This window comes from Pseudomonas sp. JV414, from assembly GCF_032424305.1.
GTDB lineage: Bacteria > Pseudomonadota > Gammaproteobacteria > Pseudomonadales > Pseudomonadaceae > Aquipseudomonas > Aquipseudomonas lini.
In genome coordinates this window covers 170,658-228,328 of sequence record NZ_VYKC01000002.1, presented here as the reverse complement: position 1 = coordinate 228,328, position 57,671 = coordinate 170,658, and the positions used below count along the sequence as shown (strand labels likewise).

Genomic DNA, 57,671 nt, shown 5'->3' with positions numbered 1-57,671 from the left:
TTGCGCACATAGACGCTGCTGTTCCAGGCGCATGGGGCACCTCGGGGCACGAACACCGTATCGCCAGTGTTGACCGTCAGATGGGTCCCGTCTGCTACCTGGAGGGTGACGCTGCCTTCGAGCAGGTGCATTAGCTCATGCAGCAGGTGCGGCCTCGCCTTGCGGGTATAGGGTGTCGAGTCCCAGACGCCGATGCGCAGGTCAGTCGCTTCTTCGACGAACAAATTGTTCGAGCGACATTGTGGTGCCGGGGTCAGCAGAATTTCTGCACCCGGTGGTGTCGAGGGAGAGAGCAGGGTTCGCTGAGGGAGAGGCGTTAGCCCGATATTGCACGCCTCAACAGGTTGGGTATCGGCGCAGAACGCCCAGATAGAGTCGGGTTGCGCCTCGATCCGAATCGAGGTGCCGCGGGCGATCACCGCGCTGTCACCAGGATTGAGTTGGAGCGAGTGATCCTGGCTCTGCAGGACAACTTGTCCCGCGTGCACCACGATCATTTCGCTGTAGGGATAGTCATCGACGCTGAATTGTCCGCTCGCCTGGACCACACCGGCAGCAATGTCATCCGCCCCGACATAAGCAATCTGCCTTTCGAAAGGATCGTTGGCGCCCAACGAACCAGGGGTAAATTTTGTTAGAACGGGACTGCCGTCGGCGTGTGCCAACAGCACTGCAGTGGGCTCTAGCATGATGCTGTTTCTCCAGGAGTGTGCATTGTGAAGCGTTGGATGTAACGGAGGGGTTTGTCAGCCGATGGCCTGAGTCACCAGCGCAAACTGGTGCACTTCGCCGATCGCCTGCGGTGGGGTACCGCGAGCCATTTGTGCGACGGTGTCGACGTGCTTCAGCCCGGCCTCTTCCAGCCAAGGGGCCAGACCGCTGTCGGACGGTATATCCATGCGCACGAAGGCGTCCGGCACGTGGGCCAACAACAGCGCGATCAAGTGCTTGGCCTGCTCTGGATTTTCTGCGATGACCGGGCCGATACAGCGACCACGGCCGAATGGGCGTAGCAGAGCGAAAGCACGCAGCTGACCATCGCGCTCGATACCGACCGAGTGTTCGACAACATCGAACAGATCATTGAGCACGGCGTGTCTGTCCAGGCCGCTGCCGGCGTTGGCCAGTTCAATCTGGACGCTCCGATCGGCTTCGGTCAGTGGGCGGCAGCGCTCACCGGCTGCCAGGTCATTGGGTGCAGGAACCCGAGCGAGCCCTTGATGTTGTTGAATATGTCCAAACTCAATGAACCCCTGGCTGGCATAAAGCGGGGCGCCGGCCAGCGTCGCATTGAGCACGGCGGTACGCGATCCGCAAGCCTCGAGCGCCAACTCCATCAGCTTGCGACCTATACCCTGGCCCTGGTACTCATCACTGACGATCACCAGGCCGATGGTGGCGTAATCTCCCTGCGGACAAGTGAACGCGGTACCGATCAGACGGTCTGCGTCTTCTACGACAAAACCCTGCGCGATGCGCTGCAACATGGCCCAGTCTTCCAGGCGGTGGGGCCACTTCAACTGCACGGACAAGGCATGGGCCGACGCCACATCGGCTGAGGTCATGGGGCGATAGATATAGGCTGGGCGTTGCGAAATGGACATGGCAGGTCTCCATTGACAGGGCGCGTAATCGGTCGGATTTCTGCGCGCAAAGTATTGGTATCTCACCTGCGGCGAGGCCTGACAAGAGCCTCCAATTGATTCGGCAGATTCCGTCAGCGACGGCTCCGCAGACCACAGTTACTGCTCAAATGAGAATCAGGATCGGCAGCAAATACCGGGTCGGTTTTCAGGATGCAGGTCGAAGCGAAAGACATTCCTGATGGTTACATTGCTTAAAAAAAGACGCCCGGATGGGTAATGCCGATCTGTTAAGAAATTTGAGCGACGAAATTCCTGTGGGAGCGTGGCTTGCCCGCGAAGAATGCACCGCGGTTTTTCAGGTACTACGCGTCATCGTTCTTCGCGGGCAAGCCACGCTCCCACAGGTTCTGCGTCTTAACCGACTGGCATTAGTTCGAATGGGCGCCTCAAGGCTAAGGAGCGAGGAGGAGGCCTTTAAAAAAGCCGGCCGGCCCATGCGCTAAACCGGCCGGGAACAGCCGTTACAGAATGCTCAGCGGGTACTCGATGATCAGGCGGACCTCGTCGATATCGCTGTCGAACGAGGTGGAGCGGTGGGTGGCTTGGCGCAGGCGGAAGGACAGGTCCTTGGTCGCACCTTCCTGGATCACGTATTTGGCTTCCAGATCGCGTTCCCAATGTTTCTGGTCGTCACCCACCTTGTTGGCGTAGGCACCATTCGGATCGGCCTTGGTGCCATCGATTTGATCGCCTTTGACATAGCGGGCCATGAAGCTCAGCCCGGGTATGCCGTAGGAGGCCATGTTCAGGTCATAACGAGCCTGGACTGAACGCTCGTTGGGGGCGTTGAAGTCGGAGTACTGAACCGAGTTGGCCAACCAGATTGAATCCACACCGATGTAGTCGAAGTACTCGTCGCCATCGATCTTCTGGTAGGCCAGGGTGAGCTTGTGGGCGCCGACGGAGTAAGCCGCTTTGGCCGACCAGCTGGTGGTGTCCAGTTTACCGGCACGCGCTTCGCCCTGGTCGCTAGTCTTGTAGGCCGCCAGGCCGAAGTTCAGCGACTGCTTGTCAGCCAGGGGAATCGTATAGGAGGCACTGCCGAAGTGTTGGCGCCAGACATTGACGGCCTCACTGGTGTACGCCTTCAGGATGAGGTTTTCGTTGATTTTATAGGTGCCGCCGACGAAGTCGACGCTGTCAGCTTCGGTCCCTCCGTAGGTGGTGAACAGGCCGTCATCGGAGTTGGTCGAATTACGATTGTTGAAGGCGGTGAAATGGCCACCCTCGAGGGATAAGGCATCGAACTCATTGCTGGTCAGTTGAAAACCGGTCGCGGTTTCCGGCAGCAAACGGTTGTCGCCGGTGGCGAATACCGGAGCGGTCGGGCGTTGTTCGCCGTACTTCAGAACGGTAGAGGAAATGCGCATCTTCACTGCGCCGCCAATCTCGCCATAGGAGTCCGGTACGTCGGCATCGGCGGTGCGGTTGTTGCTGATCGGCAGCAGGCCGTTGCCGACCCGACCGCGGCCGGTGTCCAGCTTGACCCCGCCGTAGGCGAAGGCATCAGTGCCGAAGCCGATGGTGCCTTGGGTGAAACCAGAGGCGAAGTTGAGCATGGCACCCTGTGCCCACTCCTCGCGATAGCCGTTGCGTTCGCTGGACGGCAACGAGCCATTGATACCCTGGCTGTTGCTGCCGCCATGGCGGAAGTCGCGGTTCATATAGAAATTACGGTTGAGCAGCACTAGGCTGCTGTCTTCAATGAAGCCCTTGGCTTGCTGTTGCTGATCCGCTATTGCCAGTTGCGCGGTGGCGGCAATGACCGCCAAGGAGAGAGCGCTTTGTTTTGCGATGTTCATCGCTTACCTCATTTGATCTTATTAGTATTCGTTGCCTGTACGGCAGGCAACGTTCTGCTCAGGTGAACACTGCGAAGCAAACCGGGAGAACCCCGGATCTTGTCGATCACTGCACGGCCGGGCTGCACGCAGCGGTGGCTGTATCGCAGCTACGGCGGAGCCTGGCAATGGGCTGCAGTCAATTCGGTAGATTGCATAAGTTGCGACTTCACAGGCCGCAGTTATTGCTCAAACGAGGGGTAAGGCCGGCAGTTAGTAACTTCGCTTGCGGTCAACCTGGCCAAGCATTGACTCACCGCGTTGATGCCGACGGATGTTCTCCAGCAGCACGCTAAACGCGCTTTCTGGCTGAGTCATTGCAGCGATATGCGGTGTCAGCAATATCTGCGGATGGTGCCAGAAGGGATGATCCGGCGCTGCCGGTTCCTGTTGCAGTACGTCGAGCACCGCCGCGCTGATCTGGCCGCTGGCCAGAGCCTCGAGCAGATCCTCTTCTACCAGATGCCCACCGCGGCCCATGTTGACCAAGGCAGCACCATTGGGCAGGTGCTGGAATAACTGACGGTTGAGAATCCCTTTGGTCTGCTCGGTCAGTGGCAGGACACACAGCACGATGTCGCACTGGCCGAGGAAGGCCGGAAGTTGTTCGGCACCCGCAAAGCAGTCCACTGCGTCGATGTGATGCTCGCTGCGTGCCCAGCCCGACAAGGCAAAGCCAAAAGGCTGCAACGTGGCCAGAATCTGTTGAGCTTGTGTGCCGAGCCCCATCACGCCCACCCGACGTTTGGCTGCCGGTTGCAGCAGGTGAGCCTGCCAGCACCGAGCCATTTGTTGCTGGCGATAACGGAGCATATCCCGGTGCAGGCTCAGCACCGCAAAAGTGGCGTATTCGCACATGCCCCGGGTGATGCTCGGATCGAGCAGACGGACCACCGGCAGGCTCGTGGGCAAGCGATCAAGGTCAAGCTGATCGACCCCGGCCGATAAGGCGAACAATACCTGCAGGTTTGGCAGCAAGGTGTCGAGATCGTCCGGTGCCTGCCAGGCCGCCAGGTAGCGAATATCCTGCGGATCGCCGATGTCTGGCCAGGCACGCCATTCGATATCTGGAGCATGCTCGGCGAATAGGCGCTTCCAATGTTCGCCGCGCACCGGGTCAGCTTTATAGAGCAGGGCCATGGGTCATTTCTCGCATTAAATAGGGAGCATCAAGCATGCCCGAGTGACAAAGCAGGATATGTCGAAAGACTCTGCGTAAACACACGACGCTGCGTTGTAGGGGGCACCTATCGGCAGATTCCATGGGGGCTGGCCGCCGCTGAAGGATTCTGCTGTTTGCCGGGGTGAAAACAGTCGATCCCGATTTCTCAGAGGCCAAGTTCGGCTTAGACAATTGCGTCGAAAGCTTAACCTGTGAAACACGTCGCAGCCGCTTCCCGGTTGCCAGGCCCACTATGAGAGATGCCAATGAACAGTAAAGTCGAAGAAACCCCGAGTTTGCTCCGTCAACGCGATCAATTCGTGCCCCGGGGTTTGGTCACCGCACACCCGCTGGTTATCGATCGTGCCCAGGGTTGCGAGATGTGGGACGTGGACGGGGCGCGTTACCTGGACTTCGTCGGCGGCATCGGTGTGTTGAACATCGGTCACAATCACCCGAAGGTGGTCGCGGCGGTGCAAGCCCAATTGCAAAAGGTCAGCCATGCATGCTTCCAGGTAGTGGCCTATAAACCCTATCTCGACCTGGTCCAGCGTTTGTGCGAGTTGGTCGGTGGTCGCGAAGCCTATAAGGCGGCGCTGTTTACCTCCGGTGCAGAGGCTGTGGAGAACGCGGTGAAGATCGCTCGCGCGCACACCAATCGCCCAGCGGTCATCTCCTTTCGTGGCGGTTTCCATGGACGCACGTTGCTCGGCACGACCTTGACCGGCATGAGCCAACCCTACAAGCAGAACTTCGGGCCCTTCGCTCCTGAGGTCTTTCATACTCCGTACCCGAACGCCTATCGCGGTTTCACCAGCGAGATGGCCCTGCAAGCCCTGAACGAATTGCTGGCAACCCAAGTCCCTGCGGACCGGGTAGCGGCGATCATCATCGAGCCGGTGCAGGGCGATGGCGGTTTCCTCTCGGCGCCGCCGGAGTTTCTCCAGGCGCTGCGGGCTCTGACCGAACAACATGGCATCGTGCTCATTCTCGATGAAATTCAGACCGGCTTCGGCCGTACCGGCAAATGGTTCGGTTTCCAGCACGCAGGCATTCAGCCGGATCTGGTCACCGTCGCCAAGAGCCTGGCCGGTGGGTTGCCGATATCGGGCGTGGTGGGTCGTGCGCACATCATGGACGCGCCATTACCCGGTGGTCTCGGCGGTACTTATGGTGGTAATGCCCTGGCTTGCGCGGCGGCGCTGGCGGTGATCGACGCCTACGAACAGGAACAGCTACTTGCGCGCGGTGAGGCATTGGGCGAGCGTCTGCGTCAGGGCCTGCTGCGCTTGCAGGCACGTCATCCGCGTATTGGTGACGTACGTGGCACCGGTTTCATGTTGGCGATCGAACTGATCAAAGACGATGAGGCCCGCAGCCCCGATGCCGAACTCACCCAGCAACTGATCGATCAGGCCAGGGTTGGCGGGCTGTTGGTGATCAAATGCGGCGTGTACCGTAATGTGCTGCGCTTCCTCGCGCCTCTGGTCACCGAAGAGGAACAGATCGACGAAGCGCTGGCGATTCTTGAGGCAGCATTGTTACGCGTGTTGAATTAACCTCAGACTTCGGTTGGCGCAGCATCGCTGCGTCAACCGGAGCGTTTGGAACGCATGGATTGTTGAATGCATCATGGGAGGCTACACACCATGTACCTGACTGATTATCGTGCACTGCTGATCGATTGCGATGATGTTCTGGTCGATCGGGATTCGGGTATCTGGACGGCCCTGCAACCGTTGCTCGAAAACCATTCGGACAGGCTGGACAGGGAAGCAGTATTGGCTGCGTTTGACGAGGCGGTGCGCACGCTCTATCCACGTTTTGCAGAGTTGGGTTTCAGTGGGTTGCTGTGCTTCGCCCATCGTCAGTTGGCAGAGCGTTTCGGGCTCAAGGCCAGTTGGGAGGAGGGGATGAGTTTCGCCCGATCGGTGGGCAACTGGTCACTGTTCGAGGACGCACCCGGCGCCATGTTGTACCTGCGCAAGTTTTATCGGCTGCTGGTGTGCTGCGATCGTGATGCCGCGGATCGCGAACAGCTCTGTGAGCGTTTGGGGATTACGCCCGAAGATTTGCTATCGCGGGTCAGCAATCCGTTAGAGGACAGCGCCTGGCTGCAAGCCAACAAACTGAAACCTGAAGATATCCTGCAGGTTTCCAGACCTCCTGCCGAGCCGCCAAAATCGGCGGGTTTGTGCCTGATCTATCGTGATCACGGGAATGATACCCAGCAATGTCCTGCGGATTTTTGCATCAATAGCATGGCCGACCTGGTCGCTCAGCATCAGCGATCGTTACACCGCTGATTTTGCTATATCTTTGGACATCGGAACGGCAATCACGAGGTACGCGATGGAAGGTTTGATCAAACTAGACCGAATTGATATCAGTATCCTGGTTGAACTGCAAAAAGACGGCCGAATGACTAACGTCAGCTTGGCCGATGCAGTGGGTCTGTCGTCCAGCCCATGTTTGCAACGGGTCAAGCGGCTCGAGTCGGCCGGCTATATTTCCGGTTACAGAGCCCATCTCAATCTTGCCAAGATCACCGACTCGGTCACGGTATTTACCGAGATCACGCTCAGCGACCACAAGCGGGAGGACTTCGCCAAGTTCGAGTCCAATATCCGTTTGGTCGATGAAGTACTTGAGTGCCATTTGATCAGCGGTGGTTACGATTACCTGGTGCGTTTCATGACCTGCAGCATCCAGCATTATCAGGAAGTGATGGAAGGTCTGCTGGACAAGAACATCGGTATCTCCAAGTACTTCAGTTACATCGTCATCAAATCGCCGGTCCTCAAAGATGGGGTTCCGCTGCGCAGGCTATTGCGTCACTGAGGCCCGGCCATGAGCGCAATTAATTTTGCTCTCGCACCTGTTTTACCGAGATAAAACGTATCAGCAGAGAATGGGAATTGATATTATTCGTCATCAATTCTCGCCGAGCTCCTGATGTGCCCGGCATCTTCTCAAGGTTGTCTGTCGATGCGTCGAACTCTCGTTTCTCTGTGTGTGATCCAAGCTATTTCCCAGACCGCCTGGGCTGAACAAGCACCGACTGATCCTGCGTCAATAGAGTTACAAGCGATCGACATCAACGGCACATTGGAAGAACAGGCTCAAGGGCCGGTTCAGGGTTATCGAGCAACCCGTTCGGCCAGTGCGACGCGCACAGACACTCCGATTCATGAAACCCCGCAATCCATCAGCGTTGTCACCAAGGATGTCGTGGAAGACCTCGGCGCGACCCGTCTGCAAGACGCGCTCGATTACGCCGGGGGCGTGGGTCGTGCGAACAATTTCGGCGGCCAGGGCCTGACCACTTTCACCGTGCGTGGCTTTACCACCGGTGAGTTCTACCGCAACGGTTTCCCGATCAACCGCGGTTATCCGAACATGCCCGATGCCAATACCATCGAGCGCCTGGAGGTCCTGCGCGGGCCGGCCACCACGCTGTATGGCCGTGGCGACCCGGGCGGCACCTTCAACGTGGTGTCCAAACAACCCCTGGCCGAACGCACCGTCACCTTGGGCAGCCAGCTCAACGATCAGGGCATGCGTCGCGGAACGCTGGATGCCTCAGGACCGCTGGACGATGAAGGGCGACTGGCCTATCGGCTCAACGTGATAGGCGAGGGTGGCGACACCTTCCGTGATCACGTCGAAAACGAGCGTTACGGTGTGGCGCCGGTGCTCGGTTGGCAGGTCAACGACACCACCCGCATCACCTTCGAAGGCGATTTCATGCGCAACAACGCGCCGCTCGATCGGGGCGTGACTCGCTATCGCAATCAGGCCGGCGTTGCCTCGCGGGATACTTTTTTCGGTGAAAAGGATATCGGCAAGCTGCACAACGACAACAACATGGCGCAACTGCGTTTCGAGCATTTCCTGAACGACAACTGGACCTTGGGTGGCGGCACGCAATTTCTCGACGGCAGCCTGCAAGGCAATGCCATTGAAGGCAACGGAGTCGCTGCCGACGGCCGAACGCTGGGGCGCAACTTCAACTATCGCAAGCTGGAGTGGCAAGACCTTGATGTGCAGTTGAACCTGACCGGGCATTTTTCCACCGGTGGGTTCGACCACACGTTGCTCACGGGCATCGAGTATGAGGATTACGATTACAAGTCGATCATCCGTCGCTCCAGTGGGGCGGTGAGTGCCTACCCCATCGACATCTTCAATCCGGTCTACGGCCAGCCGCGTCCGGCGCTGACTCGCACCACCACCCACGATCAGGAAAACCTCAAGACTTATGCCGCTTTCGTGCAAGACCAGGTAACGCTGACCGAGCGCTTGAAAGTCTTGGCAGGCGTACGTTTCGAACGCTTCGAACATGATTACGACAACAAACTCGTCAACGGTGTGAGCTGGACCAACAGCGACAACGCTGTCACCCCGCGTCTTGGGCTGATCTACGACTTGACCCCGACCGTGGCGATCTATGCCGACACGGCGCGATCCTTCAAGCCCAACAGCGGTGCCAGTCGAACGGGTGGCGGCTTCAAACCTGAAGAAGGCAAATCCTACGAGGTGGGCGTCAAGTGGCAGGCCCTTGATCGTCAGTTAAGCGTGGATGCCGCGGTGTATCAGATCGAAAAACGCAACGTCCTGACGACAGACCCTGTGGACTCGACCTTCAGCGTTGCGGCGGGTGAAGTTCGCAGCCGTGGCTTCGATCTGAATGTGGCCGGCAACCTCACCCCAGAGTGGCGCATGATCGGTGGCTACGCCTATGTGGATGCCGAAGTCACCCAGGACAACGTACTGAAGTCAGGCACCCGCCTGGTGAATATTCCGCGCAACAGTTTCAGCCTGCTGAACGTCTACGAGTTTCAGGACGGTGGCCTCAAAGGACTGGGCCTTGGACTGGGAGCCAAGTATGTCGACGAACGCGCCGGCCAGACCGCGGCAAATGCTTTCTCCATGGACAGCTACGAGGTGTTCGACCTGCTCAGCTTTTACAAAGTCAACGAGCACCTGCGGCTTAACCTTGACCTGAAGAATGTGTTCGACAGCGACTACGATGAAGGCGCCTTTGGCAACGTTTACGCCTATCCGGGCGCGCCGAGAACCGTGCAAATGGGTTTCTCGTACACTTTGTAACAGGTAGACAGGTCGCGCCCTTGTTATGAGGGCGGCTAGTTTCGGACGACATTTCACCAGGCGCGTTACGCGCAACGCATGTCGAAATCAGACTCATAAGTGGCGCATTCGGGCTATTGGCTTTCAAGACAAGACGCGTAAGGTGGCGCGTCACTTCATGGCCGTGTGCAGCCGTGATGCCTGATTTAGAAACCCGGGAGCGTTTGAGGTGCGCCGCGTTCGGATGCGGCAACAGGGAGAAATGATGATCGCCTGACCCTCAGTCAGTACGCCCTAACGTCGATCACCAGAGAATAAAAAAACAATGAATAGCCTGAACTCCAAAGATTCGAACGGACAATTGGCGCAGGGTTTCAAGCCGCGTCACGTCACAATGCTTTCTATTGCGGGGATTATCGGCGCAGGTTTGTTTGTTGGCTCCGGACATGCCATCGCTGCCGCAGGGCCGGCAGTATTGCTGGCTTATCTGTTTTCCGGCCTGTTGGTCGTTCTGGTCATGCGCATGCTGGGCGAAATGGCGGTTGCCAACCCGGACACCGGATCTTTCTCTACCTACGCCGACCAGGCAATCGGGCGTTGGGCAGGCTTCACCATCGGCTGGCTGTATTGGTGGTTCTGGGTGCTGGTGATACCGATCGAAGCGCTTGCGGCCGGACATGTATTGAATCAATGGTTCCCGCAGATCGATACCTGGTTGTTTGCCTTGCTGTCGATCATTTTGTTGGTGGTGACTAACCTGTTCAGTGTGTCCAAATACGGTGAGTTCGAATTCTGGTTTGCGATGGCCAAAGTCGTGGCGATCATTGGATTCATCGGCCTGGGTTTTGCGGTGTTGATGGGATGGATTCCAGAGCGCGAAGCCAGCGGATTGAGCCGACTCATGGAGGAACATGGCGGTTTCGCGCCCAACGGCTTGTCAGCGGTTGTAGGGGCATTCATCACCATCATGTTCAGCTTCATCGGTACGGAAGCGGTGACCATCGCTGCGGCTGAATCCAGCAACCCTGCGCAGAACATCGCCAAAGCTACCCGCTCTGTGATCTGGCGCATCGGGGTGTTCTACGTGCTGTCCATTTTCGTGGTCATTTCAGTGGTGCCCTGGAACGATCCGTTGTTGGCGTCGGTGGGTTCTTACCAACGAGCGCTTGAGCTGATGAATATTCCCCACGCCAAGCTCATGGTCGATATGGTGGTGTTGATTGCCGTGGCCAGCTGCATGAACTCGTCGATTTATATTGCCTCACGCATGTTGTTTTCGCTGGGCAAGCGCGGTGATGCACCGCAGCCGCTGAAGGTAACGTCGTCGGCGGGCGTGCCGAGGGCTGCAGTGATCGCCAGCACCGTACTGGGTGCCGGTGTGACCTTGTTCAGCTACTTCATGCCCGCCGGTTTATTCCAGTTTCTGCTCGCCAGCTCCGGCGCCATTGCCTTGCTGGTGTACCTGGTTATCGCAGTGTCGCAACTGCGCATGCGCAAGATTCTGCTTCGGCAGAACGTCACGCTGATCTTCAAGATGTGGTTGTTCCCCTGGCTCACCTGGTTGGTCATCGCCTTCATCTGCGCAGCGTTGGCGGTGATGATGGTGACGCCCGAGCATCGTATGGAAGTTTCTTCGACCATCGGCCTGGCGCTGGTGATTTCCTTTATCGGCCTGGTGACCGCGCGTCAGCATGGGCAGCAGGGTGCGGTGTCGGCGCAAAGCGCATAGCAGCCATATCAGCGTAAACCTGCAGCGATCTTATCAGTGCGCCAGCAGTGGCGAGGCGGTTAACACCGCCAGCGCCACGGGCCATTCACCGCTCTCATCCTCAGTCTAATTCCTGCGCAAGACACAAGCGGGCTTGCTCGCGAAAACGGTGTATCAGTCAAAATCAAAGCTGAATGACACACCGAATTCGCGAGCATGCCCGCTCCCAGGTGGACTGCGCCAGGTTGTGTTTTTCAGAGCTGTACCCGTCGCAGTCTGCCGCTCAACAGGACGACGTTGTTGTCTGGCGTGGGCAGTGGCCGGCCGGCCAATCCCATGCCTTCGCTCACCAGTACCGCATCCTCCACCAGGCACAGATTGGAAGGGGTATCCAGGCCGCGGGCGAGCACGGCGACCTGGGCGGTTTGCAGGTTGCAGCGCAGCAGTCGACCCGTGAAACGGGTGAAACCGCCATGCAACGGTTCGCCGTTCCAGTCCGGTGGCAAGGGTTGCTGCAGGCGGTCGCAGAGCTCCAGGACCAGTACATTCCCCTTCGGACACAGCGCCAGTCCGGTGGGCAGTTGCAGGCCATGAATCAGCACCTCGATCTGCCCGCTGTCGGGCCAGACCCGAATGACCTGGCCTGCCTTATCGGCAAAGTCGATGCCCTTGCGCGCAGGGTCGCCTTGCAGCTCTCCGGAGAACAGGCTGATCAGCACGGCGTCTGTCGCCGGTTCGTACACCAGGGTCACGGGGACGGCTTCCTGGCCCTGGCCCAGTTCGGGCAACTGAACCAGCACGCGCTCCTCCTGTCCGGTGATGAACTCTACCAACTGATTGGTATCGGGTTTGACCGCCAGCCAGCTGCGGCGGGTCGGGTGATAACACAGCGCATTCAGATTGCCACGGCTGTGAAACACCGGCTCGGGAGGGGTGTATTGCAGGTCCAGCAGTTTGGAGCCCTCGACATAATCGGTCTGGCTGACCAGGCAGCGTCCGTCACCGCAGGCGATGTCCGAAAGCCCCATGATTTCATCGCGCAGCATGCGGGCCTGCATGTTCATGGCGCGAAAACCTTGCGCCAGTATTTCGCGGGGCAGGTAGGCGCCGGGGCTGTGCGGATCCGGTCGCAGTCGACTGATACGGCCGCTGAAGGGCTGTTCCGGCAGGCCCGAGCCGGCTTCGGTCAGCAGCAGGCTGCCATCGGCCTGCACACAAAGGCCCCGAGGGTTCAGCAGACCCTCGGCGATGATGGTGCTCGGGCGCAGCGTTTCAGTGGGTCGCGCCGGAATATGAACGGGAACGGGCATAAGGCTCTCTCCATGGACAAGGGATGGACGCGGCTACTGCGGCGGCTGCCACGGTTCACCGGTGAGATAGGCCCTCAGCAGTGCTCGCTGGCAGGGCGACATCGAGCGCACCACGGGCATGAACAGGGTGGTGCCTTTGTAGGCGTCCGAGGTGCGGGCGAGAATGGGGTTCTTGGCACCCATGACCGCGTCGGGCTGATTGAGCGGGATGTAGCGCGACATGGCGGGGAAGGCCAGGTAGTGAAAACGCAAGACGTTCGGGTACATCAGCTCCCAGGTGATGGTGGTGCCCGCGGGGATGCCGAAGTCGGTCTGTGCGTATTTGCGAAAGCTGGTGAAGTAGCCACCGTTTTTAAAGCCGTTGATCGCGTAGGTCAGCGCGACAAAGCCCGCTTGGGCGGCAGTACCCGGTTTGACGGTGACAGGGAAACTGACTGCGAGCTGCCCGGGTTCTACGGTCAGCGAGGCCGGAAACTCGAGGAAATTCCAGTACTGCGGATTTTTGTATACCGCAGGTGGACTGGCTTTCAGGTCGATTTCGGTGGCTCTGGGGACCGGGCCGCCCAGACACCTTACCTGCAGGGTGATCGACAGGCCATTGGGGTAGTCCTCCAGATAAACGTTGCGCTGATCGGCATACACCCGATAGGTCGATTCGATTGCGTTTAGCGTGGTTTCGGCAACTTCGTCGGGTGCGGTGATGGCCAGTTCGTTGGTCCGCGCCGCTTCCTGTTGGCTGGTACTCAGGGGCAGGTCGACGATGCCGCCATACACGTAGTAGTTGAATAACGGACTGGTTGCCGGGTCGAGGGTGGTCAGGGTGGTTGTGCCTGCAGAGATGGTGACGAGACCGTAATCCGCGTTGGGCCCGATGGGGCTGGTGATGTCGTCTCTGACGGCCCTGAAGGTTTGCTTCGGGATGACGTTCACCATGTCGATGCTCAGGATGCCGCTGTCGCCCAGGTCGGCATAGCCAGTGCTCTTGGTGCTCTGGTTGACCAGTTGCCGGCCCGGCTGGCAGTTCAGCGGCTCGTCGGCGAAGGCCGGGGCCAGTGTACCGATGACCCTGCCGATGCTCGGGTTGGGCGTGTACCTGCCGGCGGCGTAGTCGGCATCCAGTTGTTCGGTGGTCATCGTGGGGCACATCTCAAACATGACAAAACGCAGGACGATGCCTGTCGCACCCGGCGCCTGGATGATCGATCGCAGGCCACCGCTGTTCTGGTTCCAGCTGACAATGCTGCTCAGGGGAAAGGTCAGCTGAAACGTGCCGCTGAGGCGGAAAGACCCCGGCGCATCCATCTCCTCTGGCTCCAACACCCGCATTTTGACATCCAGGCTGCTGCAGACTGTGTTCGCACGAATCAGCAATTGGATGTCGCTGTTACCGCCAATTTGCAGACCGCCAACGAATATCTGGGTGGTGTTTGTGGCGGTGGGGTCCAGGTCGACCATCATCGGGCCGGAAACGGGCCCCTGTCCGGTCACCGGGTCCACCGAGCCGAGCAGATAGACCGGCTGCCCCACCATATCGCCGGTGGTGCTGATGCTACCCGGATTACCCTGGGAACTGATCAAGGCGTTCTGCATGTCGACGACATGCTGCCCGTAGTGATTCCAGCCGCCAGCAGTGTAGTAGTCGCCGTCGGGCGCGTTGATCATGTTGTTCAACTGATCGTCGGTGTAAGACTGGGCACCCGGTGCCAGGGTCGAGGTGGTCAGGTCGAAGAGCGGCCAGTTCTCATTGCCGTCGTAAGGGATAGTGGGGGAGTTGTTCGGCAGGCTGACGTCCGTGCGGATGCCGCCCCAGAAGTTCAGCCGTGGTCCATTGAGAATGCTCATGATCTATTCCTCGTCCTTGGTGATTTTGCCGACAGGCGCATTGGCGAATTTGAACAGGTAGGAGTAATCGGACTTGTAGGGGCTCTTGACCGGTGTCGCCATGGAGTGGCAATTCATGCAGCTGCTGTTGGGCTGGATGTAGCTCTCCATGGTCACGTTGGCCGACAGGGCCGGTGTCGGCTGGCCCAACGGGTTACTGGGGTTGTCTGGCATCAGCGGGCGTTGGGTGGTGATGAGCTGGTAGTACTTCAACACGCTTCTTTGCAGGTCCGGGTCGGTGCGGTATTGGGTGTTGACTCCGTTGGTGACCTCGGCAATCGGGGTGACCCGGTTCAGCGGGTTCGGGGTCTGGAACGTGGTGCCGGGTTTGGGCACGCAGACCAGATGCGCGCCCTGAGTCTGCCAGTCGCAGGGTGACTGGTTGAGGCTGGCGGCGGGGGCGGTGGAGTTGAAGTAGGAATAGGCCGTGCCGGATGTCGGCTGGTCGACCCACTTGTCGTTCACCAGCGCCTTGGCCGGAACGTTGTCGATCTGCTCGAAGGTTGACCAGATCCACTGCGGATAGCCGTTCGCCTTGGTGATAATGTGCAGGCCCACCAAACCCAGGTAAGCCTCGGTGACACCGGTGCGCTGGCCTTGGTCGTTGAACGTGGCCACGCGCGCGAGCATGGTCAGGTAGTGACTGGCGTTGTCAGCGGTCGTGAGGATGCGCCAGCTCGATTTGACCTCGATGACCCCATAGGGAAAGTTGATGTTGTTGGCTTTGGAAACGACATTAGCGTTATAGAAACTATTGGTGACGATGTAGTTGTAAGAGGTCTCGTTGGCCGAGATGTCGTAGTAGGTCGGGTTGCCGGCCTGGTCGATCAGCCAGCCGCCGACGGCCTGGTCGACAGCATTCACCTGAGTGCTGTTCTTCAGTGCGGCGATGTTGATGATACCCAGGCTTTTTGCGGTCTGCGGGGTATTCCACGGGCCAGGGTTGGCCCCTTGCGGCAGAAAGATTTCCTCCACGGTCTTGTAGGTCTGCCAGACGGTATAGCCGGGATCCCCAGGCTGCTTGGCGCAGTCGGGATCACCTCGCTGCCCGTTCTGTGCGGGCCAGTTCAAGGCGATGAACATCTGCCAGCTGTACTGATCGAACTGATCCTGACTGGCCGAGGCGGCCGGCGCGGTGCTGGGAGGCTGGCAGTTCAGGCTAGTGGTCTGCGTCGATGGCATGGCCTGTTCCCGAGCCAGGGCTGGCAGGCTGGCCAGACCGAGTAACACCACGGTGTGACGGAGTGAAGTTTTCATGGCGATCCTTCGTCATTGGTCAGGGTTTGCGTTGCATCAGTTTGTCCCACTGCGCTCGCTTGCCATTACCCAGAGAGGGCGGCGGATCGAACAGTTGGCACTGCGGTGGATTCGCCGGGCACATCGCGGCCACCTGCGCCCAGGTCTGGGCCGGGTCCGGTTTGGCGATGCGAAAGTTGGTGTAGTTCTGGCTGACGATGGGCGCATTGGCGACGCTGGTGTCACCGGAGAAAAAGAACGACTGGGGATGCCGGTAGGGCGGTTGTCCTGACAGTTGTTTGAAAAAGGCGTAGCCGAACAGGATCGGACCTTGCGGTGACTCGAGGTCCAGGGCGTAGGCCTGCACGCTGCCATCGAGGTTTTTGCTGCGCTCGGCGCTGTAGGGCAGGTGCTGGATGAAGTCTTGCCGCGGCGGATGATTCATTGGCGAAAACATGCAGCAGGCCGGCATGTCCTTGGGGCGGTCTTGCGGGTAAGTCAGGAAGTACGCCTTGTTGCCCAGGGACACAAAGGAGCAGGTGTAGTTGTTGTTCTTGATCGGGAAGATCGGCAGACAGTATTTCTCGTAGTGCTCCATCATGGCGCCGAAGCCGTCGCCATCCGGCGGGATGTAGGCCGTGTCGTAGTAGCTGGTACCTCGGGAAACGGTGTAGTCCGCCGGGGTCAGGGTCGAGGGTGGATTGCTGTAGGGCGGCGGGTTTTTTTCGTAGTTGTGCATCACCCGGTACATGGTCCAGTCGCTGATCCAGAACGCCGGAAAAAACGGATCGGAAGGGTCGCTCGGTGCTCGAGTGGCGATGCAGTTGCCGTTCTTTTCATGGCACCCCTCGGTGTTGTGCACCCCCATGGTGAAGTAGACGGCGCCGCTGTCCGCCTGGGCGAATAGAGTCGGGCTGAGCAGCAGGGTCAGCAGCAACAATCGGTTCAAGATGCTGGTTTTCATAGGGCACTCCTGTGAAGTGCCGGGTGACAGGCTCGTCACCCGGTGATCCTGCCTGAAGCGTTGTTGTTTTTGCCTTAGTCGTAGTCACTCATGCTGAGCGGGAAGGGTGGGTAATTGCGTTTCACCAGGGACTGTGCCCAGAGCTCCAGCACAGCGCGTCGGCTTTGTGACATGTCGCGGGTGATGGGCATGGCGAGGGTGCTTTCCTCCTGGTACTCCTTGCTGATCAACACAATCAGTTGGTCAATGGCGCCTTCGATTCGCTCCAGGGAGTTGAGTGGCATGTATTTGCTCATGATCGGGTACAGGTAATAGAAGGGCTGCAGGATGCGTGGGTAGATGAAGCTTTCCCAGATCAGGACCCGGGCCTCGGTTTTCGAGTAGATTTTGTTCCACTCATTGACGAAGTCCTCCTGCAGTTTCGGTTCCAGCGGCAGCACACGCAAAGGCGCCAGGAAGTCGGTATAGGCGTCCGTGTAGTTGAAACTGAAAGGGATCTCGGGAGGCTGTTCACCCTCCTGCACGAAGAAGCGCAGGGTCGGAAAACCAGGGGCCCGACCTTTGACGGTCAGTCGTGCAATGCCCTTGGCGTCGGTCTGTATCTGCGTCACGCAATAGTTCACGGTGCTGTTCTGGAGATCCTGCAGTTTGCCTTCCATGGCCACGGGATTGCTGAAGCCCAGGCTGGGGGCCAGGGAGACCGAGGCGGGTGTCGACAGGTATTGTTGATAGGTGACAGGGATTGGCACCTCGGTTGGGGCCTCGGCGTGCAGCGCCATGAGCCGGCGGCCACTGCCCGTGCTCGCCTGGCTGTGTGCTTTGGGGGTATCGATAAATTGCGGCAGATTGGATTTGTTGTTTTGGCGGTTCAACGGATAGTCGTAGAACAACGTGAAGTCGGCTTTGTTGCTGAACGCCAGGTAGTAGTTGCTGGTACTCAGCATGAAGGCGTTGTCGTACTCCGCCACCCAGAGCACGGTGCCGACTGGAGCTGGAAGGCCGTCGTACTGAACCATGATCTGCAGGGTTCTGCTGTCGCCGACATCGATGAAGCTGGCGCTTTCGACAACCTCGGCGGTCCACATCTGCTGGGTGGCGGCTTGCACCGGTGTTGTACCTTGCAGTTGCAATTCCAGCGACCCGGTTTGCAGCTTTTTCCGGGCGCCGGGGCTGAGCGTCAAATCCAGGATGCCGGAGCGTTTGTCGAAGGCTGCCTGTCGATACTGTTCGAAGCCGAAACTGGCCAAGGGGCTGAATTGGCCAGCGTCGTTTATCCCCAGTACGTAATCGCCTGCCTGAAATTTTTCCGCCACCGGAATGTCCGCCTTGCTGTCGAGCGGATAGAACGGGAAGGCGCTCGAGAGATCCAGCGACAGGGTATCGCTGTCGGGTTGGACCTGGGTCGAGATCACTCCCAGCTGTATTTCTACACCTGGCGGAAGGGGCGTATCGCCAGGTGAGGTCTTGTAAGGATTGATGGCGGAGGCGGGGACCAGGCGCCGTCCCGCCGGTGCGGTCGGAAACTCATCCTCAAACCACAGGCCCAGGGTGCCGGCGGTGCGGCTGTAGGCCGGGTTGAAGAAAATATCGGCAACGTTATCCAGGCCTTTTTGATACATCGCCTGCACGTTCTTCTGTATCTCAGGGTCTGTTGAGTGGGTGTTGATGGGGGGGTAGTCGTTGAAAACGCCGTTTCTGTCGTAGCAGGTCAGGTAGGTGGAGAACCTGAACATCAACCCCTTGGCATGTTGTTGCTCCATCTGCTCCTGGAGGTTTTTCAGCAGTTGCGAGTTGCCGATCACCCACTGCAGGTTCTCTTTGGGAAAACAGGTCTGCCAGGTCGTGGTGACATAGATCAGGCCACCCAATGCTCCCCAGTTGAAGTTCAGGAAGCGATCGAGCATCCGGTGTTGACGCTTGAGCGTCACGCCGCACTGATCGTCACCCAGCACCAGCTTGTCGAAGTACAGCGCCGTGAAGGTGTTCTGCCAGGGACTGACGTCGACGAAACGGGCGGGGGTGGGATTCGTGCTGCCGAGGGGGTTGCCGAACAGTTGGTAACCCTTGTCGATCAGCGGATCCTGGTCGACGTAACCACCACCAGGAAGCTCGCCGCCAATGATCACAGACCGGGTCTGTTCATAGCTGACGGTGCCGCAGGCGTTGTCACCGAACAGGTCCCATTCGGCGGGAATCATCGGGTAGCTTTGCGGGTTGGCATTGCCCGGCACTTGCAGGACATAAGCGGGTACGTCGCTTAGTGGCAAGGGCGCTATGGTCCAGGGCATCAAGGTGCTGGCGGCATTCTCGGGATCGATGCCGTATTCAGCGAGAAACCGCCAGTTCATCTGCATCTTGACCGCATCGTAGAGGGGAAGCACATCGTTGTTGTTGGCCGTCGGCGGGTTCCAGAACATATGGCCGTTGAGGTAGATACGGGGGAAATTCAATACGCTCATGTCATGCTCCTTAGCGTTGCCACTGGGCGCGTTTGAGCGACCAGACAAAGTCCAGTTTGTTGTAACCGGCAAAGGCCGAGTCCGGCAGAGGTACTGTGGGGTAGACGATGCCGCCCTGTTCTTTCATGGCGAAGTTGAAATAACCCTTTTGCGCCGAATACGCGGCGGTGTCGTGACAGGCAAAGCACGACGACTGGCTCTGAAAGGCTGACTCCAGCTGAGAGTTGGCCAGCAAGGTCGGGTTGGTCCTGGACTGGACGGCGATCAGTTCGTACTGCGACAACCCGGGATATTGGGCCTGGAATTGGCTGTTGACGGGCTTGGCAGCGGCTATCGGCCCGGTACTGTTGGTCATCGGGGTGGGCGGGATGGCGTTGGTGACGGTGTACTTGCTGTTGTTAATGTTTTCGAAAGTGGTCCAGGCCCAGCCGGGATTCAGTTTGTTGATGATGTGCAAGCCGCTCAGCGCTGCATAGCCGACCTGGTAGTTGCCGTCTTGCAGGTAATAGGCCTGGGCGATGTAGTAACCGTCGTTTTCCAGTGTCTGTTTGTAGGTCGCGTCGGAGCCGATCCACAACCAGGCGGACTTCAATTCCCAGGCGATGGACGGGAATTCCAGGTTGCTGGTCAAGGCGGCTTGACCATTCATGTTGTAGACCTGGCGTTGAACGACGTAATCGAAAGTGCCTTCGCCCATCAGCAGCTGAAAGCGCACGGGTTTGCCTGTTTCCGACGCCGGCACCGCACCGCCCATTTCCAGAATCATGCCATCGACCTGTTGCGTGGCATTGAGGTTATGGAAGATTCGGGACAGATCCATTCCCTGCGCCTTGGCTTGCGTAATCACCGCGTCCGGGGGCGGCACAGGCGTGCCATAAGGGGCGGGCTTGGCGCCATTGGGCAGGTAGACCTGGTCGGAGGGCTTCATGGATTCCCACTCGCGGTTGGGACTCCCCGCGGCGGCAGGCTGGTTCAAGCAGACGAACCAGTTCCAGGCCAGGGTTTCGGGGCTCTGGACAAACGCGGTCCGGGTCTTGTTGACGTCTCCTCCAAACTGCAGAAAGTTGTTGCAGTCGAAGGTGTTCGGGCTCTGAGCCTGGGCCAAACCGGCCAAGGCACTCAGAACTGTTATAGAAATGGCTCGCCGCATGGAAGCTCCTTGGCATTGGCCAGGTCGGTGTGTGGGTGCCCCAGGAAATGCTGCAGGAGCAGTTGCTTCACTGCCGTGGCCGCAAGGTGCTGCGGCAACGGCAGATCACAATTGGTGATGAGCAGCGGGCCGGTCTTCTCGCTACCGGGCAGGCGGCCATGGCTGCCGCGGACCAGGCGGGTGTCCAGCGGAATCAGGTCCATGTAGTAGCGAAAGCCGAGTTTTTTTTGCAGCAAGCGACGCGCCACTTTCAGTTTGGGGAAGCGAATGGCCGGGTCGATGAACAGCTCCAGCGGGTCGTAGCCGGGCTTGCGATGGATGTCCACGGTGCGGGCAAAGTCGGGTGCCTGGCGATCGTCAAACCAGTAGTAGTAATCGAACCAGTAACCCGGTGAGGCCACGGTCACCAGCTCGCCACTGCGGGGGTGATCCAGCTGCCAGGCCCGTTGTTCGGCTTTATCCAGTACCTGCTCGATGCCGGGCTGGCGCTGCAACAACGCTTTGACGCGAGGGATGTCTTGCGCCTGCTTCACGTAGACATGCGCGATCTGGTGGTCGGCCACGGCAAAGGCCGCGCTGGCGCCGGGGTCGAGTAATTCCCAGGTCAGCGATTGGCGCACTTGCAACAAGCCTTCCGAGCGCAGTAGCCGGTTGATGGAAACCGATTGCAGTACCGCTTCGATTCCGTACTCAGACATCAGCATCACCGCCGCGCCTTGCTCCTGGGCAAAGTCCAGCAGACGACCCACTTCAGTGTCGATGGCCCGCACCTCGTCGGCAATCGACGGATGATCGGGACCCAAACGCTGCAGGCTATAGTCGAGATGGGGCAGGTAGACCAATTGCAGGTCGGGTTGGTCGAGCTGGAATTCGGCGATGGCGCAGTCGACAATCCAGCGGCTCGACGCGATGCCGGCCGCCGGGCCCCAGAAGCTCGGAAACGGGAACTCGCCGATCTGCTGCTCGATACGCTCGTGCAACGAGGCCGGTGATGAATACAGACCGAACATTTTGCGGCCGTCGGCCGGGTAGTGCGGACGCGGGGTGATGGCGGCATCCACGTCCGCATGCATGTTGAACCACCAGAACAGCTGGCTGCAGCGGAACCCGGGGATCTCACGTTTGAGTTGCTGCCAGACCTTTTCCCCCTGGATCAATGCGTTGGGTTGCAGCCAGAAACGCACTTCAGCCTGGTCGCGAAAATACCAGCCATTGCCGACGATGCCGTGCTCCGACGGCGGCAGGCCGGTGAGGATCGAGGCCTGCACCGTAGACGTGACGGCTGGAAACACCGGTTGCAGGCTGGCCATTTTTGCCGTTTTCAACAGGGCATTGATGTGAGGCGTCGCCGCCCCCAGCAGCGCTGGGGTCAGCCCTACCACGTTGATCAGCAGCAGCGGTTGACGCGTTTGGTCAGAAGGCATCGGCGTACGCCTCCCGCGTTTGGGGTTGCAGCAATCGCCGTTGCCGCAGTTGATCTTCGACCCAGTGCAGTTCGGCAGCGATCCCGTGGAGTTGGGCGTGCTCGGTAGTGGGCCGCAGCTGGGCGGGCAAGACGCCCCAACTGTAGGTTTCCACTTCCAGCACGGGACGAAAATCCGCATGGTCTGCCAGAAAGTCGAAGGTCTGCGACAGGGCAATCTGACTGCCGCTGAGCTCGGGCAGCAGCAAGTGTTCGCTGAACAGCGGAATGTGGAAATGAATCCTCAGTTCGCGGTATTGCCCCGGGCGTTTTGCGCAGTCGTCGAGCGCGGCGGGAAGGTCCGCCCAGGCCAATAACCGGTCCTGCGCATCGCGGGCTTTCACTTGATGCAGGTAGGTGGTTTCGGCAAAGTCGCTCAAGGTCTTGAGTACGTGTTCGCGCCGGTTGTCATCTTCAGGGGGCAGGTGACAAATCAGGGCGTTGGACAGCTGGATCTTGCCGACGGGCACCCGGGCCTGACGCAACCTTTCCAGCGATTGATAGCAGTCTTCGAACATCACTGCCTGGTGGCAGACATCGAAACACAGCGCCAAGTATTCATGGTTCGGGTCCGTGGCTTGGTAGCGGTGGAAGAAGGCGATGGTCTGATCGGTGTTTTCCAGCACGCAGTCCGGCTCCATTTCCAGGCAGAACACGATCTTCTTGCCCGTCTCCAGATGCAGCCTGGCCAGTGAAGCCGTGAGTTGGCGCAGCAGATGCTCGGCACGCTGCTGTAAGGCCGGGCTCCAGCTAGCGGCATAGCCCAGCGGCACGGTGGAAATCACCCCCTGTTTACAGTCCGGGGGCAGGGCATCCGCGAGGATCCGCGCCAGATTCAGGCTGTACGCCAGCCGTTCCGGATCGGCCCAACTGGGCAGATACACCTCGGCTTTCACCGCGCCCTGATGGAATTGGCCGTAGGGAAAGCCGTTAAGCGAGGTCAGGCGTAGGCCGCTGCGTTGCAGCAGGCTCAGGAAATCCGTGCGAGCCGATGCCTGTTGTAATTCGGACGCGGCGAGGGCGCTGATCCACAATCCACTGTCCTGCTCGTTCAACCCGCGCAGGGTTCGAACGCCCTGAAAGTGCTGTTCGATGGATGACCGCAGCCCCGCCAAGTCACGGGTCGGGTGCACGTTGCTGCAATAACCGACCTGCGCGGCAGCCCAACCCGTGGCGGCACTCATTTGATCACCGGTTCCTGGCCCCGCAGGGCGGAGTTTTCCTGCCACTGCCGACGCTGGTCAATGGGCAGCGGGGTGCTGACCAGGGCTTTGTCCAGTTGGCCGCTTTGGGCAAAAAAGTCCACCGGGTTATGGAACAGCACCTGTTCGACCTGGGTCTCGGTGAAGCCGGCAGCGAGCATCGCCTCGCCCGTTTTGGGCACCTTGAGCGGGTCGCTGATCCCCCAGTCGGCGGCGCTGTTGACCACCATTTTTTCGGTGCCGTATTCCTTCAACAGGGCGACCATGCGCTGTTCCGACATTTTAGTGTTGGGGTAGATCGAATGGCCGCGCCAGCAGTCGCTGTCCAGCACCAGCGGCAGGGTCAATTCGTTGAGGTGGTCGATGATCACCAGGTGCTCGGCAATCCCCACTTCCCGAATCACCGCCAGGGTGCGTTTGGTGCCACCGATCTTGTCGCGGTGCGGGGTGTGCACCAGCACCGGCAAATTGAATTGTTTGGCCAGCTCCAGCTGAGCGGCGAGAAAGCGATCCTCCTCCGGGGTGATGTCGTCGTAGCCGATTTCGCCGACCGCCACTACGCCGTCTTTCACCAGATAGCGCGGCAGAATCTCCAGCACTTCATTGGCCACCGACAGGTCATTGGCTTCCTTGGGGTTTAGGCCGATGGTGCAGAAGTGATGGATGCCGAACATGCTGGCGCGAAAGCGCTCCCAGCCCAACAGGGTGTCGAAGTAGTCGATGAAACTGCCGACACTGGTCCTGGCCTGGCCCTGCCAGAAGGCCGGCTCGATCACCCCGGTGATGCCGGCGGCGGCCATGTTCTGGTAGTCATCGGTGGTACGGCTGACCATATGAATATGCGGGTCGAAATACTTGAGCATGGTGAATCCTCGTCAAGGGGAGGGAGCCGTTGAACATCGGTTCAGAGAGGTGCGGTGAGGTGTTCACGCCATTCCGGCGGCAAGCGTTGCTGCTGACTCAGGCCGACCAGACGCTGGCATTGCGCCGGGCTGAGCAGGTCGAAGGCAATCACCCGGGGCAGCCCGGCGGACACCGTTCGTTCGGCAGCGAGCTGTTCGTCCAGCAGGTCGAGTGCCAGCTGGTTGAGGGTGACGCTGTGTCGTTGCGTCAGGCCAAGCAGGCGTCGTACGTCGAGCCCCATGCCCAGTGCTTTCAGCACCAGTTGATGGAAGGCCCGTTCGCTGTAATGACGCGACGGGTAGAGGGTGTCCAGGGCGAGGGCGGCAAACACCTGGCTGTTGCTGGTACGCCCGGCCTGCAGCGCCAGCTCCACGCAGAGCCCACGGCTATCGAGCCAGTCGAGGGCTTTCAAGGTGGCGATCTTTTCCTGATCGTCGCCCCACAGAAACAGCTGGCGCAGCAAGGGCAATTGCCCGGCGAGGGGTTGTTGCTCCAGGACCTGAGACAGCAACAACGCCCGCGCCATCTGGACGTTGCTCCAGCAGGAATTGTCGGGCAGCGCATGCTCCTTGAGGCTGCGCTTGCACTGGCTACTCAAGAGCGCAGCAGTGTTGGCGTCCGGGCGTTGCTCAAGCCGCTCCTGCGCCTGACGCCACCACTGCTGCTCGGTGTCATCGAGCTGTTGGGTGAAAACCAGGCGTTGTTCGGCGAGGCAGTCGTGGCGCATGTCGAGGGCCACCGATGGCGGTGCTGTGACGTCCATGTTCATGTCGGTTTGATCCAGCGCTGGAAGTGTGGAAGCAGGAAAAACACCAAAACACATAACAGGCTGCCCAGTGGCTGGTTGGCCACCGCCAGCACCAGGGCATCGAACAGCGGCAGGGCCGCCAGGCCAGCGCCGATAAAGGCGCGGACTTGCCGTTGCTGCGGGTTGGCCAGGTGGCGCCAGTAGTGCCAGCCCAGCCAGCCAAGCCAGAGCAACAGCACCGGCCAAAACCAGAGGTTGTCGGAATAGAACGCCAGGGCCAGCGGGCTCAGCATCAGGATCAGGGGGAGGCGGCTTAGTAACTGGTTGCGGTGTTCCTGGCGGGCCAGGTAGGTCAGGCCGCTGATGTAGATGCCCAGCAAAATGGCACAGAGCCAGATCGGCTCCGGTGGCACCGCCAGGCTGGCCGCCGCAGTGAGGTAGAGGGCCGAGCGGCAGGCACCCATCAGCCAGACGCTATGGGCGTATTTCTTGTGCAGCAGGTTGTAGCCGAGGATGCAGCCCACCAGCAGGGTGGCGCTGCCCAGCAACCAGTGCGGTTGGTCGATCAGTCGGCTCAGGCCCAGCACCGACGCTGCGGCCAGCATCAGCAACAGTGCAGTGGCCAGACCCACTTGCTGTCGGCTGACCAGACCCAAAGTGATGGGGCGGGGATTTTGGTGCTGTTGGTCCCAGTCGGCGTCCAGCAAGTCGTTCAACAACATGCCGGCCAGATACAGCAACGACAGCGCGGCCAACAGCAGGATCCACACCAGTGACGACGGCGGCGCCAAGGCACCGGCGCTGCTGGCCAGCAGCGCGGCGGCCAAGGTGTTGGTCCACACGGTGGGCAGGTTGGACACCCGGCCCAGGGTCATCCAGGTTTTCAGGTTCAGTGGAGTCTGGCTCATTGCGCGCAGCCCTCGCTCAGGGTGAGCGCCGGGCCGATGTGGGTGGACAACCGCTGCAGCGCCTGCTCCATTCGTGCGGCATCGATTTCATGCAGATCCACCGACTCGCCAATCCGGCTGAGCATGGGGACGGAGAGTTGCCCGCCCAAGTGCTGGCGAAACTCCTCCAACCCGAGCAGAACCAGGGAACGCCCCTGTGCGTCTTTCTGAGTCAATTCAGGTGGGCACAGGCTAAAGCCGAGCTTGAGCAGCAGAGACAGAACACGTTCGGTGTCAGCATCGCTCAACAGCCCGAGGGCATTGGCATAGAGTCCATCCAGGGCCATGCCCACGGCCACGGCTTCACCATGACGCAGCCGATGGTGGCTGAGATTTTCCAGTTTGTGTGCGGCCCAGTGCCCGTAATCCAGTGGCCGTCCGTTACCGCGTTCGAAGGGGTCGCCAGCGCCGGTGATGTGCGCCAGGTGCAGTTCGGCGCAACGGCGGATGGCATAGCGGCTGGCCGGGTGATCGAAGTGGGCGAGGGCGTCGGCCTGTTGCTCCATCCATTGGAAAAACGCCTGGTCCTTGATCAGCGCCACCTTGACCGCCTCGGCCAGCCCGGCGATCTGGTCGCGGCGGGTCAGGCTGGTCAGTAGCTGGAAGTCGTTGATCACCGCGGTGGCGGGGTAGAAGGCCCCCAGCAGGTTCTTCTGGCCGAAGGCATTGATGCCGTTTTTCACACCGATGCCGGCATCGTTCTGGGCCAGTACCGTGCTCGGAATACGGATCAGGCGAATGCCGCGATGGAAGGTGGCGCAGGCGTAGCCCACCGCATCCAACACCGCGCCACCCCCCAGGGCCAAGACATAGCAATGCCGGTCCAGCCCATGCTGCAGCATGTCGCTGTACAGCTGCTGCAACACGTCTGAATCCTTGCTCAGTTCGCCGGCCGGAACCGCAATCGGCGCAGCTTGCAAATGCAGATCCGTCGCATGGGCGCCAAAGTAGGCATCGATCTGTTCCAGCAGTTGCGGGGCGCTGCGCAACAGATTTTCATCAGCGAACACCAGCACCGTCACTGGGCCTATGTGCTGCGCAGTGAGTTGGCGATGCAGACAGGGGTTGGACAACTCGAACAGGTGGTCGGTGAACACCACCGGGTAGTCGTAGCTGACCTCGAATCGCCCGTGCAGTGGTTGCTCCGCGCTGTGCCTGCGCAAGGTCTTGAACAGGCTGTACCCGGCGATAAACAGCCCGGGCAACACCATGCTGGCGAGGAGGGTCACCAGCAGCGCGTTTTGCTCGACGAGGAAGGTGCCGATGACGCTGTAGGCCAGTGCCAGGCCGGCATTGGCCAAGGTGGTGACCAGCACAAAAGCGCGCAGTGGATAACGCTGCATACCGGCGGCGACCACTGAGGTTTCCGCCAACACCGGCACACCACGCAGGCAGATCAACGACAGCGTGCCCAACCGGTACGCCAGCTGTCCCGGCTGGCGCTGATGCAGACCCAGGCGACCGGACAGCAGACGAAAATAGCCCGCCCCCAACGCATAACCCAGCCCGGCACCGAGGCACAGGCCAATGAAAATCACCAGGTAGCCACCGAGACTGCCGAGCATGGCCACGGCCAGCAGCGCCACCATGCTCGAAGGCACCGGCAATACGACGTCCAGCGCCAGCAGGGCGATCAGCAGCAGCGCCAGGTTGAGTTTCTGGGAAGGTGTCGAGGGCAGGTACAGGTTGAGATGGGTCAGGAAGTCCTGGATCTGTTGTTCGAACAACAGGAAGCTGGCGATCACCAAGCCTGAGAAGCAAAGCAATGAAATCCAGAAATGTCCGGCTGGCCCTCTTTGCGAGAGCGCACGATACCCACGGCTGCGCTTCATCAAGCATCCCTCTTAATTTTTATGACTGATTCCGTGTCAGTAATTAAAAGCAGCGTCTGGTTTTTTAGGTCAATAGGCTCGCTCGCCTCAGGGGCTGGTTAGGTACGGTTGATTGCGCTTGTAGAGATAGTTGTGAACTTAGACGGTCGTGGTGTTTTTGCAAGCTCGCCTGATGGCAATTTGGCCATTTCCGCGATGCCCTCTGAAAACACCGGTATGCAGCCGCTTGTCAGTCAAGCGTGATCCATGTGGGAGCGGGCTTGCTCGCGAAAGCGGTGTATCAGGCGACATCAATGTTGATTGTGCTGGCGCCTTCGCGAGCAAGCCCGCTCCCACAGGTTTCGCGCAGTCCGAGTGTTAAAAAATGTTATTTTAAAAAAACACTTCACATAATCCGTTCATTGGGGGATTATCTGCTCAACCTGTATGACAACCTGATAACAAGACAAAAACAGGATGGCTACGATGTTCGACAAGGTCCCGACTCACGTGCTGAGTGACAGCGTCGCTCAGCAGCTGCTGGACAAGATTGAGAACGGTGTGTTCGCCACCGGCAGCAAACTGCCCAGTGAAGCCATGCTCTCGGAAGCCTTCGGTGTCAGTCGCACCGTGGTCCGCGAAGCCATTTCCCGCCTCAAGAACGAAGGCGTGCTGCAGCCCCAACAAGGGCGCGGCATCTTCGTCACCGCCAACGCCAACATCCGCCCGCTGCGTATCGATTACGCCGAAGCCAATCTGCCTGGCAGTGTCTTTCACCTGTTGGCGCTACGGCGTGCCATCGAGGCGGAAATTGCCTGCGAGGCGGCGCTCAATCGCAGCGAAGCCGATCTGGTGCAGATTGATGAAGCGCTGGCACGCATCGATGAAGAGGTGGATGAAGGGCAGGACGGTGTTCGCGCCGATGTGGCTTTTCACCGCGCTATCGCTCAAGCCACGGGCAATCCCTACTTTCTCAAGACCCTGGAATTTGTCAGTCAGTACCTGGAGGCCGCCACCCGCATCACCCGTACCAACGAGGCGGGCAGGGCGGATTTCTCCCGTCAGGTGCATGAAGAACACCAAGCGATTGTGGCGGCCATTCGGCTGCGCGATCCACTCGCCGCCGGGCATGCCGCCCGTGCCCATCTCTACAACGCGGCCCGCCGCCTGCGCCTTGCCGGCGTGGAATAGGTCGCTGTTTTCCTCATAAGACGGTAACTCAGGAGTACCCCATGAATAACAAAAATGTCGGTGTTGTCGGTCTGGGCGCAATGGGCCTGGGCATTGCCCGTTCACTGTTGCGCAGCGGCTTTAATGTGCATGCCTGCGATGTGCGTGCCGCGGTGACGGAACAGTTCGCCAGCGAGGGTGGCGTGGCGTGTTCGTCGCCCGCGCACATGGCCGCAGAGTGCGACGTGATCATTACCGTGGTGGTGAATGCCGAGCAGACCGAAACCGTGTTGTTTGGCGAGGGTGGTGCCGTTGCTGCGTTGCGCCCTGGCAGCCTGGTGATCGGTTGCGCCACCGTGGCGCCGACCTACGCCGTGGATCTGGGCCAGCGCCTGACCGAGCAAGGTTTGCTGTATCTGGATGCCCCGATTTCCGGTGGCGCAGCCAAGGCGGCTGCCGGTGAAATGACCATGATGACGTCTGGCCCCGCCGATGCTTACGCCAAGGCCGACGCGGTCCTCGCGGGCATGGCCGGCAAGGTCTATCGCCTGGGTGACAGCCATGGCCTGGGCTCGAAGGTCAAGATCATCAACCAGTTGCTCGCCGGGGTGCACATCGCTGCGTCTGCCGAAGCCATGGCGCTGGGCCTGCGTGAAGGGGTCGACGCCGATGCGCTTTACGAAGTGATCACCCACAGCGCCGGTAATTCCTGGATGTTCGAAAACCGCGTGCCGCACATTCTCAAGGCCGATTACACACCGTTGTCCGCGGTGGATATTTTCGTCAAGGACCTGGGCCTGGTGCTGGATACCGCGCGGGCCAGCAAATTTCCGCTGCCGTTGTCGGCCACCGCCCACCAGATGTTCATGCAGGCTTCCAGTGCAGGTTTCGGTCGTGAGGACGATTCGGCGGTGATCAAGATTTTCCCCGGCATCGAGTTGCCGACTACCAAGACTGAGCCGGTTTGAGGAACGCCCAATGAACACCACTACCGCACGCCCATTGCTGGGTTGCATCGCCGACGATTTCACCGGTGCCACGGACCTTGCCAACATGCTAGTGCGCGGCGGTATGCGCACCGTGCAAAGCATCGGCATTCCAAGCAGCGAAGTGGCGGCGGGGCTCGATGCCGATGCGATCGTCATCGCCCTGAAGTCGCGCACCATTCCCGTCGCCGATGCGGTCGAACAGTCCCTCGCCGCGTTGGCCTGGCTGCGTGAGCAAGGCTGCGAGCAGATCTTTTTCAAGTATTGCTCGACGTTCGACTCCACCGCTACCGGCAACATCGGCCAGGTCAGCGAAGCGCTGCTGGCGGCGCTGGGCAGTGATTTCACCTTGGCGTGCCCGGCGTTCCCGGAAAATGGCCGGACGATCTTTCGCGGCCACTTGTTTGTGCAGGATCAACTGCTCAGCGAGTCGGGCATGCAGCATCACCCGCTGACGCCGATGACCGACGCCAATCTGGTTCGTGTGTTGCAATCGCAGACTGGCCTGAACGTCGGCTTGTTGCGCTACGACACCATTGCCCAAGGGGCCGGGCAGGTGCGTGAGCGAATCAAAGAGCTGCGAGCTCAAGGTGTCGGCATGGCGATTGCCGATGCCTTATCGGACAGCGATCTGTACACCCTCGGGACCGCCTGCGCCGACCTGCCGTTGCTGACCGGCGGTTCGGGGCTGGCCTTGGGCCTGCCGGAAAACTTCCGTCGCGCCGGTAAACTGCGTGACCTCGATGCCTCGAAACTCCCGGCAGTATCGGGCGGTGAAGTGGTGTTGGCCGGCAGCGCTTCGATCGCTACCAATGGACAAGTGGCGGCCTGGCTCGAAGCCGGTCGGCCGGCGCTGCGCATTGATCCGTTGGCCCTGGCGGCTGGCGAACCGGTGGTTGCCCAGGCCGTGGCCTTCGCCCGTGATAACGAACAGACCGTATTGATCTACGCCACCAGCACCCCGGACGAGGTGAGGGCGATACAGCAGCAACTCGGCGTCGAACGGGCCGGTGCATTGGTGGAGAACGCCTTGGGTGAGATCGCTCAGGGGCTGCGCCAGAGTGGCGTACGGCGCTTCGTGATTGCCGGCGGTGAAACCTCGGGGGCCGTGGTTCAGGCGCTGGGTGTGCAATTGCTGCAGATTGGCGCGCAGATCGATCCGGGTGTGCCAGCGACGGTCAGCAGCACGGATGAGCCTCTGGCCCTGGCACTCAAATCGGGCAACTTCGGTGCTCGCGATTTCTTCAGCAAAGCGCTGAAGCAATTGGCCGGAGGTGCTCAATGAGCGACGAAAACGCCTTGCGTGAAGAAATCTGCCAGGTCGGCCGCAGCCTTTATGAGCGCGGTTACACCGTCGGCAGCGCCGGCAATATCAGCGCGCGGCTGGACGACGGTTGGTTGATCACACCGACCGACGTCTGCCTCGGTCGCCTCGACCCGGCGACCATCGCCAAGGTCAATCTGGCCGGCGAATGGGTCTCCGGTGACAAGCCTTCAAAGACCCTGGCTTTGCATCGCCAAGTCTACGACCGCAACCCGAGTGTCGGTGGGGTGGTGCATACACATTCCACTCATTTGGTGGCATTGACGCTGGCGGGTGTCTGGCAGCCGGACAACATCCTGCCGCCACTGACGCCTTATCAGGTGATGAAAGTCGGGCCTATCCCGTTGATTGGTTACGAGCGCCCCGGCTCGCCGAAGGTGGCCGAACAGGTCGCGCAGCTGGCCAACAGCGTTCGCGGCGTGATGCTCGAACGGCTGGGGCCGGTGATTTGGGAGAGTTCGGTCTCCAGGGCCAGCTACGCCCTGGAAGAACTTGAGGAAACCGCGCGACTTTGGCTGATGAGCAATCCCAAGCCCGAACCGCTCGATCAGGCAGCACTGGACGAGCTGCGAGTGACCTTCGGCGCTCACTGGTAGGGCTCCAGTTTTTTAACACGATAGAACACGACAGACCGATAACGCAGGCCCTGTTCGGGAGACGCGCAGCGACTCCCCACGACCCCGGCTTGCCTGAAAAATACAATAACAAGAGGACATCCAGGCATGACTCACCTTCACTGCGACATTTTCAGAAGAACCCTTTCGTTCACCCGATGTGGAGGGCTTCTGAAATGAGCCCGCTAATCCTGATGGTTACCGCGGGGCTAGGGATCGCTCTGTTGTTGTTTCTGGTGCTCAAGTACAAGTTTCAGCCCTTCGTGGCCTTGATGCTGGTGAGCATTCTGGTGGCGCTGGTGGCCGGGGTGAAACCGGCCGATCTGGTCGCCACCATTGAAGGTGGCATGGGCAAGACCCTGGGCCATATCGCGATCATCATTGCCCTGGGCGCGATGATCGGGCGGATCATCGAACTCTCCGGCGGTGCCGAGGCGCTGGCCAAGACGCTGATTAACCGTTTCGGCAATCGACGCACGCCGCTGGCGCTGACGATTGCCGGGTTCATGGTCGGGGTGCCGGTGTTCTTCGAGGTCGGCGTGATCATCCTGATGCCGTTGGCCTATGGCGTCGCTCGCAGTGCGCGTAAGCCGTTGTTGGTGTTCGCGCTGCCGATGTGCGCTGCGTTGCTGACCGTACACGCCTTCCTGCCGCCACACCCGGGTGCGGTGGCTGCTGCCAGCCAGTTGGGTGCCGACCTCGGTCGCGTGTTGATGTTTGGCCTGCCAATCACTGCGTTCCTTTGCTATGTCGGCTACCGCGTGGCCGGTCGCATGACCCGTCGGGTGTACCCGATGACCGACGATATCCGTGCCGAGGTCTACGGCCCGCATGTCACCAATGAGGACTTGGCCGCTTGGTCCAATGGCAACGACAAGAGCGCTGAGCGAGCCGCTGTGGCCGCCTCTCACATGGGCCTGGAAGAAGCCACCAGCAGCATCGTCTCGAAGCTGCCGCCGGCGCCACCACCGGGTTTTGGTCTGATCGTCGGCCTTATTGTGTTGCCGATCATTCTGATCCTGCTGGGGACGCTATCCACCTCGCTGCTGCCCGCCGACTCGATCCTGCGCGGCATCATGACCGTGCTCGGCGCGCCGCTGGTGGCGCTGCTGATCGATACCTTGCTGTGTGCCTGGTTGCTGGGTTCGCGTCGGGGCTGGAGTCGCACTCAGGTGTCTGATGTGATCGGTTCGGCCTTGCCTGGCGTGGCCATGGTGATTCTAATTGCCGGCGCCGGCGGGGTGTTTGGCAAGGTGTTGGTGGATACCGGAATCGGTGCCGTGGTCTCCGATATGCTGCGCACCACCGGTCTGCCGGTACTCGCCCTGGGCTTTCTGCTGACCATGCTGTTGCGTGCGGTTCAGGGTTCGACCACGGTGGCGCTGGTGACCACCGCCGGCATTATCAGCCCGCTGATCGCTACCCTCGATCTCACGGCAAACCACATGGCACTGTTGTGCCTGGCCATGGGCGGTGGCGGGTTGGCCATGTCCCACATCAATGATGCCGGTTACTGGATCTTCACCAAATTGTCCGGGCTGAACGTGGCCGATGGCTTGCGCACCTGGACGGTGTTGACCACCTTGCTCGGTACGTTGGGTTTCGGTATTACCTTGTTGATCTGGCCGTTTGTCTAACCTTCTATCCAAGGAGCTACCATGCCCCGTTTTGCTGCAAACCTCAGCATGCTCTATCCGGAACATGAGTTTCTGGATCGCTTCGCCGCCGCTGCCGCCGATGGTTTCGAAGCCGTGGAATACCTGTTTCCCTACGACTACAGGGCTCAGGAACTCAAACAGCGTTTGAGCGACAACGGCCTGGTGCAGGCACTGTTCAACGCACCGCCCGGTGATTGGGCGGCGGGCGAGCGCGGCACGGTGTCGTTGCCGGGCCGGGAGAGTGAATTTCGTAGCGGTTTCGATCGCGCGCTGGAATACGCCGCGGTGCTGGGCAACTCGCGCATCCATGTGATGGCCGGCTTGCTGCCGTCGGAAAGCGATCGTCCACGGCATCACGGCGTGTACCTGGAGAACCTGGCTTACGCCACCGCGCAGGCCGCCAAGGCCGGCATCACGGTGCTGCTGGAACCGATCAACACGCGGGACATGCCGGGCTTTTTCCTCAACCGCCAGGATCAGGCCCAGGCCATCTGCAAGGAAGTGGGCGCCACTAACCTGAAGGTTCAGTTCGACTGCTACCACTGCCAGATCGTCGAAGGGGACCTGGCCACCAAACTGCGTCGGGACTTCGACGGCATCGGCCATATCCAGATCGCCGGCGTGCCGGATCGCCATGAGCCGGACCTGGGAGAAGTCAATTATCCCTATCTGTTCGAGCTGATCGACCAGTTGGGTTATGACGGTTGGGTAGGGTGCGAATACCGGCCGCGTGGTAACACCTCGGCCGGCTTGCAATGGCTGCGGGACTGGAAGGCGCGCTAACGCCCTACGCGTTGCTATCGGAAGGCAACAACAGTTCGACACCCTGCTTGCGGATGCTATCGGCCGCGGCAGGGGTCAGCGCGTCATCGCTAAGAATAATGTCGAACTGCTCGAGCCCGGCGATCCTGTACATACTGAACGTGCCGTACTTCGAACTGCTCGCCACCAGCACCACTTGCGAGGCCGATTGCATCGCGACTTGCTTGACCTCCACCTTCAGCGCCGAAGGCGTGGTGAGGCCGCGACGCAAATCCCAGGAGCTGGTGGAGATGAAGGCGATATCGGTGACGACCTGGCGCAACGTGGCCACCGCCAGACCGCCCACGCACGATTGATTGGAATGATCCAGCTGCCCGCCAGTGTGAATCACCGTGACATGGGGCGCATCGATCAGCGCCTGGACAATCCCGAAATCGTTGGTCACCACGGTCATGCCCGATAGCGCCTTGATGTACGGGACAATCTCCAGCGTGCTCGTCCCCGCATCCAGATAAACCGTCATATCGGCATGCAATAGCCGCGCGGCCAGCTTGGCCATCGCCTGCTTCTGCGGCAACTCGACCACCGCCTTGATCTGATGGCTGGGCTCGCTATGGAGCTGGCTGGCGATTCGCACGCCACCGGTGACCGAGTAAGCACGGCCTTCCTGTTCAAGCAGCGCGATATCGCGGCGAATGGTCATGTGCGAACAGTCGAACATTTCCATCAATTGATGAACGCTCAGCACCTGATGCTTGCGCAACTGGCGCAGCATCAATTCACGGCGCTGCTCAGGAATCATCGGTGCGCCGCTGTCGGCGGCGATGTCCTTTTGACTAGGCATTCGGGCTCCAGAATGAAGAAATCCGCAGGCAAGGAAAGCGGGACGAACATAGTAGCGAATCTGCGGTGAAGGAACGAGCTGTTGCGGATCGTTATGGCGACAAATAGCTGCGTTGTATACGCGCCAACGTGCCGTCATCGCGAAGCTTTTCAACCGCCTCGCGCAGGTCTTGCACCAGTTGAGCGGAGCACAGCCTGGAGCAAGCCAGATAGAGCTCCGCGCTGTTCATGACGGGGCTCATGAACAGCTTGCGTTCAGACATCTTCGGCCAGATGTATTGACTCTCGGGAACACCGTTGAACCAGGCATCAATGCGACCTTTCAAGAGCATCTGCGCGGGGTTGTCGCCAATGGTCAGGGGGTAGATCTGCTCGTCGCTGAAGCCTTGTGTACGCAGGATTTCCTCCTGCGCACTGCCGAGGCCGACGCCGATCACCCGGTAGGCTTTTTTCGCTTGCGCGAAGCTGCTCACTGGCCGGTCGAGGCTGAAAAAGGCGCGCTCCATGGGCATGATCGACGCGATCCAGGTGAAGTGATCTTCGCGTTCAGGCGTGCGAGACAAGGGCGCTATCAGGAGATCCTGCTTCTCGCTGACGTATTTCTGCGCTCTGGCCCAGGGAAGCCCATGGACATGAGCGACATATCCAGCGTTGGCAATGGCCGCCAGGACGGCTTCTCCGACCATTCCGTGGCCTTTGGAACCCTCGACAAACGTCAGTGGCGGAGCGTCCGGGATATACAGTTCGAGCGGCAAGGGAGCGCCACACGCGTTATAGGCAATCAGCAGCGATCCCGACAGAAAAAATCTGCAAAGTGCTTTTGCGTAGGCATTTAATAACCATGAGCTTGCGCTCATGGTTGATAGTTCAGGCATTGAACGTAGAAGGTCGCCACAAGTCACCAGTGGTGTTGATCACAAGGATGATGAGTCTGCCGACCGTTTTTTGTTATTGAATCCGGTATCGACACGGCATTCTACGCAAACTTGAGGTCAGGACACATCTTCCCCCAAGTGCCGAAGGAGGAAGGCGCTGATCTGGTCCAGTGCCCGGCGGGCTTCTTCGAGTTGATCGCTCATGGTCTGGAAGACATGAATCATTCCCGGCCAGACGTCCAGCTGTACCGCCACTTCGGCGCTGGCCAGGCGGCTGGCGAGCCGGGTTGAATCGTCCAGCAGGCATTCCCGGCTGCCCACCTGGATCAGCACTGGCGGTAGGCTCCGAAGGTCGCCGTATAGGGGGGAGGCCAGCGGATTCAGTGGCTCGGCGCCCTGCAGATAGGTGTCGGCCATAAGGGTCTTGCCAGCAACCGGGCCGAGCAATGGATCTCGAGTTTTCTGCAAGTTCCAGGACTCACCGGTCTGAGCCATGTCCACCCAAGGCGACATCACTACCGCAGCCGCGGGCAGCGGCAAACCCGCGGCCTTGGCGGCCAACATCAGAGCCATGCACAGACCGCCGCCGGCACTGTCGCCGGCCAGCACCAGGTGTTCGGCGTTCACACCGTTTTCGAGGAGTGCACGGTAGACATCCAGAGCGTCCTCTACGGCGGCCGGGAAAGGGTGTTCCGGGGCCAGGCGGTAATCGATGCAAAGGGTACGAATTCGGCTGCGGGCTGCCAATTGGCTGGTGAACGGGCGATAGGCTCGGGCACTGCCAAATGAGTAGCCTCCGCCATGCAGATACAGCAACACAAAGTCGGGCCTGGCATCTGTGGGAATGGCCCAAAGCCCACTGACGCTGGCCAGATTGGCGGCTTCAAAGGTCACGCCCTCGGCACATGAGCCGGCGCCGAAGAGTAGTTCGGCCTGTTGCCGCTGCTGATCGACAGTCAGCGAGCTGAGGGGCGGCAGTTGGCTGAGTTGTTCAATGATGCCGTCGATGTTGTTGTTATTGGGCATGTGGACTCCGGGGCGCGTGTTATGAGGCAAACAAGTTAACTTCAAACATAGTTAATTGTCATAACTATATTGGCAAGATAATTTCGTTTCATCCTCATCTACGACGGGTAGTCGTTGCTACGCCTGCACTGACTCAGCCGGAGTCAGGCCGATGCCTGTCGGTACTTCTTCAGCCGGTAAGCAAACTGCGCACGACTCAACCCCAACAATCGCGCCGCGGCGGCCAGATTGCCTTCGCTCTTTTGCAGCGCTTCGTCGATCAAACGCGACTCCAGGCCTTCAATGGAGAAGCCGTGTTCCAGACGAGCCAGGGTTTCCAGCAAGGCTGGACGAGGCTGCGTGCTGGCGGGGCTCGGGTCAGTGGCTGCGAGGCTGCCATTGCCGTCCAGAGAGTACGCCTCCTGTGGCATGGGTTCGTTGCGAAACAGGTGGACCAGATCGATGGCTTGACCGTCTTCGCTGGCGATCAGGCCGCGCTCGACCAGGTTCTGCAATTCCCGTACGTTGCCGGGAAAGTCATAGCGCAACAACACTTTGAGCGCGCGCATGGTCAGCCCGGCGGGCTTGCGGGCGTAGGCCTGGCAGAAGCGCCGCAGGAACGCATTGACCAGCAACGGAATGTCGTCACGACGTTCGCGCAATGGCGGCAACGTGATGGGGTAGACGTTCAGGCGGTAGAACAGGTCCTCGCGAAAGTCTCCGGCCGCCACGGCTTTGCGCAAGTCGACATTGGTGGCCGCCACCACCCGGACATCGACCTTGATCGCCTCGCCACCACCGATGCGCTCGATCTCACGCTCTTGCAATGCACGCAGCAGCTTGCCCTGGCCCGGCAGGCTGAGGCTGGCGATTTCATCGAGAAACAGGGTGCCACCGTGAGCCCGTTCGAAGCGTCCAGGGCGCGAATGGGTCGCGCCGGTATAGGCGCCGCGTTCGACACCGAACAGTTCGGCCTCAATCAGATTGTCCGGGATCGCGGCGCAGTTGAGGGCCACGAAAGGTGCTTGATGGCGTGGGCTGAACTGATGCAACTGACGGGCGAACAATTCCTTGCCGACGCCGGACTCGCCGCTGAACAGCACCGTGGCAGGCGTCGGCGCAACGCGCTGCAAGGCGAGGGTCGCGGCGTTGAAGGCGGCGCTGGCGCCAATGGGTTTTTGCCCGCCGGGTAATTCGCTGTCGTCGTCCTGGGGCGCCGGCGCCGGGGCCGGGCGCTGCTTGGGGGCGACGCTGGATGGCGTGGCGGTGAGGTAACTCAGGTCCTGTTCGACATCGCCCCATTGCTCGGCGGTCTTGCCGATCACCCGGCAGCTCTCATGGCCCATGCCCCGGCACTCGGTTTCACGGAAGATCACCAGACGGCCGAACAGCCCGCTGACATAACCGATGGCATAACCCAGTTCGGTCCAGCACACCGGATCCTGGCCGATCCCGTAGGCGGCGATATGTTCGTCGGCCTCACAGGAGTGGTGCCAGAGGAATTCACCTTCGTAGAAGCCTGAGTCGGCGTCGAATTTGAAGTGCAGGGGTTCGACCTTGGTCATGCCTTCGAGTGTGTGCAGGCGCGTGCCGGCCGAGAAAACCGCCGCGGCATCGGCGTCTGGCCAGCGCTCGCGGATCAATCGTGCATCGCGTGCGCCGGACAAATAGCCGGTGCGGGTAAACAGACCGCGGGTCTGTTCCAGTCCCTGGCGCTCGATAATCTCCCGTCGCAGCGCGCCGAAGGATGAACTGTGCAATAGCAGCATGCGCTGGTCGTTGAGCCAGATACGTCCGTCAACCGGGGAAAAAAACAGGCATTCGGTCAACTCGGCCAGGGTCGGTGAGTTGCCCTCGGTCAGTTGAGTGCTGTCTCCTCGGGGCGAGAAATGTTCCTCCTGCACCGCGAGATGAGGAAGCAGCGAATGGGGATTATTCATTGTTATATGCCCCTGAGCGAGTCGACTGATCGAAATGATCAATTAGCAAAACAGTTATTAAACATAACTTTATCATTTGGACAAGTGGCCGGGCGTCGACCGAGCGCCAAACGCCTAGCCCTATTCATCAGTGCTCCTCTCAAACCTTCAGACCAGAGCCTTCGCCACCTAAAACGCGTGGCAACGGAAGAAGTCGGCACAGCCCTTGCTCTAGTGCTTTCACGACGCTGCATCATTTTCGCGAGGCCGCGTCAGGCAATTACAAACACAAGAGCCGGGAGACCGAAATGTCGGTAAGTGAACCATCTGATTTTCTGCGGGACGCACTGTGGTGCGAACGCATCTTCAATGGCGACTGGATACGTCCATTGGGCGGCGTCAACAGAGTCATCGAGCCGGCCACCGGCGAGGTACTGACCGTCACAGGATTAGCCGATGCGGCGGACATCGCGTTTGCCAGCCTGACCGCTGCCCGTGTTCAACCGGCCTGGGCGGCATTGGGGCCACGGGAACGCGCAGAGATCTTTCGCAAAGCCGCAGCCCTGGCCCAGCAACATTTTGCCGAACTGGCGCTGTACATCGCCCGGGAAAGTGGCGGCAGCCTGTTCAAGGGTGAACATGAGGTTCGCGAGGCGATCGTCTTGTTGCATCAGGCTGCCGGTCTGCTGTCGCAACCCCATGGTCTGGTCCTCCCAAGCGAAGCGGGGCGTTTGTCCTATGCGCGCCGGTTGCCCCATGGCGTGGTCGGGGTGATCTCGCCGTTCAACTTTCCCCTGGTGCTCTCCCTGCGTTCGGTGGCACCGGCGCTGGCGGCCGGCAACGCGGTGGTGCTCAAACCCGATCCGCAAACCCCGGTCAGTGGCGGTTTCATCATTGCCCGGTTGTTCGAGGCGGCCGGTTTGCCAAAAGGGTTGCTGCAGGTTTTACCGGGCGCAGCAGTGGCCGGTGAGGCCCTGTGCCGCGACCCGCATGTCCGGATGATCGCGTTCACCGGTTCTACCGCAGCCGGGCGCAAGGTTGCGGAGGTGGCTGGGCGTCATCTGAAAAAAGTCGCTCTGGAACTGGGCGGCAAGAACTCGTTGATCGTGCTCGAAGATGCCGATCTTGAGTTGGCGGCGTGCAATGCCGCGTGGGGTGCCTGGCTGCATCAGGGGCAAATCTGCATGGCCACCGGACGCATCCTGGCCCATGAATCGATCGCTGAAGAACTGGTCCGCCGGCTGGCAGAGAAAGCCCGGGCGATCACGGTCGGCAATGCCGCTCGTGGCGAGGCGGTATTGGGGCCTTTGATCAACAAACGACAGTTGCAACGCGTGCATGAAATCGTCACGGAGAGTGTGACTGCCGGGGCAAAACTGCAAGCCGGCGGCGAGTTTGAACGGTTGTTCTACCAACCCACGGTGCTTTCCGGCGTGCGCCCGGGCATGCGCGCATTCGACGAGGAAATCTTCGGCCCGGTCGCCACGGTGGTGAGTTTTACCAGCGACGATGAGGCCATCGACCTGGCCAACCGCACCGAGTATGGCTTGTCCGCGGGGATCATTTCGCCTTCGGTCGGGCACGCGATGGCGATTGGCGAGCAACTCAATTGCGGCCTGCTGCACATCAACGATCAGACGGTGGCCGACGAATGCATCAACCCGTTCGGCGGTCGCGGCAGTTCGGGAAATGGCGGCAGCGTGGGCGGTCCGGCCGACTGGGACGAATACACCCAATGGCAATGGGTGACGATCAAGGATAAGGCGCCACGCTACCCGTTCTGACGGACAGGACCAGACCGACGAAGTCGGGCGAGTACACAAAAATAATAAGAGGACTCAACATGAAACTCGACAACAAGATTGTACTGGTCACCGGGGTTTCTTCGGGTATCGGCGCCGCCACTGCAAGCCTGCTGCGCGCCCATGGCGCCCGCGTGATTGGCGTCGATCTGAAGGCCCCGCACATGACCCTGGACGGTTTTGTCCAGGGCGATCTGAGCAGTGCCGAGAACATCGGCCGGCTGTTGCCGCAGCTACCGGCACGGATCGACAGCCTGTGCAATATCGCTGGGGTGCCAGGCACGGCAAACCCGCAATTGCTGGCGCAGGTCAACTACCTGGGGCTGCGTCACCTGAGCAGCGCACTGCTGCCGCGCATCACCGCTGGCGGCAGCATCGTCAATATCGCCTCGATCCTCGGCGCCGAGTGGCCGCTGCGCCTGGAACAGCACAAGGCGCTGGCGCGCATCGAAGGCTTCGCCGCCGCGCAGGCCTGGCTGGCCGAGCACCCGGTACCGGACGAGACCTGCTACCAGTATTTCAAGGAAGCCTTGATCGTCTGGAACTACCTGCAGGCGCAACCCTGGTTTCTCGAACATTCAGTGCGTATGAACAGCGTGGCGCCGGGCCCGGTCTTCACGCCTATCCTCGGCGACTTCGTGAGCATGCTCGGTGAAGCACGAACCCAGGCCGATGCCCATCGCATGAAACGCCCCGGTTATGCCGATGAGGTGGCGGCGGTGATCGCATTCCTGTGTGCCGACGAGTCGCGCTGGATCAACGGCGTCAACCTGGCAGTCGATGGCGGATTGGCCTCCACCTACATCTGAAACCCTGTGGTGAGGGGGCTTGCCCCCGTTGGGGCGCGCAGCGGCCCTGAATTCAGTACTGGTTTACGACTGCTTCGCAGCCGAACGGGGGCAAGCCCCCTCGCCACAAGTGCAATGCCAAAAATAAAAATAATGAGGAGCGTCCATGGACAACGTTAAACGTTGCTTTCGTTTCAAGCATTGCGCCCTGTTCCTGGCGTTATGCAGTGCAGGCGTGATGATCGAAAGGGCCGAGGCCATGCAAATGGACCTGGGGGATTCGGACTGGAAACTGCGTTGGGACAACACCATCAAGTACAGCCAGGCCTGGCGTCTGCAAGGTCAGGACAGCCGATTAGTCAACGCACCGACCGCCAATGGCCTGTACCCCTCGATCCAGAGTCAGGGCGATAAAAACTTCAGCCGCGGCCTGGTCTCCAACCGCCTGGACCTGTTTTCTGAAATGGACCTCAGCCGGCAAAACTACGGGCTGCGTGTGAGTGGCGCGGCCTGGTACGACGATATCTACAACCAGGACACCGACGACAGCGAGCAACCGCATTTCCTCAGCGAGACCCGCAAGCTCCATGGTCGCGACGCGGAAATTCTCGACGCCTTCGTGTTCCTGCGCGGTGACCTCGGCGAAGACTCCCAGGGCGTGGTGCGTCTGGGCCGGCACAGCCTGATCTACGGTGAAAGCCTGTTCTACGGTGGTAACGGCATCGCCAATGCCCAGGGTCCGACCGATGTGGTCAAGTTGCTCAGCGTTCCGGGAACGCAGTTCAAGGAGATCCTGCGTCCGGTCAATCAGATCTCTGGACAGCTGCAGATCAACCCGCAGTTGTCGGTGGGCGCTTACTACCAGTTCGAGTGGGAGCGTTCCAATCTGCCCGGCGCCGGCAGCTACCTGAGCGATGTCGATGCCATCGGTTACGGCAGCGGTTCGCTACGCGAAGTGTTCGGCAACGACACCGTGAATGGCGGCGATCTGAAACCGAGGAACTCGGGGCAGGGCGGCATGCAGATTCGCTTCAAACCGACCGGGACCGAACTGGAACTGGGTTTCTACGCCGCGCAATATCACGACAAAGCCCCCATCGGCCTGTACGCCTACCTCGACGGTGCAGCCGCGGCGACCACCGGGCTGCCGATCCTGAGCTCCTATCGTCAGGTCTACGCCGAAGATATCAAGACGGCCGGCGTCAGCTTCTCCACTGCCTATGGGCCGTTCAACTTTGCCGGTGAAACCTCCGTGCGCTGGAATGCGCCGCTGGTGAGCAACCTGCAAGTGGTGACCCCAGGCATGGAGGCCGATGGCGGCGATGACTCACTGTTTGCCCGAGGCAAAACCGCTCACGCCAACCTGTCGGCGATTTACCTGTTATCGCCTGGCGCTTTCTGGGACGGCGGTTCGGCACTGGCCGAACTGGCGTGGAACCGCACCCTGAGCGTCACCGAGAACGCCGCGGCCCTGGATTCCAACACCACCCGCGATGCCACTGCGTTGCGGGTGTTGGTGGAGCCTGCGTACTTCCAGATTGTCGACGGGATCGACCTGACCGTGCCGATCGGCATGGGCGTGGTGCTCGATGGGCGTTCTTCGGCCGTCAACAAATCGGGCTTCGGCAATACCCATGCCGGCGACTGGAGTGTCGGGCTCAAGGCGACCTATCTGCAGCGCTGGGATGTCGGCCTGAACTACGTGAACTTCTTCGGTGCGCCGAAAGCCGGGCTGCGCGAGGACGGCAATTTCAGTTACGGGCAGTCGCTGGCCGACCGCGACTTCGTCTCGCTCTACGTGAAAACCTCATTCTAATAAGGTGGATTCGCCATGCAGAACAACGCTTTCCTGAACACTTGCGTCCTTACCCTGGCCCTGGCTGGCATCAGCCTGGCGCAGGCAGCGGTGTCGCCTGAACAGGCTGCACGTTTGAAGACTGAGCTGACGCCCCTTGGCGGCGAGCGCGCCGGCAATGCCGATGGCAGCATCCCGGCCTGGGACGGCGGTTACACCAAGGTAGCTCCCGGCTACAAACCGGGTGACAAACGTGCCGATCCATTCGCCGGTGAGAAACCGCTGTATTCGATCAAAGCCTCGAACATGGAGCAGTACGCCAGCGGATTGGCCGAAGGCACCAAGCTCCTGCTGAAGAAATACCCGGACTATCGCCTGGACGTATACCCGACCCATCGCTCGGCAGCGGCCCCGCAATGGGTGTATGACAACACCGGCAAGAACGCCACCCGTGCCACGCTGGACGTGGAAACCGAAAAAGTCGCCAGCGCTTATGGCGGCATCCCGTTCCCGATCCCGGACAACGGTGCGCAAGTGTTGTGGAACTACCGGTTGTCCTGGCAGGGCGGTGAGACCATCAGCGCACCTTTTGATACTTGGCTGATGACCGCCGGTGGCAAGAAGGTCCAGGCGACCCGAGCCCTGTTCAGCTATCAGTTTCCCTACTACTCCGAAAGTGGCAGCCTGGAAAATTTTGCCGGCAAGTACCAGGTTGGCAAGCTGTTGACCGAACTGCCGTCATCCAAGGCCGGCGAAGGCCTGATGACCCATTGGGACATGGACCCGGCCAACCGTGCAGCCTGGCAGTATCTGGTCGGCCAGCGCCGGGTACGCCGAGCGCCGAACATCGCCTACGACACCCCGGACTTCGTCACCTCTGGCGTCGGTCTGTTTGACGAAGCGTTCATGCTGTTCGGGCCTACCGACCGCTACGATCTCAAGCTTGCGGGCAAGAAAGAACTGATCGTCCCCTACAACAATAATCGCGCCGGCCTGGCCAAGAGCGACGACCTGGTCAAACCGAACTTTCTCAATCCTGATCTGGTGCGCTGGGAGAAGCATCGGGTCTGGGTGGTCGAGGCCACGCTCAAGTCCGGCAAACGCCATGTGGTGCCGCATCGGACCTACTACGTCGACGAGGACTCCTGGCAGATCCTGATGGTCGACGGGTATGACGCCCAGGGCAAACTGGGACGGCAGATGTATTCGCTGACGCTGCTGGCGCCAGACCTGCCGGCGCTCACTGCGCAAGTCATGTGGGGCAGCTACAACCTCGATACCGGCGCCTACTTCCTTAACGCTTCGAGCAACGATCTGGCGGTCCAGTACCAGACGATCGCAAAACCTTCAGCTTCCTTTTACACACCGGACGCCATGGCCAACGAAAACATGCGTTGAACCATGGAGCGCCGTGACGAGCGAAAGGCTCGTCGCGGTCGCTAGGGATTTTCCAGGCGGGATAAAGACATGAACGTTGAAAAAATCTTTGCGAGTTTCGGTCTGCGACGGAGTGCCTGCGCGCTGGCGTTGTGTCTGTTGGCGAGCACGTCCATGGCTGTGCAGGCCGCGACGTTCGCGGTACTGCAGCAGCCGGCACTGCCGACCGCCAAGGCCGCGCGCGCGGTATTGCTTGGGTTGGCCCGGGCTGGCGAACGTCTGGTGGCGGTCGGCGAGCGCGGCATCGTGCTGCTCTCGGATGACTCTGGAATGACTTGGCGTCAGGCCCGTGTGCCGGTCAGCGTCAGCCTGACTGCGGTGCAATTCGTCGACGCGGAGCAGGGCTGGGCGGTCGGTCATCTGGGCGTGGTGTTGCACACCGAGGACGGTGGCGAAACCTGGTACAAGCAACTCGACGGTGAGCGTGCCGCCGCGCTGGCGGTGCAGGCCTCGGAGCGCGATGCCGATCAACCGGGTGGCGCCAGCAACCTTGCGCAGGCACGGCAGATGGTGGACGACGGGCCGGATAAACCGTTTCTCGACCTGTACTTCACTGACCGCCTGCATGGCTACATCGTTGGCGCCTACAACCAGATTTATCGCACCGACGACGGCGGGCGAAGCTGGCGGCCGTGGATGCAGCATGTGGACAATCCGCAGGGCCTGAACCTGTATGGGATCCGCGCTTCGGGTAACGACCTGCTGCTGGTGGGCGAGCGCGGCTTGCTGTTGCGTTCGACCGACGCCGGGCATTCGTTCCAGCCTCTGAAATCACCTTATGAAGGCAGCTTCTTCGGTCTGCTCGGTACCCGCGGCGGAGCGTTGATTGCCTATGGATTGCGCGGCAACGCCTGGTGGTCCGAGGACCGTGGCAGCAGTTGGCGACGCCTCGACACCGGCATCGAATCAACCCTTGCGACAGCCATCGAGCTGCGTGACGGCAGCTTGCTGTTGGCCAGCCAGAGCGGTGAATTTTTGTTCAGCCATGACCAGGGTCGCAGCTTCGACAAGCGCCAGAGCCGCAGCGGCGGGACGGTCGCTGCCGTGCAACAGGCAGCCGACGGAGGTCTGGCCAGCGTCGGTTTGAGTGGCGTGGCCACTGACCAGGATCCGCGGGCTTCCGCCAAACCTTGAAACTTCACGGTGTAGCGCTATCGGGCCATGGCCCGTGCAACAGGAGTCAGACTTTGAAAGACGACAAAACCCAAACCGTGATCGGCCGCCTGGAAGACTTCGACCAGGCGTCGGGCAATTTCGCCGAGCGAATGATCTTCAACCATCGACCGTTGGTGATCCTGCTGTGTCTGCTGGTGACGCTGGTGCTCGGTTGGCAAGCCACGCGCATCGGTATCAATGCCAGCTATGAGAAAACCATCCCTACGGGGCACCCCTATGTCGCCAACTTCCTGGAGAACCGCAGCGAGTTGAGCGGTCTGGGCAACTCGTTGCGAATCGCTGTGGAGGTCAAGCAGGGCAGCATCTTCACCAAGGATTACCTCGACACCCTGGCCAGGCTCAACGATGAGCTTTATCTGCTGCCGGGTGTCGACCGCCCCTACATGAAGTCGTTATGGACCCCGACCACGCGCTGGACCGCAGTGACTGAGGAGGGGCTCGATGGCGGCACCGTGATCCCCGATGATTATGATGGTTCGGCGAGCAGTATCGAGCAGGTGCGAACCAACGTCGCGCGTTCCGGTGAGGTTGGCCAATTGGTCGCCGGTAACTTCAAGTCCAGCGTGATTTTCGTGCCGCTGCTCGAAGTCAGTCCGCAGACCGGCAAAGCCCTGGACTACGGTGAGTTCTCCCGGCAGCTGGAGGCGCTGCGGGACAAGTACCAGACCGATGAACTGCGCATCCACATCACCGGTTTTACCAAAATCGTCGGCGATCTGATCGAGGGGCTGACCCAGGTCTTGTTGTTCTTCGTGATGGCGGTGTTGGTGACCGTGGTGGTGCTTTACGGTTACACCCGCTGCGCGCGCAGCACTCTGGTGGTGGTGACGTGTTCGTTGGTGGCGGTGCTCTGGCAGATGGGCCTGCTCGCGATACTTGGGTATGAACTGGACCCGTACTCGGCGCTGGTGCCGTTTCTGGTGTTTGCCATCGGCATGAGCCATGGCGCGCAGAAGATGAACGGCATCATGCAGGACGTCGGTCGTGGCACCCATCGGGTAGTGGCCGCGCGTTATACCTTCCGCCGACTGTTTGCCGCCGGCATGACCGCTTTGCTCTGCGATGCGGTGGGCTTCGCCGTGTTGCTGCTGATCAATATCCGGGTGATTCAGGACCTGGCGATGACCGCCAGCCTCGGCGTGGCGGTGCTGATTTTCACCAACCTGATTCTGCTGCCGATCCTGCTCAGCTATATCGGTGTCAGCCCGACAGCGGCGCAACGCAGCCTGAGTTCGGAAACCGCCGAGCTGCAAGCACAGATCAAGCATCCGTTGTGGCGTGTGCTCGATTTGTTCACCCAACGTCGCTGGGCCATTGGCGCGATGCTGGGCGGCCTGCTGCTGGCAGCGTTTGGTTTTGCCGTGAGCCTGAACCTGAAGATCGGTGATCTCGACCCCGGCGCGCCGGAGTTGCGCGCCGACTCGCGCTACAACCGCGACGCGCTGTTCATGACCCAAAACTATGCGGCCAGTTCGGATATTTTCGTGATCATGATCAAGACGCCGGAAGATCAGTGCACGCGCTACGCCAGCCTGTCTGCGGTGGACGCGTTGGCCTGGCAACTGGAGCAATTGCCTGGCGTGGAGTCGACCACTTCAATGGCGGCGATGAGCAAGATCGCCACGGCCGGTTACAACGAAGGCAACTTCAAGTGGTATGAGCTGATCCCCAATGACGGCGCGCTGGGCGCCGTGCAGACCCGGGCACCGCGAGAGCTGTTCAATCAGGGCTGTTCGATGCTGTCGCTGTACGTTTACCTGTCCGATCACAAGGCCGATACCCTGAATCGGGTGGTGGAGGCGAGCGAGGCCTTCATCGCTGCGCATCAGGTGCCAGAGGTCAAATTCATGCTGGCCGCCGGCAGCGCCGGCATCGAAGCCGCGACCAATATCGTGGTGAAAAAATCCATGCACGAAATGCTGTTCTGGGTCTACGGCGCGGTCAGCCTGCTTTGCCTGCTGACCTTCCGTAGCTGGCGCGCAACCCTTTGCGCGATGCTGCCGCTGATGCTCACCTCGATTCTTTGCGAGGCGCTGATGGTGGGGCTGGGCATGGGCGTAAAAGTGGCGACACTGCCGGTAATCGCACTCGGCGTGGGGATCGGCATTGACTATGCGCTCTATGTGTTGAGCGTGATCCTGGCTCGAATGCGTGCCGGTGACACACTGGCCCAAGCCTATTACCAGGCGCTGTTGTTCACCGGCAAAGTGGTTCTGCTGACCGGCATGACGCTGGCGGTCGCGGTATCGACCTGGGCCTTTTCGCCGATAAAATTCCAGGCCGACATGGGCATCCTGCTGGCCTTCATGTTCCTGGTGAACATGCTTGGCGCCTTGATCCTTCTGCCGGCTCTGGCCTGGCTGCTGCTGCCGCAGAAGGTCTTCGCAAAAAAGCCTGAAATGAGTTCGCTGGAGCCACTAGTCAAGGAGCTGTCCCGATAAACGCTGAGTGCGCAATCCCTGTGGGAGCGGGCTTGCCCGCGAAGGCGGCGGTACAGTCAACATTGATGTCGTCTGACACACCGCTTTCGCGGGCAAGCCCGCTCCCACAGGTTCCAAATGTTGACTGATTGGATCTGTCAGGATTTGTCCGCGACCGGGTTCGTCATGTTGAGCTCGGGCTCGATCCGCGCTGCCGAACGGGCAATCACGCTGATGATGGTCAGTGCTGCAATCACCAACCCGGGGGAGGTCGCCAGCAATACCCCGGTGGTGCCGGCTCCGGCTGCCAGAATCTGCCCCGCGGCCAAGGGCCCGGCGACTGACCCCAGGCGACCGATGGCCACTGCTGCGCCGACGCCGGTGGCACGCACCGAAGTCGGGTACGACGGCGGTGCCAGCGCGTAAAGCACCAGTTGCGCAGCCATCACAAACAACCCCGCGGCAAACCCGGCGATGCCCATAGGAACAATGCCCACCGACAGGCCGACTCCGGCCAGCGCCACCAGCAACCCGGTATAGACAAACAGCACCACCTTGATGCCGTTGCAGCGATCCAGCAGCAGTCCGCCGAGCAAGGAGCCGAGGGCGCCGCCGATATTGAACAGCATCTGCACCAGGCCCGCCTGGGGTTTGCTGAAACCCTGTTCCAGCAGCAGTGATGGCAGCCAGTTGAGCAACATGTACATCACGGTCAGGGTGAAGAAGTAACTCAGCCACAACGCCAGGGTAACGCGAGCCCGGCCTTCGCCGAACAGTGCCTGGCCGGTTGAAGCGCGCGCCACATTGACAGTCCCTTGTTGCTGGCGAAAGGCGCTGGACTCGGGCAACAACAGGATCATCAGCGGCACCACCAGCAACGGTGCGAGACCGCCGATGATGAAGGTCGCCTGCCAATGATCGGTGAACAGCATGGCGACCACCGCCGCCAGTGCTCCACCCAACGGCACGCCGGCATACATGATGCTGATGGCGGTACCACGGCGTTGTTCACCCACGGCTTCGGCGCACAGGGCAATCAGGTTGGGCAGGGCGGCGCCCAGGCCCAGGCCGGTCATGAAGCGCGCCAGCAGCAGGCTGGAGAAAGTGCTGACATAGGCAGTGCTGAGCGAGAACACGCCGAACAGCAACACGGCGCCGATGAGGATTTTTTTGCGACCGATGCGATCGGCAATCCAGCCGCCGAAGAAGGCGCCGGGCAGCAAGCCGATGATGCCGGCACTGAACACCCAGCCCATCATTTTCGGGTCCAGGGCAAAGGTCTGGCGCAGGCCCGCGGCGGCAGTGCCGGCAGCTTGCAGGTCGAAGCCTTCAATCAATGCAACGATAAAACACAGGGCGATGGTCAGCGTCGTACGACGTGATGGGGTGTCCATGGCGAACCTCATTATTGTTTTTGTTGGTGTGCTGACGGGGGAGCGCGAGCCTGCTCGCCTCAAGCGATGACAGGCTGGAATTAAGATTAACAAAGATAACTAAAAAATGAACGGTCAAGGATGTTCGCTAAAAAATGACGTTTATTCCATTGAAATCAATGTCATGACGTATGAGTGAAGATTTATCTAAAAAATAGATAATAATATTAATGTTCGATTATCGGTCATTGTGGATTGACGCCACCCCTCGGCTGTTTCCATTCTCTGGCCTGAGATCCCTGGAACAACCCTGGCGATCCCGTTCAAAAAACAACAACAATAAGTGGACATCGAACATGCCAACGCTCCCTTGGAACCCCCTTGCGGCGACTTCAGCCTTACCTGTTCGCGCACCTTGCCTGGTCCTGTTGGGCTTGAGTGCGATTGCCACCCCGGCGCTGGCCGAAGGCTTTATCGACGACAGCCACGGCACCTTGACCTTGCGCAATTACTACCTGGATCGCGACTACAAGGATGATGGGGCGAAAACCGCGGCCAGGGAATGGGCTCAGGGTTTCATCATGAATGTGGAGTCGGGCTTTACCCCGGGGACTGTCGGCTTCGGCCTGGATGCCCGCGGGCTGATGGGGGTGAAGCTGGACTCGTCGCCGGACCGCAGCGGCACCGAGTTGCTGCCGGTGTCCAGCAGCGACAAGCGCGCGGCGGACGAGTATTCGCGCCTGGCCATGACTGCCAAGATGCGTTTTGCCCAGACCACGATGAAGACCGGCGATGTGTCGATCTTCCTGCCATTCGCTTTCGCTAGCCCGTCGCGGCTGTTGCCGCAGACTTTTCGCGGCACCACCCTCAGTTCCAAGGACATCGACGGGCTGACCCTCAACACCGGCTACATCGATCGCATCAACAAGCGTGATTCCACCGACTACCAGCCGATGAGCATCGCCTCGCCGAACCGGCGTTTCAATGGCGCGGCCACCTCATCGCACATGGCCTATGTCGGCGGCGATTATCAGGTGAACAAGGACCTCAGTCTGCGTGCGTATCACGCCGAAGTGGCGGACCTGTACCAGCAGAATACCTTGGCCTTGCTGCACAATCTGCAGGTGGGCGAGGGCACGCTGACCACCGATCTGCGCAGTTTTTTCAGCGACGAGGACGGAAGCGCCAAGGCCGGCAAGGTGGACAACCGCAATCTCTCGGCATTGTTCGGTTATCGCTTTGGCGGCCATCGCCTGAGCCTGGGCTATATGCACGCCAGTGGAGATACAGCGACGCCTTATGTGTCGGGCACCGAGTTGATGGGCATGAGTGAGCTGACCATGAGTTCGGACTTCCTCAATGCCAAGGAGCGGACCTGGCAAGCGATGTACGACTATGACTTCACCGCCGTTGGGGTGCCTGGCCTGAAGAGCCGGCTGCGTTATGTGCGCGGTGATCATATCGAGCTGACGGCGCTGAATGCCGACGACCGCAAGGAGCGAGAATTCCAGATGGAGCTGGGGTATGTGATCCAGAGTGGCCCGCTGAAGAACGTCGGGCTGATGGCGCGCAAGTCGATCTATCGCAATGACTTCCCCGCCGGCGCGGCGTTTCGCGATGAAAACCAGACCCGCTTTCTGGTGCTCTACACCGTGCCGATCTGGTAAGCCTGTCATGAGCAGGTCTCTACACATCTCCCGTAGGAGCTGGCGAAGCCTGCGATCTTTTTATTTTGATGGCCGAGGGACCGCTGAAGATCAAAAGATCGCAGCCTTCGGCAGCTCCTACGGTAATCCGGCAAGGCTTGGCTAATGTGTAGATACCAATGCTGCCATGAGGCCGGCCGTTCCCCAGGAACGGGCCGGCGTTGGCGTTTCAGGCCTGGTAGACCTTCTTCAGCAACCTGAGCAGTTCTTCGCGTTCCTGGCTGTCGAGGTTGGACGTTGCATCCATGTCGCTCTCGGCGGCGATCAGTTTCAGCTCCTTGAGCAGGGCCTCGCCGGTCTTGCTGAGAAAAATCCCATAGGAGCGCTTGTCCGGTTTGCAGCGCACCCGCACCGCCAATGCCCGGCTTTCCAGTTTGTTCAGCAGTGGCACCACTTGCGGTGGCTCGATGGTCAAGGCCTTGGCCAGATCGGCCTGCATCAGCCCTGGGTTCTGGTCGATGATCGCCAGGGCCGAAAACTGGGCCGGTCGCAAGTCGTGGGCCGAGAGCCGACCAATGAGGTTCTGGAACAGTTTCAGCTGCGCCCGGCGCAGGGCGTAACCGATCAGATCGTCCAGGGCGGAATCCAGCGGCGCCTGGGTTTCGGCGCTGTCGGCAGGAGCCTCGGGGGCGGCGGCAATCTTGGAAGACTTGGCCATTGCAGGGTGAATCCTCAGCTGGCGGTTAAGAAGACTATCTAGTTTGCCGAGGTTGGCCGGGGATAGCCATGACCTCTTTCAGATCTCTGGGCGTTGCGCCTGTTTTCGTGACGAAAAACATTTGGTTAATTTGATTAATAGTTAATTGACATAACTAATATTCGGGTTTAGTTTTTACCCATCGTCAAGCCAAGAACAAGAGAGCAACGCCATGAGCAATTACGAAGGTCGCTGGACAACGGTCAAAGTGGAAATCGAGGAAGGCATTGCCTGGGTCATCCTCAATCGCCCGGAAAAGCGCAACGCCATGAGCCCGACATTGAACCGCGAAATGATCGACGTTCTGGAAACCCTGGAGCAGGATCCAGACGCCGGTGTGCTGGTGCTGACCGGTGCGGGCGACGCCTGGACCGCCGGCATGGACCTCAAGGAATACTTCCGCGAAGTGGACGCCGGCCCGGAAATCCTTCAGGAAAAAATCCGCCGCGAAGCTTCTCAATGGCAATGGAAACTGCTGCGCATGTATGCCAAGCCAACCATCGCCATGGTCAACGGCTGGTGCTTCGGTGGCGGTTTCAGCCCGCTGGTGGCCTGCGACCTGGCGATCTGCGCCGATGAAGCGACCTTCGGCCTGTCGGAAATCAACTGGGGCATTCCGCCAGGCAACCTGGTGAGCAAGGCCATGGCCGACACCGTGGGCCATCGCCAGTCGCTGTACTACATCATGACCGGCAAGACCTTTGGCGGGCAGAAAGCCGCCGAGATGGGCCTGGTCAACGAAAGTGTACCCCTGGCGCAACTGCGTGAAGTGACGATCGAACTGGCGCGTAACCTGCTGGAGAAAAACCCGGTGGTGCTGCGGGCGGCCAAGCACGGCTTCAAGCGTTGCCGCGAGCTGACCTGGGAGCAGAACGAAGATTACCTTTACGCCAAGCTCGATCAGTCGCGCCTGCTGGACACCGAAGGTGGCCGCGAGCAGGGCATGAAGCAGTTCCTCGACGACAAGAGCATCAAGCCCGGTTTGCAGACTTACAAGCGCTGAAACCCGGCATTGAATCAGGGCGAGCTGGCCGGGCGATCGAGCGTCCGCCAGCTGTTCGCCCCGGCGCCCAGGCGCTACTGTGAGCCCCTCGAACGTATTCCCGATAAAGACAATAAAGAGGAATCACCATGCTGGACGTGCCCCTGCTGATTGGCGGCCAGTCGTGCCCCGCCCGAGACGGCCGAACCTTCGAACGGCGTAATCCGGTGACCGGCGAAGTCGTGTCGCGGGTTGCCGCCGCCACCCTGGAAGATGCCGACGCCGCCGTGGCCGCGGCCAAAGCGGCATTCCCCGCCTGGGCGGCCCTGGCCCCCAATGAACGACGCACCCGGTTGTTGCGTGCGGCCGAGCAGTTGCAGGCCCGCAGCGCGGAATTCATCGCGGCAGCCGGCGAGACCGGCGCCATGGCCAACTGGTACGGGTTCAATGTGCATCTGGCGTCCAACATGCTGCGCGAAGCCGCGTGCATGATCACCCAGATCACCGGCGAAGTTATTCCCTCCGATGTGCCCGGCAGCTTCGCCATGGCCTTGCGTCAACCCTGCGGCGTGGTGCTGGGCATCGCGCCCTGGAACGCCCCGGTGATCCTCGCCACTCGCGCGATCGCCATGCCGTTGGCCTGCGGCAACACCGTCGTGCTCAAGGCGTCGGAATTGAGCCCGGCGGTGCACCGCCTGATCGGTCAGGTGTTGCAGGACGCAGGCCTCGGTGATGGTGTGGTCAACGTCATCAGCAACGCGCCCCAGGATGCCGCCGCGATTGTCGAGCGCCTGATCGCCAACCCGGCGGTGCGTCGGGTCAACTTCACCGGCTCGACCCATGTCGGGCGTATCGTCGGCGAACTGTCGGCGCGTCATCTCAAACCGGCGTTGCTGGAACTGGGAGGCAAGGCGCCGTTCCTGGTGTTGGAGGACGCCGACCTGGACGCAGCGGTGGAGGCTGCGGCCTTCGGTGCCTTCTTTAATCAGGGGCAGATCTGCATGTCTACCGAGCGCCTGATCGTTGATGCCAAAGTGGCCGATGCCTTTGTCGCCAAGCTCGCGGCGAAGATCGCCACCTTGCCCGCCGGCAACCCCAACGTCGAAGGTTCGGTCCTCGGTTCTCTGGTGGACAGCAGCGCCGGTGAGCGCATTAAACTGTTGATCGACGATGCCCTCGACAAGGGTGCCACCCTGGTTACGGGTGGCCAACTGGAAGGCAGCATTCTGCAGCCGACCTTGCTCGACGGCGTCACCGATGCCATGCGTTTGTACCGCGAAGAGTCCTTCGGCCCTGTGGCGGTGGTGTTGCGTGGCGAGGGCGATGAAGCACTGTTGTGCCTGGCCAACGATTCCGAGTTCGGTCTGTCGGCGGCGATTTTCAGCCGCGACACCGGGCGCGCTCTGGCTCTGGCCCAGCGGGTCGAGTCGGGCATCTGCCATATCAACGGCCCGACCGTGCACGACGAGGCGCAGATGCCCTTCGGCGGAGTCAAGTCCAGCGGCTATGGCAGTTTTGGCGGCAAGGCGTCCATCGAGCATTTCACCCAGTTACGCTGGGTGACCTTGCAGAACGGACCGCGGCACTACCCGATCTGAGCATCCGTCGCACCGTCGGGCGACGAACGCTTGAGAGCGATCGTCGCCGGCGTGCAGGCAGACATAACAATAAAGAGGCTGCAGCCACAGGCTGCCATGCCCCGGTTGAACGCATCGCTGCGAGCCGGTGGCGTGCCTTGATGGAGGACAAGCACGTGAGTTCCGAATTCAGATCGCCACCCCAGACCGAAGCCAACGCGCCGCGCTATCGCCAGGTGTCCATCGGTCATCCTGCGGTCGAGGTCAGCGAAGAGCAGGGCATCCTGCACATGCGCTCCCTGGAACCCTTGGCCAAGTTGCCTGTACGTTTGCTGGATCGCCTGGTGCATTGGGCCCAGGTGCGCCCGCAACAGACCTTTATCGCTGCTCGCCAGAACGGCGGCGACTGGCGCCGGGTGAGTTACGCCGAGATGCTGACCAGCGTCCGCGCCATTGCCCAAAGCCTGCTCAGTTATGGGCTGTCGGCCGAGCGACCGCTGGCGATCCTCTCGGGCAATGACATCGAGCATTTACAGATTGCCTTGGGCGCGATGTATGCCGGGATTCCTTACTGCCCGGTTTCTCCTGCCTATTCGTTGTTGTCCCAGGATTTCGCCAAGCTGCGGCATGTCTGCAATCTGCTGCAACCGGGTTTGGTGTTCGTCAGCGACGCCGCGGCCTATCAGCGGGCGATCGATGCGGTGCTGCCGGCCGAAACGCCGCTGATCACCGTGCGCGGTCAAATTCCTGGCCGCAAGCAGGCGAGCTTTGCCAGTCTGCTGGAACAATCCGGCAGTGCCGAGGCCGATTGCGCTTTTACGGCTACCGGGCCGGACAGCATCGCCAAGTTCCTGTTTACCTCAGGCTCCACCAAGCTGCCCAAGGCAGTGATCACCACTCAGCGCATGCTCTGCGCCAACCAGCAGATGCTGTTGCAGACCTTCCCGGTGTTCGGCGAAGAACCCCCGGTGCTGGTGGACTGGCTGCCGTGGAATCACACCTTCGGCGGCAGCCACAACGTCGGGATCGTGCTGTACAACGGCGGCACCTTTTACCTGGACGACGGCAAGCCGACCGTCCAGGGGTTTGCTGAAACACTGCGCAACCTCAAGGAAATATCGCCCACCGCGTACCTCACCGTGCCCAAAGGCTGGGAAGAACTGGTCAATGCGCTGGAGCAGGACGGCGAGTTGCGCGAACGTTTCTTCTCGCGCATGAAGCTGTTCTTTTTCGCTGCCGCCGGTTTGTCCCAGAGGGTTTGGGATCGCCTGGACCGGATCGCCGAACAGCATTGTGGCGAGCGCATTCGCATGATGGCCGGGCTCGGCATGACTGAGGCGGCACCATCCTGCACGTTCACCACCGGGCCTCTGTCCATGGCCGGCTACATCGGCCTGCCGGCACCCGGTTGCGAAGTGCGGCTGGTGCCGGTGGACGGCAAACTGGAGGGGCGTTTTCGCGGGCCGCACATCATGCCGGGTTACTGGCGTGCGCCACAGCAGACCGCTGAAGTGTTTGACGAGCAGGGCTTCTACTGCTCCGGCGACGCGTTGAAACTGGCCGACGCCCGCGATCCGCAACTGGGGTTGATGTTTGACGGGCGCATCGCCGAGGACTTCAAACTGAGCTCCGGTGTGTTTGTCAGCGTCGGCCCGTTGCGCAATCGTGCGGTGCTCGAGGGCTCACCCTATGTTCAGGACTTGGTGGTGGCCGCGCCGGACCGCGAGTGCCTGGGTGCGCTGGTCTTTCCCCGTCTTTACGAATGCCGACGTCTGGCCGGTTTGAGTGCCCACGCCAGCGATGCCGAAGTCCTGGCCAGCGCGCCGGTGCGTCAGTGGTTCGGCGATTGGCTGCAACGGCTCAACCGCGACGCCACCGGCAATGCCAGCCGCCTGGAATGGATCGCGCTGCTCGACGAACCCGCCTCCATCGACCGCGGTGAAATCACCGACAAGGGCTCGATCAACCAGCGCGCGGTGCTGCAGTGGCGCGCCGACAAGGTCGAGGCTCTGTATCGCGGCGAGGATGCTTCTATCCTGCGTGCCGGGCGATAACAAAGCTTAGGATCAAAAGATCGCAGCCTTCGGCAGCTCCTACATGGACCGTGTTCACCGCGATTATCGGGGTTGAACGCGAACCTTTAGGAGCTGCCTCAGGCTGCGATCTTTTGCTTTATTAAACCATCCGCCGCAACGTCTCCTTCAAACCTTGCGTTACTATGCAGACCCACCTTTTCTGGAAGTTGCCTGGATGAGTAAGCCCGGTCAAACGGTGCTGGTCGCGTTGCGCAAGATGATCGCCTCGGGCGAGCTGGCGGCTGGCGAGCGCTTGATGGAAATTCCCACGGCGCAATTGTTCGGTGTTTCGCGAATGCCGGTGCGCATGGCATTCCGCACGCTGGAGCAGGAAGGCTTGCTGGTGCGCTTTGGCGGGCGCGGGTTTCAGGTGCGTTCGGTCAGCCCCGATGACATTGCCGGTGCGGTTGAAGTGCGAGGTGTACTCGAAGGCCTGGCGGCGCGTCAGACCGCCGAGCGCGGGCTATCGGACGAGGCCCGCGCGACCCTTGAACAGTGCCTGATGCAAGGTGATCAGCTGTTCGACAAGGGGTTTGTGACCATCGAGGACCTGGAGGTCTATCACGATCTCAACATGCGTTTTCACGAAGTGATTGTCGAAGGCAGCCACAACCCGGCGATCGCCGATGCACTGGCGCGCAACGATCATTTACCCTTTGCTTCGGTAACAGCCCTGGCAGTGGACCGCAACGACATGGTCCGGGAATACCGACGCTTCAACTACGCCCACATGCAACACCATTCGGTGTTCGATGCCTTGGTCAACCGCCAGGGCGCGCGTGCCGAAGCAATCATGCGCGAGCACGCCAACGCCACGTTGCGTTATGCCGAGATCTTCGGCTCAGCGACGGCCGAAGAGCGGATGAAGGTCATTCTCCGCTCCGAATAGGCGCGACTCTTTCAGATATCCAGCACCAGCAGCGGCGTTTTCGAGCGCGAGCAGCAAGGGGTGAACTGATCGTTGCAGGCCTGTTCATCCTCGGTGAGGAACAGGTCACGGTGTTCCGGCACGCCCTCCAGAACCCGAGTCAGGCAGGTGCCACAAATGCCCTGTTCGCAGGAAATGGCGATCTCGATGCCCTGGTTTTGCAGCACCTGCACCACGCTCTTGTCGGCCGGCACCTCGAAGACCTGGCCGCTGCTGGCGACCTTGATCGAGAAACTAC

General features: G+C 60.4%; 45 protein-coding genes (2 of these 45 cut by a window edge). 22 read left to right on the top strand and 23 right to left on the bottom strand.

Annotated elements, in window-relative coordinates; genetic code table 11:
* The 4 genes from F6R97_RS02115 to F6R97_RS02100 form a co-directional block, all read right to left on the bottom strand.
* Positions 1–689: the 5' portion of a cupin domain-containing protein gene (locus tag F6R97_RS02115; RefSeq protein ID WP_315865948.1), read on the bottom strand. 19 nt of this gene lie to the left of the window's left edge; 689 of the gene's 708 nt are visible here — the first part of the coding sequence; it begins with the start codon at positions 687–689; the stop codon falls past the left edge of the window.
* Positions 690–746: 57 nt separating this feature from the next.
* Entirely contained in the window at positions 747–1,604 is an 858-nt protein-coding gene (locus F6R97_RS02110) for a GNAT family N-acetyltransferase (RefSeq protein WP_048393154.1), read from the bottom strand.
* A gap of 503 nt (positions 1,605–2,107) precedes the next feature.
* Positions 2,108–3,448 carry an OprD family porin gene (locus tag F6R97_RS02105; RefSeq protein ID WP_315865947.1) on the bottom strand — a complete coding sequence of 447 codons (1,341 nt, stop codon included), beginning with the start codon at positions 3,446–3,448 and terminating at the stop codon, positions 2,108–2,110.
* A gap of 252 nt (positions 3,449–3,700) precedes the next feature.
* A complete protein-coding gene (locus F6R97_RS02100; protein WP_048393160.1) occupies positions 3,701–4,627 on the bottom strand; it encodes a 2-hydroxyacid dehydrogenase in 927 nt (308 codons plus the stop codon).
* Between the two features lie 288 nt (positions 4,628–4,915).
* On the opposite strand from F6R97_RS02100, the gene gabT reads away from it, so the two are divergent.
* The 5 genes from gabT to gabP all read left to right on the top strand — a co-directional run bounded on the left by gabT (position 4,916) and on the right by gabP (position 11,469).
* Positions 4,916–6,208, top strand: a complete 1,293-nt coding sequence (gene gabT / locus F6R97_RS02095) for a 4-aminobutyrate--2-oxoglutarate transaminase (RefSeq protein ID WP_048393168.1) — start codon at positions 4,916–4,918, stop codon at positions 6,206–6,208.
* A 90-nt stretch (positions 6,209–6,298) separates the two neighbouring features.
* The gene (locus F6R97_RS02090; RefSeq protein ID WP_048393170.1) at positions 6,299–6,955 is read left to right on the top strand and encodes an HAD family hydrolase; all 657 of its coding nucleotides are present in this window, start codon (positions 6,299–6,301) and stop codon (positions 6,953–6,955) included.
* A gap of 46 nt (positions 6,956–7,001) precedes the next feature.
* Positions 7,002–7,490, top strand: a complete 489-nt coding sequence (locus F6R97_RS02085) for an Lrp/AsnC family transcriptional regulator (RefSeq protein ID WP_048393171.1) — start codon at positions 7,002–7,004, stop codon at positions 7,488–7,490.
* Between the two features lie 147 nt (positions 7,491–7,637).
* The gene (locus F6R97_RS02080; RefSeq protein WP_315865946.1) at positions 7,638–9,761 is read left to right on the top strand and encodes a TonB-dependent siderophore receptor; all 2,124 of its coding nucleotides are present in this window, start codon (positions 7,638–7,640) and stop codon (positions 9,759–9,761) included.
* A 304-nt stretch (positions 9,762–10,065) separates the two neighbouring features.
* Entirely contained in the window at positions 10,066–11,469 is a 1,404-nt protein-coding gene (gabP, locus tag F6R97_RS02075; RefSeq protein WP_315865945.1) for a GABA permease, read from the top strand.
* 233 nt (positions 11,470–11,702) lie between these two features.
* On the opposite strand, the gene F6R97_RS02070 is transcribed toward gabP, so the two are convergent.
* The 12 genes from F6R97_RS02070 to F6R97_RS02015 form a co-directional block, all read right to left on the bottom strand.
* On the bottom strand, positions 11,703–12,758 hold the full coding sequence (locus tag F6R97_RS02070; protein ID WP_315865944.1) for a hypothetical protein: 1,056 nt from the start codon (positions 12,756–12,758) through the stop codon (positions 11,703–11,705).
* A gap of 33 nt (positions 12,759–12,791) precedes the next feature.
* Positions 12,792–14,600 (bottom strand): hypothetical protein, encoded by a 1,809-nt coding sequence (locus F6R97_RS02065; protein ID WP_315865943.1) that lies wholly within the window; start codon positions 14,598–14,600, stop codon positions 12,792–12,794.
* Between the two features lie 3 nt (positions 14,601–14,603).
* A complete protein-coding gene (locus F6R97_RS02060; protein ID WP_038983103.1) occupies positions 14,604–15,896 on the bottom strand; it encodes a hypothetical protein in 1,293 nt (430 codons plus the stop codon).
* 19 nt (positions 15,897–15,915) lie between these two features.
* A complete protein-coding gene (locus tag F6R97_RS02055) occupies positions 15,916–16,839 on the bottom strand; it encodes a hypothetical protein (RefSeq protein WP_038983104.1) in 924 nt (307 codons plus the stop codon).
* Between the two features lie 74 nt (positions 16,840–16,913).
* The gene (locus F6R97_RS02050; RefSeq protein ID WP_315865942.1) at positions 16,914–19,298 is read right to left on the bottom strand and encodes a hypothetical protein; all 2,385 of its coding nucleotides are present in this window, start codon (positions 19,296–19,298) and stop codon (positions 16,914–16,916) included.
* 10 nt (positions 19,299–19,308) lie between these two features.
* Entirely contained in the window at positions 19,309–20,448 is a 1,140-nt protein-coding gene (locus F6R97_RS02045) for a hypothetical protein (RefSeq protein ID WP_038983106.1), read from the bottom strand.
* Positions 20,427–21,872 (bottom strand): alkaline phosphatase family protein, encoded by a 1,446-nt coding sequence (locus tag F6R97_RS02040; RefSeq protein WP_315865941.1) that lies wholly within the window; start codon positions 21,870–21,872, stop codon positions 20,427–20,429. Before F6R97_RS02040 ends, F6R97_RS02045 begins: the two co-directional genes overlap by 22 nt.
* Positions 21,862–23,094 carry a metabolite traffic protein EboE gene (gene eboE / locus F6R97_RS02035; protein ID WP_050682054.1) on the bottom strand — a complete coding sequence of 411 codons (1,233 nt, stop codon included), beginning with the start codon at positions 23,092–23,094 and terminating at the stop codon, positions 21,862–21,864. The genes F6R97_RS02040 and eboE overlap by 11 nt, the downstream gene beginning before the upstream one ends.
* Positions 23,091–23,975 carry a TatD family hydrolase gene (locus F6R97_RS02030; RefSeq protein ID WP_038983109.1) on the bottom strand — a complete coding sequence of 295 codons (885 nt, stop codon included), beginning with the start codon at positions 23,973–23,975 and terminating at the stop codon, positions 23,091–23,093. Before F6R97_RS02030 ends, eboE begins: the two co-directional genes overlap by 4 nt.
* A gap of 41 nt (positions 23,976–24,016) precedes the next feature.
* Complete coding sequence (locus F6R97_RS02025) at positions 24,017–24,784, bottom strand: EboA domain-containing protein (protein ID WP_038983110.1); 768 nt, start codon at positions 24,782–24,784, stop codon at positions 24,017–24,019.
* Complete coding sequence (locus F6R97_RS02020) at positions 24,781–25,671, bottom strand: UbiA family prenyltransferase (RefSeq protein ID WP_038983111.1); 891 nt, start codon at positions 25,669–25,671, stop codon at positions 24,781–24,783. Before F6R97_RS02020 ends, F6R97_RS02025 begins: the two co-directional genes overlap by 4 nt.
* The gene (locus F6R97_RS02015; RefSeq protein ID WP_050682053.1) at positions 25,668–27,542 is read right to left on the bottom strand and encodes a 3-dehydroquinate synthase; all 1,875 of its coding nucleotides are present in this window, start codon (positions 27,540–27,542) and stop codon (positions 25,668–25,670) included. The genes F6R97_RS02020 and F6R97_RS02015 overlap by 4 nt, the downstream gene beginning before the upstream one ends.
* A 465-nt stretch (positions 27,543–28,007) precedes the next feature.
* Between F6R97_RS02015 and F6R97_RS02010 the strand changes: the two genes are divergently transcribed.
* From F6R97_RS02010 to otnI, 6 genes are all read left to right on the top strand, one after another.
* Positions 28,008–28,712 carry a FadR/GntR family transcriptional regulator gene (locus F6R97_RS02010; RefSeq protein WP_315865940.1) on the top strand — a complete coding sequence of 235 codons (705 nt, stop codon included), beginning with the start codon at positions 28,008–28,010 and terminating at the stop codon, positions 28,710–28,712.
* A 41-nt stretch (positions 28,713–28,753) separates the two neighbouring features.
* A complete protein-coding gene (gene ltnD / locus F6R97_RS02005) occupies positions 28,754–29,659 on the top strand; it encodes an L-threonate dehydrogenase (RefSeq protein ID WP_038983114.1) in 906 nt (301 codons plus the stop codon).
* A gap of 10 nt (positions 29,660–29,669) precedes the next feature.
* Positions 29,670–30,962: a 3-oxo-tetronate kinase gene (otnK, locus tag F6R97_RS02000; protein WP_315865939.1), complete on the top strand. Its 1,293-nt coding sequence runs from the start codon at positions 29,670–29,672 to the stop codon at positions 30,960–30,962.
* Positions 30,959–31,597, top strand: coding sequence for an aldolase (locus tag F6R97_RS01995; RefSeq protein ID WP_050682050.1), 639 nt, complete (start codon positions 30,959–30,961; stop codon positions 31,595–31,597). The genes otnK and F6R97_RS01995 overlap by 4 nt, the downstream gene beginning before the upstream one ends.
* A gap of 194 nt (positions 31,598–31,791) precedes the next feature.
* Entirely contained in the window at positions 31,792–33,252 is a 1,461-nt protein-coding gene (locus F6R97_RS01990; RefSeq protein ID WP_038983117.1) for an SLC13 family permease, read from the top strand.
* Positions 33,253–33,273: 21 nt separating this feature from the next.
* Complete coding sequence (otnI, locus tag F6R97_RS01985; protein WP_038983118.1) at positions 33,274–34,056, top strand: 2-oxo-tetronate isomerase; 783 nt, start codon at positions 33,274–33,276, stop codon at positions 34,054–34,056.
* 4 nt (positions 34,057–34,060) lie between these two features.
* Here otnI and F6R97_RS01980 read toward each other — a convergent pair whose 3' ends face one another.
* The 4 genes from F6R97_RS01980 to F6R97_RS01965 form a co-directional block, all read right to left on the bottom strand.
* Positions 34,061–34,879 carry a DeoR/GlpR family DNA-binding transcription regulator gene (locus tag F6R97_RS01980; protein WP_315865938.1) on the bottom strand — a complete coding sequence of 273 codons (819 nt, stop codon included), beginning with the start codon at positions 34,877–34,879 and terminating at the stop codon, positions 34,061–34,063.
* A gap of 91 nt (positions 34,880–34,970) precedes the next feature.
* Positions 34,971–35,735, bottom strand: a complete 765-nt coding sequence (locus tag F6R97_RS01975) for a substrate-binding periplasmic protein (RefSeq protein ID WP_038983120.1) — start codon at positions 35,733–35,735, stop codon at positions 34,971–34,973.
* 135 nt (positions 35,736–35,870) lie between these two features.
* Positions 35,871–36,779: an alpha/beta hydrolase gene (locus F6R97_RS01970; protein WP_048393178.1), complete on the bottom strand. Its 909-nt coding sequence runs from the start codon at positions 36,777–36,779 to the stop codon at positions 35,871–35,873.
* Between the two features lie 143 nt (positions 36,780–36,922).
* Positions 36,923–38,698 (bottom strand): sigma 54-interacting transcriptional regulator, encoded by a 1,776-nt coding sequence (locus tag F6R97_RS01965; RefSeq protein WP_315865937.1) that lies wholly within the window; start codon positions 38,696–38,698, stop codon positions 36,923–36,925.
* 287 nt (positions 38,699–38,985) lie between these two features.
* Between F6R97_RS01965 and F6R97_RS01960 the strand changes: the two genes are divergently transcribed.
* The 6 genes from F6R97_RS01960 (at position 38,986) to F6R97_RS01935 (ending at position 48,116) form a co-directional block, all read left to right on the top strand.
* Positions 38,986–40,461: a benzaldehyde dehydrogenase gene (locus F6R97_RS01960; RefSeq protein WP_315865936.1), complete on the top strand. Its 1,476-nt coding sequence runs from the start codon at positions 38,986–38,988 to the stop codon at positions 40,459–40,461.
* Positions 40,462–40,520: 59 nt separating this feature from the next.
* Positions 40,521–41,288, top strand: coding sequence for a coniferyl-alcohol dehydrogenase (locus tag F6R97_RS01955; protein WP_315865935.1), 768 nt, complete (start codon positions 40,521–40,523; stop codon positions 41,286–41,288).
* 145 nt (positions 41,289–41,433) lie between these two features.
* Positions 41,434–43,083 (top strand): DUF1302 domain-containing protein, encoded by a 1,650-nt coding sequence (locus tag F6R97_RS01950; RefSeq protein ID WP_315865934.1) that lies wholly within the window; start codon positions 41,434–41,436, stop codon positions 43,081–43,083.
* A 15-nt stretch (positions 43,084–43,098) separates the two neighbouring features.
* Positions 43,099–44,460 carry a DUF1329 domain-containing protein gene (locus tag F6R97_RS01945; RefSeq protein ID WP_315865933.1) on the top strand — a complete coding sequence of 454 codons (1,362 nt, stop codon included), beginning with the start codon at positions 43,099–43,101 and terminating at the stop codon, positions 44,458–44,460.
* A 69-nt stretch (positions 44,461–44,529) separates the two neighbouring features.
* Positions 44,530–45,633 (top strand): WD40/YVTN/BNR-like repeat-containing protein, encoded by a 1,104-nt coding sequence (locus tag F6R97_RS01940; protein ID WP_315865932.1) that lies wholly within the window; start codon positions 44,530–44,532, stop codon positions 45,631–45,633.
* A gap of 53 nt (positions 45,634–45,686) precedes the next feature.
* The gene (locus F6R97_RS01935) at positions 45,687–48,116 is read left to right on the top strand and encodes an efflux RND transporter permease subunit (RefSeq protein WP_315865931.1); all 2,430 of its coding nucleotides are present in this window, start codon (positions 45,687–45,689) and stop codon (positions 48,114–48,116) included.
* Positions 48,117–48,253: 137 nt separating this feature from the next.
* Here the strand turns inward: F6R97_RS01935 and mhpT are convergent, their stop codons facing one another.
* Positions 48,254–49,489 (bottom strand): 3-(3-hydroxy-phenyl)propionate transporter MhpT, encoded by a 1,236-nt coding sequence (gene mhpT, locus F6R97_RS01930; protein ID WP_315865930.1) that lies wholly within the window; start codon positions 49,487–49,489, stop codon positions 48,254–48,256.
* Positions 49,490–49,824: 335 nt separating this feature from the next.
* On the opposite strand from mhpT, the gene F6R97_RS01925 reads away from it, so the two are divergent.
* Entirely contained in the window at positions 49,825–51,135 is a 1,311-nt protein-coding gene (locus tag F6R97_RS01925) for an OprD family porin (RefSeq protein ID WP_315865929.1), read from the top strand.
* 208 nt (positions 51,136–51,343) lie between these two features.
* On the opposite strand, the gene F6R97_RS01920 is transcribed toward F6R97_RS01925, so the two are convergent.
* Entirely contained in the window at positions 51,344–51,832 is a 489-nt protein-coding gene (locus tag F6R97_RS01920; protein ID WP_315865928.1) for a MarR family transcriptional regulator, read from the bottom strand.
* A gap of 211 nt (positions 51,833–52,043) precedes the next feature.
* Here F6R97_RS01920 and F6R97_RS01915 point away from each other — a divergent pair, with 211 nt between their 5' ends.
* The 4 genes from F6R97_RS01915 to F6R97_RS01900 all read left to right on the top strand — a co-directional run bounded on the left by F6R97_RS01915 (position 52,044) and on the right by F6R97_RS01900 (position 57,394).
* A complete protein-coding gene (locus tag F6R97_RS01915) occupies positions 52,044–52,874 on the top strand; it encodes a p-hydroxycinnamoyl CoA hydratase/lyase (RefSeq protein WP_038983132.1) in 831 nt (276 codons plus the stop codon).
* A 128-nt stretch (positions 52,875–53,002) separates the two neighbouring features.
* Positions 53,003–54,451: an aldehyde dehydrogenase gene (locus F6R97_RS01910; protein WP_315865927.1), complete on the top strand. Its 1,449-nt coding sequence runs from the start codon at positions 53,003–53,005 to the stop codon at positions 54,449–54,451.
* Positions 54,452–54,606: 155 nt separating this feature from the next.
* A complete protein-coding gene (locus F6R97_RS01905; protein ID WP_038983714.1) occupies positions 54,607–56,484 on the top strand; it encodes a feruloyl-CoA synthase in 1,878 nt (625 codons plus the stop codon).
* Between the two features lie 196 nt (positions 56,485–56,680).
* A complete protein-coding gene (locus F6R97_RS01900) occupies positions 56,681–57,394 on the top strand; it encodes a GntR family transcriptional regulator (protein WP_038983134.1) in 714 nt (237 codons plus the stop codon).
* A gap of 11 nt (positions 57,395–57,405) precedes the next feature.
* Here the strand turns inward: F6R97_RS01900 and F6R97_RS01895 are convergent, their stop codons facing one another.
* Positions 57,406–57,671 carry the 3' portion of a PDR/VanB family oxidoreductase gene (locus F6R97_RS01895; protein WP_038983135.1) on the bottom strand. Its footprint extends 685 nt past the window's final position, so 266 of the gene's 951 nt are visible here — the last part of the coding sequence; its start codon lies beyond the right edge, outside the window — the gene reads right to left on this strand; it ends in the stop codon at positions 57,406–57,408.

Excerpts from the sequence above, each read along its gene's own strand:
- F6R97_RS02110 (WP_048393154.1), bottom strand. The coding sequence starts at position 1,604 with ATGTCCATTTCGCAACGCCCAGCCTATATCTATCGCCCCATGACCTCA.
- F6R97_RS02105 (WP_315865947.1), bottom strand. The coding sequence starts at position 3,448 with ATGAACATCGCAAAACAAAGCGCTCTCTCCTTGGCGGTCATTGCCGCC.
- F6R97_RS02100 (WP_048393160.1), bottom strand. The coding sequence starts at position 4,627 with ATGGCCCTGCTCTATAAAGCTGACCCGGTGCGCGGCGAACATTGGAAG.
- gabT (WP_048393168.1), top strand. The coding sequence starts at position 4,916 with ATGAACAGTAAAGTCGAAGAAACCCCGAGTTTGCTCCGTCAACGCGAT.
- F6R97_RS02090 (WP_048393170.1), top strand. The coding sequence starts at position 6,299 with ATGTACCTGACTGATTATCGTGCACTGCTGATCGATTGCGATGATGTT.
- F6R97_RS02085 (WP_048393171.1), top strand. The coding sequence starts at position 7,002 with ATGGAAGGTTTGATCAAACTAGACCGAATTGATATCAGTATCCTGGTT.
- F6R97_RS02080 (WP_315865946.1), top strand. The coding sequence starts at position 7,638 with ATGCGTCGAACTCTCGTTTCTCTGTGTGTGATCCAAGCTATTTCCCAG.
- gabP (WP_315865945.1), top strand. The coding sequence starts at position 10,066 with ATGAATAGCCTGAACTCCAAAGATTCGAACGGACAATTGGCGCAGGGT.
- F6R97_RS02070 (WP_315865944.1), bottom strand. The coding sequence starts at position 12,758 with ATGCCCGTTCCCGTTCATATTCCGGCGCGACCCACTGAAACGCTGCGC.
- F6R97_RS02065 (WP_315865943.1), bottom strand. The coding sequence starts at position 14,600 with ATGAGCATTCTCAATGGACCACGGCTGAACTTCTGGGGCGGCATCCGC.
- F6R97_RS02060 (WP_038983103.1), bottom strand. The coding sequence starts at position 15,896 with ATGAAAACTTCACTCCGTCACACCGTGGTGTTACTCGGTCTGGCCAGC.
- F6R97_RS02055 (WP_038983104.1), bottom strand. The coding sequence starts at position 16,839 with ATGAAAACCAGCATCTTGAACCGATTGTTGCTGCTGACCCTGCTGCTC.
- F6R97_RS02050 (WP_315865942.1), bottom strand. The coding sequence starts at position 19,298 with ATGAGCGTATTGAATTTCCCCCGTATCTACCTCAACGGCCATATGTTC.
- F6R97_RS02045 (WP_038983106.1), bottom strand. The coding sequence starts at position 20,448 with ATGCGGCGAGCCATTTCTATAACAGTTCTGAGTGCCTTGGCCGGTTTG.
- F6R97_RS02040 (WP_315865941.1), bottom strand. The coding sequence starts at position 21,872 with ATGCCTTCTGACCAAACGCGTCAACCGCTGCTGCTGATCAACGTGGTA.
- eboE (WP_050682054.1), bottom strand. The coding sequence starts at position 23,094 with ATGAGTGCCGCCACGGGTTGGGCTGCCGCGCAGGTCGGTTATTGCAGC.
- F6R97_RS02030 (WP_038983109.1), bottom strand. The coding sequence starts at position 23,975 with ATGCTCAAGTATTTCGACCCGCATATTCATATGGTCAGCCGTACCACC.
- F6R97_RS02025 (WP_038983110.1), bottom strand. The coding sequence starts at position 24,784 with ATGAACATGGACGTCACAGCACCGCCATCGGTGGCCCTCGACATGCGC.
- F6R97_RS02020 (WP_038983111.1), bottom strand. The coding sequence starts at position 25,671 with ATGAGCCAGACTCCACTGAACCTGAAAACCTGGATGACCCTGGGCCGG.
- F6R97_RS02015 (WP_050682053.1), bottom strand. The coding sequence starts at position 27,542 with ATGAAGCGCAGCCGTGGGTATCGTGCGCTCTCGCAAAGAGGGCCAGCC.
- F6R97_RS02010 (WP_315865940.1), top strand. The coding sequence starts at position 28,008 with ATGTTCGACAAGGTCCCGACTCACGTGCTGAGTGACAGCGTCGCTCAG.
- ltnD (WP_038983114.1), top strand. The coding sequence starts at position 28,754 with ATGAATAACAAAAATGTCGGTGTTGTCGGTCTGGGCGCAATGGGCCTG.
- otnK (WP_315865939.1), top strand. The coding sequence starts at position 29,670 with ATGAACACCACTACCGCACGCCCATTGCTGGGTTGCATCGCCGACGAT.
- F6R97_RS01995 (WP_050682050.1), top strand. The coding sequence starts at position 30,959 with ATGAGCGACGAAAACGCCTTGCGTGAAGAAATCTGCCAGGTCGGCCGC.
- F6R97_RS01990 (WP_038983117.1), top strand. The coding sequence starts at position 31,792 with ATGAGCCCGCTAATCCTGATGGTTACCGCGGGGCTAGGGATCGCTCTG.
- otnI (WP_038983118.1), top strand. The coding sequence starts at position 33,274 with ATGCCCCGTTTTGCTGCAAACCTCAGCATGCTCTATCCGGAACATGAG.
- F6R97_RS01980 (WP_315865938.1), bottom strand. The coding sequence starts at position 34,879 with ATGCCTAGTCAAAAGGACATCGCCGCCGACAGCGGCGCACCGATGATT.
- F6R97_RS01975 (WP_038983120.1), bottom strand. The coding sequence starts at position 35,735 with ATGAGCGCAAGCTCATGGTTATTAAATGCCTACGCAAAAGCACTTTGC.
- F6R97_RS01970 (WP_048393178.1), bottom strand. The coding sequence starts at position 36,779 with ATGCCCAATAACAACAACATCGACGGCATCATTGAACAACTCAGCCAA.
- F6R97_RS01965 (WP_315865937.1), bottom strand. The coding sequence starts at position 38,698 with ATGAATAATCCCCATTCGCTGCTTCCTCATCTCGCGGTGCAGGAGGAA.
- F6R97_RS01960 (WP_315865936.1), top strand. The coding sequence starts at position 38,986 with ATGTCGGTAAGTGAACCATCTGATTTTCTGCGGGACGCACTGTGGTGC.
- F6R97_RS01955 (WP_315865935.1), top strand. The coding sequence starts at position 40,521 with ATGAAACTCGACAACAAGATTGTACTGGTCACCGGGGTTTCTTCGGGT.
- F6R97_RS01950 (WP_315865934.1), top strand. The coding sequence starts at position 41,434 with ATGGACAACGTTAAACGTTGCTTTCGTTTCAAGCATTGCGCCCTGTTC.
- F6R97_RS01945 (WP_315865933.1), top strand. The coding sequence starts at position 43,099 with ATGCAGAACAACGCTTTCCTGAACACTTGCGTCCTTACCCTGGCCCTG.
- F6R97_RS01940 (WP_315865932.1), top strand. The coding sequence starts at position 44,530 with ATGAACGTTGAAAAAATCTTTGCGAGTTTCGGTCTGCGACGGAGTGCC.
- mhpT (WP_315865930.1), bottom strand. The coding sequence starts at position 49,489 with ATGGACACCCCATCACGTCGTACGACGCTGACCATCGCCCTGTGTTTT.
- F6R97_RS01925 (WP_315865929.1), top strand. The coding sequence starts at position 49,825 with ATGCCAACGCTCCCTTGGAACCCCCTTGCGGCGACTTCAGCCTTACCT.
- F6R97_RS01920 (WP_315865928.1), bottom strand. The coding sequence starts at position 51,832 with ATGGCCAAGTCTTCCAAGATTGCCGCCGCCCCCGAGGCTCCTGCCGAC.
- F6R97_RS01915 (WP_038983132.1), top strand. The coding sequence starts at position 52,044 with ATGAGCAATTACGAAGGTCGCTGGACAACGGTCAAAGTGGAAATCGAG.
- F6R97_RS01910 (WP_315865927.1), top strand. The coding sequence starts at position 53,003 with ATGCTGGACGTGCCCCTGCTGATTGGCGGCCAGTCGTGCCCCGCCCGA.
- F6R97_RS01900 (WP_038983134.1), top strand. The coding sequence starts at position 56,681 with ATGAGTAAGCCCGGTCAAACGGTGCTGGTCGCGTTGCGCAAGATGATC.